The 57671-nt window shown below is 63.4% G+C and carries 51 protein-coding genes, 1 tRNA gene and 2 pseudogenes (2 of these 54 only partly in view); 35 read left to right on the top strand and 19 right to left on the bottom strand.

The window, feature by feature from the left end; all coding sequences use genetic code 11:
* From P0Y64_17800 to P0Y64_17780, 5 genes are all read left to right on the top strand, one after another.
* A protein-coding gene (locus P0Y64_17800) for a TonB-dependent receptor (protein WEK43157.1) crosses the window boundary here: on the top strand, positions 1–1470 show its 3' portion. 798 nt of this gene lie to the left of the window's left edge; 1470 of the gene's 2268 nt are visible here — the last part of the coding sequence; its start codon lies beyond the left edge, outside the window; it ends in the stop codon at positions 1468–1470.
* A gap of 214 nt (positions 1471–1684) precedes the next feature.
* Positions 1685–2980, top strand: coding sequence for an amidohydrolase family protein (locus tag P0Y64_17795; protein WEK43156.1), 1296 nt, complete (start codon positions 1685–1687; stop codon positions 2978–2980).
* On the top strand, positions 2977–4776 hold the full coding sequence (locus P0Y64_17790) for a hypothetical protein (GenBank protein ID WEK43155.1): 1800 nt from the start codon (positions 2977–2979) through the stop codon (positions 4774–4776). Before P0Y64_17795 ends, P0Y64_17790 begins: the two co-directional genes overlap by 4 nt.
* A gap of 128 nt (positions 4777–4904) precedes the next feature.
* Positions 4905–5909 carry a bile acid:sodium symporter gene (locus tag P0Y64_17785; GenBank protein WEK43154.1) on the top strand — a complete coding sequence of 335 codons (1005 nt, stop codon included), beginning with the start codon at positions 4905–4907 and terminating at the stop codon, positions 5907–5909.
* 55 nt (positions 5910–5964) lie between these two features.
* Positions 5965–6882: a discoidin domain-containing protein gene (locus P0Y64_17780; GenBank protein WEK43153.1), complete on the top strand. Its 918-nt coding sequence runs from the start codon at positions 5965–5967 to the stop codon at positions 6880–6882.
* Positions 6883–7064: 182 nt separating this feature from the next.
* Here the strand turns inward: P0Y64_17780 and P0Y64_17775 are convergent, their stop codons facing one another.
* Positions 7065–7763, bottom strand: a complete 699-nt coding sequence (locus P0Y64_17775; GenBank protein WEK43152.1) for a Crp/Fnr family transcriptional regulator — start codon at positions 7761–7763, stop codon at positions 7065–7067.
* A 125-nt stretch (positions 7764–7888) separates the two neighbouring features.
* On the opposite strand from P0Y64_17775, the gene hemN reads away from it, so the two are divergent.
* The 12 genes from hemN (at position 7889) to P0Y64_17715 (ending at position 19885) form a co-directional block, all read left to right on the top strand.
* On the top strand, positions 7889–9208 hold the full coding sequence (hemN, locus tag P0Y64_17770; GenBank protein ID WEK43151.1) for an oxygen-independent coproporphyrinogen III oxidase: 1320 nt from the start codon (positions 7889–7891) through the stop codon (positions 9206–9208).
* Positions 9209–9540: 332 nt separating this feature from the next.
* Entirely contained in the window at positions 9541–10185 is a 645-nt protein-coding gene (locus tag P0Y64_17765; GenBank protein WEK43150.1) for a Crp/Fnr family transcriptional regulator, read from the top strand.
* Positions 10186–10334: 149 nt separating this feature from the next.
* Entirely contained in the window at positions 10335–11984 is a 1650-nt protein-coding gene (gene ccoN, locus P0Y64_17760; GenBank protein WEK43149.1) for a cytochrome-c oxidase, cbb3-type subunit I, read from the top strand.
* A 14-nt stretch (positions 11985–11998) separates the two neighbouring features.
* Complete coding sequence (gene ccoO / locus P0Y64_17755) at positions 11999–12733, top strand: cytochrome-c oxidase, cbb3-type subunit II (protein WEK43148.1); 735 nt, start codon at positions 11999–12001, stop codon at positions 12731–12733.
* Positions 12730–12888, top strand: a complete 159-nt coding sequence (locus tag P0Y64_17750; GenBank protein ID WEK43147.1) for a cbb3-type cytochrome c oxidase subunit 3 — start codon at positions 12730–12732, stop codon at positions 12886–12888. The genes ccoO and P0Y64_17750 overlap by 4 nt, the downstream gene beginning before the upstream one ends.
* Positions 12881–13795, top strand: a complete 915-nt coding sequence (ccoP, locus tag P0Y64_17745; protein ID WEK43146.1) for a cytochrome-c oxidase, cbb3-type subunit III — start codon at positions 12881–12883, stop codon at positions 13793–13795. The genes P0Y64_17750 and ccoP overlap by 8 nt, the downstream gene beginning before the upstream one ends.
* A complete protein-coding gene (gene ccoG, locus P0Y64_17740) occupies positions 13782–15272 on the top strand; it encodes a cytochrome c oxidase accessory protein CcoG (GenBank protein ID WEK43145.1) in 1491 nt (496 codons plus the stop codon). Before ccoP ends, ccoG begins: the two co-directional genes overlap by 14 nt.
* Positions 15269–15727 carry a FixH family protein gene (locus P0Y64_17735; protein WEK43144.1) on the top strand — a complete coding sequence of 153 codons (459 nt, stop codon included), beginning with the start codon at positions 15269–15271 and terminating at the stop codon, positions 15725–15727. The genes ccoG and P0Y64_17735 overlap by 4 nt, the downstream gene beginning before the upstream one ends.
* Before the next feature lie 62 nt (positions 15728–15789).
* Positions 15790–17856 (top strand): heavy metal translocating P-type ATPase, encoded by a 2067-nt coding sequence (locus P0Y64_17730; protein ID WEK45109.1) that lies wholly within the window; start codon positions 15790–15792, stop codon positions 17854–17856.
* Positions 17853–18035, top strand: a complete 183-nt coding sequence (ccoS, locus tag P0Y64_17725; protein ID WEK43143.1) for a cbb3-type cytochrome oxidase assembly protein CcoS — start codon at positions 17853–17855, stop codon at positions 18033–18035. Before P0Y64_17730 ends, ccoS begins: the two co-directional genes overlap by 4 nt.
* A 192-nt stretch (positions 18036–18227) precedes the next feature.
* Positions 18228–19478 (top strand): divalent metal cation transporter, encoded by a 1251-nt coding sequence (locus P0Y64_17720; GenBank protein WEK43142.1) that lies wholly within the window; start codon positions 18228–18230, stop codon positions 19476–19478.
* 134 nt (positions 19479–19612) lie between these two features.
* Positions 19613–19885 (top strand): membrane dipeptidase, encoded by a 273-nt coding sequence (locus tag P0Y64_17715; GenBank protein ID WEK43141.1) that lies wholly within the window; start codon positions 19613–19615, stop codon positions 19883–19885.
* A gap of 126 nt (positions 19886–20011) precedes the next feature.
* Here P0Y64_17715 and P0Y64_17710 read toward each other — a convergent pair whose 3' ends face one another.
* From P0Y64_17710 to P0Y64_17700, 3 genes are all read right to left on the bottom strand, one after another.
* The gene (locus P0Y64_17710) at positions 20012–20323 is read right to left on the bottom strand and encodes an amidohydrolase family protein (GenBank protein ID WEK43140.1); all 312 of its coding nucleotides are present in this window, start codon (positions 20321–20323) and stop codon (positions 20012–20014) included.
* Positions 20287–22050, bottom strand: coding sequence for an amidohydrolase (locus P0Y64_17705; GenBank protein WEK43139.1), 1764 nt, complete (start codon positions 22048–22050; stop codon positions 20287–20289). Before P0Y64_17705 ends, P0Y64_17710 begins: the two co-directional genes overlap by 37 nt.
* A 413-nt stretch (positions 22051–22463) precedes the next feature.
* On the bottom strand, positions 22464–23435 hold the full coding sequence (locus tag P0Y64_17700; protein WEK43138.1) for a sensor domain-containing diguanylate cyclase: 972 nt from the start codon (positions 23433–23435) through the stop codon (positions 22464–22466).
* A 534-nt stretch (positions 23436–23969) separates the two neighbouring features.
* Here P0Y64_17700 and P0Y64_17695 point away from each other — a divergent pair.
* The gene (locus P0Y64_17695; protein ID WEK43137.1) at positions 23970–24122 is read left to right on the top strand and encodes a hypothetical protein; all 153 of its coding nucleotides are present in this window, start codon (positions 23970–23972) and stop codon (positions 24120–24122) included.
* Here the strand turns inward: P0Y64_17695 and P0Y64_17690 are convergent.
* The 4 genes from P0Y64_17690 to dnaK all read right to left on the bottom strand — a co-directional run bounded on the left by P0Y64_17690 (position 24093) and on the right by dnaK (position 27761).
* A tRNA-Arg gene (locus tag P0Y64_17690) sits at positions 24093–24169 on the bottom strand. The genes P0Y64_17695 and P0Y64_17690 overlap by 30 nt on opposite strands.
* Before the next feature lie 46 nt (positions 24170–24215).
* The gene (locus P0Y64_17685; protein ID WEK43136.1) at positions 24216–24590 is read right to left on the bottom strand and encodes a hypothetical protein; all 375 of its coding nucleotides are present in this window, start codon (positions 24588–24590) and stop codon (positions 24216–24218) included.
* 17 nt (positions 24591–24607) lie between these two features.
* Positions 24608–25726, bottom strand: a complete 1119-nt coding sequence (dnaJ, locus tag P0Y64_17680; GenBank protein ID WEK43135.1) for a molecular chaperone DnaJ — start codon at positions 25724–25726, stop codon at positions 24608–24610.
* Between the two features lie 121 nt (positions 25727–25847).
* Positions 25848–27761 (bottom strand): molecular chaperone DnaK, encoded by a 1914-nt coding sequence (gene dnaK / locus P0Y64_17675; protein WEK43134.1) that lies wholly within the window; start codon positions 27759–27761, stop codon positions 25848–25850.
* A gap of 157 nt (positions 27762–27918) precedes the next feature.
* Between dnaK and P0Y64_17670 the strand changes: the two genes are divergently transcribed.
* Complete coding sequence (locus tag P0Y64_17670) at positions 27919–28365, top strand: copper chaperone PCu(A)C (GenBank protein ID WEK43133.1); 447 nt, start codon at positions 27919–27921, stop codon at positions 28363–28365.
* 25 nt (positions 28366–28390) lie between these two features.
* Positions 28391–28849 carry a vgr related protein gene (locus P0Y64_17665; protein WEK43132.1) on the top strand — a complete coding sequence of 153 codons (459 nt, stop codon included), beginning with the start codon at positions 28391–28393 and terminating at the stop codon, positions 28847–28849.
* Positions 28850–29086: 237 nt separating this feature from the next.
* On the opposite strand, the gene purB is transcribed toward P0Y64_17665, so the two are convergent.
* On the bottom strand, positions 29087–30403 hold the full coding sequence (gene purB, locus P0Y64_17660; protein WEK43131.1) for an adenylosuccinate lyase: 1317 nt from the start codon (positions 30401–30403) through the stop codon (positions 29087–29089).
* A 165-nt stretch (positions 30404–30568) separates the two neighbouring features.
* On the opposite strand from purB, the gene P0Y64_17655 reads away from it, so the two are divergent.
* A complete protein-coding gene (locus P0Y64_17655) occupies positions 30569–32005 on the top strand; it encodes an NAD-dependent succinate-semialdehyde dehydrogenase (GenBank protein ID WEK43130.1) in 1437 nt (478 codons plus the stop codon).
* Positions 32006–32027: 22 nt separating this feature from the next.
* Here the strand turns inward: P0Y64_17655 and P0Y64_17650 are convergent, their stop codons facing one another.
* Entirely contained in the window at positions 32028–33179 is a 1152-nt protein-coding gene (locus tag P0Y64_17650; protein ID WEK43129.1) for an acyl-CoA dehydrogenase family protein, read from the bottom strand.
* Positions 33176–34153 (bottom strand): acyl-CoA/acyl-ACP dehydrogenase, encoded by a 978-nt coding sequence (locus P0Y64_17645; protein ID WEK43128.1) that lies wholly within the window; start codon positions 34151–34153, stop codon positions 33176–33178. The genes P0Y64_17650 and P0Y64_17645 overlap by 4 nt, the downstream gene beginning before the upstream one ends.
* Before the next feature lie 77 nt (positions 34154–34230).
* Here P0Y64_17645 and P0Y64_17640 point away from each other — a divergent pair, with 77 nt between their 5' ends.
* Genes P0Y64_17640 through P0Y64_17620 form a run of 5 tightly spaced genes read left to right on the top strand, consistent with a single transcriptional unit; the run spans position 34231 to position 39842 of the window.
* Positions 34231–35016, top strand: a complete 786-nt coding sequence (locus P0Y64_17640; GenBank protein ID WEK43127.1) for a metallophosphoesterase — start codon at positions 34231–34233, stop codon at positions 35014–35016.
* Positions 35017–35060: 44 nt separating this feature from the next.
* Positions 35061–35987, top strand: coding sequence for a bifunctional riboflavin kinase/FAD synthetase (locus tag P0Y64_17635; protein WEK43126.1), 927 nt, complete (start codon positions 35061–35063; stop codon positions 35985–35987).
* A gap of 60 nt (positions 35988–36047) precedes the next feature.
* Complete coding sequence (gene ileS, locus P0Y64_17630) at positions 36048–38921, top strand: isoleucine--tRNA ligase (GenBank protein WEK43125.1); 2874 nt, start codon at positions 36048–36050, stop codon at positions 38919–38921.
* Complete coding sequence (gene lspA, locus P0Y64_17625; GenBank protein WEK43124.1) at positions 38918–39430, top strand: signal peptidase II; 513 nt, start codon at positions 38918–38920, stop codon at positions 39428–39430. The genes ileS and lspA overlap by 4 nt, the downstream gene beginning before the upstream one ends.
* A complete protein-coding gene (locus P0Y64_17620; protein WEK43123.1) occupies positions 39423–39842 on the top strand; it encodes a DUF3035 domain-containing protein in 420 nt (139 codons plus the stop codon). Before lspA ends, P0Y64_17620 begins: the two co-directional genes overlap by 8 nt.
* Before the next feature lie 88 nt (positions 39843–39930).
* Here P0Y64_17620 and metC read toward each other — a convergent pair whose 3' ends face one another.
* Together metC and P0Y64_17610 are read right to left on the bottom strand one after the other, a co-directional pair.
* Positions 39931–41166, bottom strand: a complete 1236-nt coding sequence (gene metC / locus P0Y64_17615; GenBank protein WEK43122.1) for a cystathionine beta-lyase — start codon at positions 41164–41166, stop codon at positions 39931–39933.
* A complete protein-coding gene (locus P0Y64_17610; protein ID WEK43121.1) occupies positions 41124–41960 on the bottom strand; it encodes a sulfurtransferase in 837 nt (278 codons plus the stop codon). Before P0Y64_17610 ends, metC begins: the two co-directional genes overlap by 43 nt.
* Before the next feature lie 521 nt (positions 41961–42481).
* Here P0Y64_17610 and queF point away from each other — a divergent pair.
* The 3 genes and pseudogenes from queF (at position 42482) to P0Y64_17595 (ending at position 46670) form a co-directional block, all read left to right on the top strand.
* The gene (queF, locus tag P0Y64_17605) at positions 42482–42925 is read left to right on the top strand and encodes a preQ(1) synthase (protein ID WEK43120.1); all 444 of its coding nucleotides are present in this window, start codon (positions 42482–42484) and stop codon (positions 42923–42925) included.
* A 126-nt stretch (positions 42926–43051) separates the two neighbouring features.
* Positions 43052–45347, top strand: a pseudogene (locus tag P0Y64_17600) (glycosyltransferase family 4 protein).
* Between the two features lie 42 nt (positions 45348–45389).
* Positions 45390–46670 (top strand): glycoside hydrolase family 130 protein, encoded by a 1281-nt coding sequence (locus tag P0Y64_17595; protein ID WEK43119.1) that lies wholly within the window; start codon positions 45390–45392, stop codon positions 46668–46670.
* Here P0Y64_17595 and P0Y64_17590 read toward each other — a convergent pair.
* Complete coding sequence (locus P0Y64_17590) at positions 46645–48621, bottom strand: oligopeptide transporter, OPT family (protein ID WEK43118.1); 1977 nt, start codon at positions 48619–48621, stop codon at positions 46645–46647. The two genes, P0Y64_17595 and P0Y64_17590, sit on opposite strands and share 26 nt — an antisense overlap.
* Before the next feature lie 102 nt (positions 48622–48723).
* Between P0Y64_17590 and P0Y64_17585 the strand changes: the two genes are divergently transcribed.
* Positions 48724–50010, top strand: a complete 1287-nt coding sequence (locus P0Y64_17585) for a homoserine dehydrogenase (protein ID WEK43117.1) — start codon at positions 48724–48726, stop codon at positions 50008–50010.
* A gap of 7 nt (positions 50011–50017) precedes the next feature.
* Here the strand turns inward: P0Y64_17585 and P0Y64_17580 are convergent, their stop codons facing one another.
* The 4 genes and pseudogenes from P0Y64_17580 to P0Y64_17565 all read right to left on the bottom strand — a co-directional run bounded on the left by P0Y64_17580 (position 50018) and on the right by P0Y64_17565 (position 52568).
* Entirely contained in the window at positions 50018–50356 is a 339-nt protein-coding gene (locus P0Y64_17580) for a DMT family protein (protein ID WEK43116.1), read from the bottom strand.
* A gap of 122 nt (positions 50357–50478) precedes the next feature.
* Positions 50479–50661: pseudogene (locus P0Y64_17575) on the bottom strand (DNA primase).
* A gap of 70 nt (positions 50662–50731) precedes the next feature.
* Entirely contained in the window at positions 50732–51961 is a 1230-nt protein-coding gene (locus P0Y64_17570) for a multidrug effflux MFS transporter (GenBank protein WEK43115.1), read from the bottom strand.
* A gap of 118 nt (positions 51962–52079) precedes the next feature.
* A complete protein-coding gene (locus P0Y64_17565; protein WEK43114.1) occupies positions 52080–52568 on the bottom strand; it encodes a hypothetical protein in 489 nt (162 codons plus the stop codon).
* Between the two features lie 188 nt (positions 52569–52756).
* On the opposite strand from P0Y64_17565, the gene P0Y64_17560 reads away from it, so the two are divergent.
* On the top strand, positions 52757–53029 hold the full coding sequence (locus P0Y64_17560; GenBank protein ID WEK43113.1) for a hypothetical protein: 273 nt from the start codon (positions 52757–52759) through the stop codon (positions 53027–53029).
* Positions 53022–53978, top strand: coding sequence for a 2-oxoglutarate and iron-dependent oxygenase domain-containing protein (locus P0Y64_17555; GenBank protein WEK43112.1), 957 nt, complete (start codon positions 53022–53024; stop codon positions 53976–53978). The genes P0Y64_17560 and P0Y64_17555 overlap by 8 nt, the downstream gene beginning before the upstream one ends.
* Positions 53979–54038: 60 nt before the next feature.
* On the opposite strand, the gene P0Y64_17550 is transcribed toward P0Y64_17555, so the two are convergent.
* Positions 54039–54458 (bottom strand): helix-turn-helix domain-containing protein, encoded by a 420-nt coding sequence (locus tag P0Y64_17550; GenBank protein ID WEK45108.1) that lies wholly within the window; start codon positions 54456–54458, stop codon positions 54039–54041.
* 191 nt (positions 54459–54649) lie between these two features.
* Between P0Y64_17550 and P0Y64_17545 the strand changes: the two genes are divergently transcribed.
* The 3 genes from P0Y64_17545 to P0Y64_17535 all read left to right on the top strand — a co-directional run.
* Positions 54650–55012, top strand: a complete 363-nt coding sequence (locus tag P0Y64_17545) for a hypothetical protein (GenBank protein WEK43111.1) — start codon at positions 54650–54652, stop codon at positions 55010–55012.
* A 100-nt stretch (positions 55013–55112) separates the two neighbouring features.
* Positions 55113–57218: a bifunctional (p)ppGpp synthetase/guanosine-3',5'-bis(diphosphate) 3'-pyrophosphohydrolase gene (locus tag P0Y64_17540; GenBank protein ID WEK45107.1), complete on the top strand. Its 2106-nt coding sequence runs from the start codon at positions 55113–55115 to the stop codon at positions 57216–57218.
* 243 nt (positions 57219–57461) lie between these two features.
* Positions 57462–57671: the 5' end (the start) of a peptidase S10 gene (locus P0Y64_17535; GenBank protein WEK45106.1), read on the top strand. It continues 1386 nt past the right edge of the window; 210 of the gene's 1596 nt are visible here — the first part of the coding sequence; its start codon is at positions 57462–57464; its stop codon lies off the right edge, out of view.

Below are 57671 nucleotides of genomic sequence, written 5' to 3'. Positions count from 1 at the left end.
GACACGACGGTCCGGCGCGGAACCGGGTCTTGGTGGGTCACTGCGGTGCGCGGTCCCTATTCCGGTGCGCCATATGCCAATCCACGCGTCGGCAATGGTGCCAACGACAATGGCTTCGGCAATATCAACAATTCGGGCGGTAGTCTGAATGTCGACTGGAATACGCCGATCGGCAATTTCACCTCGGTCACCGCTTATCGTTACGGTACGCTGGCTTCGCGCTCGCCCTCGACGGGCACCCAGCCTGCGCCGATCGGGCCGCCCGCGATCAATTCCGCGCTCAGCAATATCCTGTTTACGCAGGAAGACGACTATCGCACGCGGCAATATTCGCAGGAATTCCGGCTGGCGTCGGACAATGATTCAGCGTTCCGCTGGCTGCTCGGTGCTTACTATTTCCACGAGCGTTCGATCCACACCGCGATCGTCGATTTTCAGTTCAACAACTATTACGGGTTTAACGGGCGGACTCGTTACGACTCAACGGGAACTACGGACGCTTTCGCGCTATTTGGTAACGTCAGCTACAATATCACCGATAAGCTGAAGTTGCAGGCTGGATTGCGCTGGAGCAGCGATCACAAGGAGTTCACGGAAACGCCATCGGGCAAGAGCTATGGCGCGCCATTTACAGTGAACGGTGTTACGGTGCCGACGTTCAATGCCGCCGGTAAGAAAACATTCCAGGCGGCGACGCCGAGCTTCACGATAAACTACCAAGCGACGCCATCGGTGTTCCTCTATGCGACCGTATCGCAAGGGTTCAAGAGCGGTGGTTTCAACGATGTCTCCAACGAAAAACTTTCCGCCGAAACGCCATATATCGAAGAAAAGGTCTGGAACTATGAGGCCGGGTTCAAGGCCGATCTGTTCAATCATCGCGCACGGTTGAACATTTCTGCGTTCAAGCTTGAATATACCAACCTTCAGGTGTCGGAGGTTATTCCATCACCGATCCCGGGCGGTCCGAATATTGTCGTCACGGGCAATGCCGGCAAGACGCACAATCAGGGCGTCGAAATGGAATTCCAAGCTTTCCCGGTACGCAACTTCCAGCTCTATGGTAATTTCAGCTACCAGGATTCGCGGGTCGATACGCTGGTCGTGCAGGGCGTCGACCAGTCCGGGCATAAGCTGCCGCTGGTGCCGTCGACCAAATGGATGGCGGGGGCGGCCTATACGGTTGGTATCAGCGATGCGATGGATGCGACGCTGCGTGGCGCATACAGCCGTACCTCATCCTATTATGGCTATATCACCAACAATCCGCTGGAACTGGTGCCGCCGCAGTCGGATCTGACCGCCTCGCTGTTATTCGAACCGCGCGGCAGCCACTGGAACGTGGAACTGTGGGGCAAGAACCTGCAGAACAAGCTGAACATCTCACAGCTCTTCCAGATCTTCGGTGCATCATACGGTAAGCTCGGCGTGCCGCGCACCTGGGGGCTGACGGTTCGTTACAAATATTGAGCCGGGGCCGACACCCACCGGCGTTAACGACGGTGGGTGTCGTATTTTTTGAACCGTGTGGCTTGGCGATTGATCAGTCCGAGCGCATCGGCTTCGGTAAGAATAGCTTTTGGGAGGAGCGGGGATGACGGGCAGCGGATCCAGCGTGAAATTCATTGGAGCTGCTGTGACGGTGCTTGCCCTTTCGCTGGCTCAGCAAACGGGCGCACGTCCAATGGCGGCGCCCATTACTGCCCAGGGTGCCGGGGCCGAGACCATCATTCATGCGGGCCATCTGATCGACGGTTTATCGAAAACGGTACTCGACAAGGTCTCGGTCGTTATCAGGGACGGGCGGATCGTTTCGGTTCAACCCGGTTTCATCGAGAATCCCGCTGCAACGGTGATCGACCTCGCGAATGAAACGGTTCTGCCCGGCCTGATCGACAGCCATGTCCACATTACGCAAGCGGACGGCGCCGGTAGTCGCATTGCGCGCAGCGTAATGGAGACGCCGCTCGATATCGCGTTCCAATCCGTGCCGGAGGCGCGACGGGAGCTTGAGGCGGGCTTCACGTCGATCCGCAATCTCATGGCACCCGCTGGCACGGACATCGCGCTCAAGCGCGCGATCGAGAAAGGATTGATTCCCGGCCCCCGCATGTGGGTGTCGGGGATGGCGCTCAGCCCGACCGGCGGCCACGCCGATCCTGCAGCTGGCCTGATACCGGAACTGGCGCGGGCCGACATGTCCGGAACGTTCGAGCGCGAAGCGGTGATCGACGGCCCCGAAAGCGCGCGCCGCGCCGTGCGGCTGCAACGTATGCGCGGCGCCGATCTGATCAAACTGATGGTGAGCGGCGGCGTAATTTCGCTGGGCGATGATCCGCAGGCGAAAGCGATGGCGGATGACGAGGTCGCGGCGGCGGTCGCCACCGCGCACGCGCTTGGCATGAAGGTGGCCGCCCATGCTCATGGCAAGAAGGCGATCGATGCGGCCGTGCGGCTTGGCGTGGATTCGATCGAGCACGGGACGTTCGCCGATGCCGAATCCTATGCGCTGATGAAGGCGCATGGCGTGTATCTGGTTCCGACCCTGCTCGCCGGCGTCGCGGGGGTGGAGTTCATGGATACGCATCCCGGCGTCTTCGAAGCCGAAAGCGTTGCTAAGGCGAAGGCGACGGCGCCCGTCATGGTTCGCAATCTCGCGGCGGCTTATCGCGCTGGCGTGAAGATCGCCTTTGGCACCGATATGTCGCCGCACGGCGTCGCGCAGGCGCGCGAGTTCGTCCTGATGGTGGACCGAGCCGGGATGTCCCCGATGGATGCCATATTGGCTGCCACGGGAAATGCCGCCGATCTGCTCGGTGCGGCCGACAAAATAGGGTCGGTCCGGGCGGGAAGATATGCCGATATTATCGCGGTGAGCGGAGATCCGCTCGCGGATATCGGCCGCCTGCAACACGTCAATTTCGTGATGAAGAACGGTGTGGTCGTTGTCGATCGGCGCCAGGGAGGAACAGCAGAATGAACAAGCAGCCGATCCGTGCATCCTTCTCGATACTCGCGGCTGCCGGGTTTATGCTCGCGTTGCCGCAGACGCTTGCCGCCCAGTCCGCCGACAATCCGGTGACGAGCGTGCAGCCTGCGCCGGCCGCTGCCGGGACGCCGGGATCGATTGATGGCAAGATTACCGATCCCTATCTCCGGCGCTGGCTGGAACTGGCACCCGACAGGAAGCCCGCGCCCTTGGTCGCGGGGCGCGATTATGGGATGGACGCGGCGACCGGCCAGTTCGTCTGGCCCAAGGCCACGCCAGAGGTGCATGAGGGGCAGTCTTTCCCCGGCGCGATGAAGACCTGGGACCAGAAAAGCTACGCCAAGAATGTTTCTGTTCTGGGCTTCTATCCCGGCGCGGATTCGCCGTTCCACGCCTGGGCGAACATCGCCGACTTCAAGGGCAAGCGTTATCTGTACGTCCACGATCGCGATTATCTGCGCATCCTCGACGTAACCGATCCGCGCCACGGCAGGACCGTCTATTCGAAGGGCGGCGTGTGGGGGCCCAAGGGATCGAGCGAGAAGTTCGACGCCAATAATGTGCAGGACTATCTCGGCGGCGCGACGATCGTGTGGAGCGCCAAGCTCGGCCAACCAGTAATGGTCGCTTCGTTCGAGATCGGACGCTACGGCCTGATGACCGAGAAGATCGACCAGCCGGGCAAGGTGGCGGCGCAGCGGCATTACAATTCGCTCAAGGGCTTCAAGGTATTCGCGATGGATGGGCCGCTGCCCAGCCAGTGGCGGCTGATTGCGACGCGCACCACGGATTATAAGCATCCCGATGCGCCGGTCGGCCAGCAGCAGGGTTCCGGCTCGCTCGACTCGCCGGAATATTATGGCGGCAAATATATGATCCTGTCCGCTGCGCCGGACGACAGCTATGCGCTGACCGAATATCCCAATTATCTCTATTCGCCGGGTTATCAGGTGTGGGACATGTCTGATCCCGCCGATCCGAAATTCGTGTCGCAGATCGCGGTGCCCGGGCAGATCCTGGGCAACAAGGATCATGAGAACGCCTATCTGATGAATCCGCGCGCGGGCAATCGCACCTCTTGGATGGGCGCGCGCATGCCGATCTTCCTGCCCAAGCCGCTGGAGGACGGGGGCAAGATCGGGTTCGGCGCGATGGGCGGGCTCGGCCTGTGGTCATTCGACCTTAGCGATCCGGCGAAGCCGCGCGCGCTTGGCAACGTCAATTCGCCGCCGAGTTTTGCCGGTACGGAATTCGATAACGCCGACGTCAGCCAATATGAGCGTACCGGTTATGTGCTGACCAGCGGCTATCCGATGAACCGCGACTGCTACGAGCCGTACAAGGATATTTTCGTGGTCGATGCGCGCGATCCGGCGCATCTGAAAGTCGCTGCGAAGCTGCCACAACCCGAAACGCCCGCGGGGGCTCCATTCACCCATTTCTGCCAGCGCGGCGGCAATTTCGGGCCGAAGCGTTCCAACTCGATTGGCCAGCCGGGCACATGGCGGCAGGGGATCATCCCCTATTCCTTCTACAATGCCGGCGTGCAGCTTTTCGATGTCAGCAACCCTGCTGATCCGAAGATCGCGGGCTATTTCATCCCGCGCCTCGCCGATACGTCGGAGCTGCCGGAATATACGCTTGGCAAGGGCGTGTTGGCGATCTTCACCGAATATGATCGCAACATCATCTGGGCATTCACCGAAAATGGTGCGTACGCATTGTCCAGCCCGTTGCTTGGCGCCCCGGTGTTCAAGGCGCCGGCAAAGGCCTGGCCGCCACGGTGAGCCGCGCGCTGCTATCATGGCGGCGTTCGGTTTCGATGATCTTTGTACCGGGAAAACGGTCCCCCGCGCGCGCTGGCATGTCCGGCGCGACGCGTGGCGGGTGCCGGCACGCGTGGGTGGAATGAGACATGAAGATTGACGGCTTCTTGTTGGCGATGCTTGCGGCGGTGGTGCTGGCGCTGGTCGCGCCGCATCTGGGCGCACCGGATGGGCCGCTGCACATGGGGCTGGTGACGACGCTCGGGATCGGTTTGGTCTTCTTCCTCCACGGCGCCAATCTCTCTCCACAGGCGCTGAAAGCCGGCGCGACCAACTGGCGGATCCACGTGGCGGTGCAGGGTGCGACATTCGTGCTGTTCCCGCTGATCGGCTTTGCGCTGTTCTTCGGGCTGCAACCGGTGCTGGGCTATGAAGCGCGGCTGGGCCTGTTCTTCCTCTGCGCGCTCCCCTCCACCATTTCGTCGTCGGTGGCGATGACCAGCCTCGCGCGTGGCAATGTGCCGGCGGCGGTATTCGATGCCTCGCTTTCAGGCATTGTCGGCATGGCGATCACGCCGATGTTGATCGCCACAATCGTCGCGGTGAGCGGCAAGCCGTTCCCGATCCTGCCCGCGATCGCCGATATTGCGATGACATTGCTGCTGCCGTTCGCGGTGGGGCAGGTGATGCGCCCGCTGATCGCGAAGCGGCTGGCCGCGAACAAGCGGATCATCAACCTGCTCGATCGCGGGGTGATCGTCCTGATCGTCTATTCCGCCTTCTGCGAATCGACCGCGTCCGGCTTGTGGTGGCGATATTCGCCGTGGGTGATCGGGGAGATTGCGGTGATCGCGGGGGGGCTGCTCGCACTGGTCCTGTGGCTCACCATGAATGTTTCACGCGCCTGGGGCTTCTCGCTGCCGGACGAGGTGACGACAGTATTCTGCGGATCGAAGAAGAGCCTCGCCAACGGCGCCCCAATCGCCAAGATCCTGTTCGCCGGCAGCTCTGCGCTGGGCATGATCATGCTGCCGATCATCCTTTATCATCAGTTGCAGCTCATCGTCTGCTCGGTCCTCGCCCGGCGCTATGCCGCGCGGGCGGAGGGGCGGCCCGGCGATGCGCAAAAAAGCGCGGAGCGCCTGCGCACCTAACCTCATTGATCGCGAGAGTCGCGCCCTCCCGTCACCCGAAGAAGGACACCCTGAAATGAAACGCTTGCTATCCGCCAGTGCGATTGCCCTTTTCTGCCTGGCTTCGTGCGGGAAGGTGGAAAGGGAGAAGGCGGATCAGGTGCCGGTTCCCCCAGACGAAAACAATATCCTGCACATCACCTGGGGCGGGATCGCAATGGCTGATCCCGGCGAAGAGAAGCGTCATTGGTCAAACTGGACGATCAACCTGCTTGACGGCAGCACGGCCTACGGATGGACGTCGGACAAGAATGCCACCTTTCCACATAATCTCCAGTTCGAATTGGCCGGCATAGGCAAGGTTAAGGCCTTCGTCGTCGACACGCGTTTTACGCCGATATTACGTGAGGACGGCTCTTCCTCCCAAAGTGCCGAAGGTTCGCCTGTTCGCAAATTCGCTATTCTCGGTTCCACCACGGGGCCGGACGGTCCCTATACGACAATCCTTCAGGGTGAGGCCAAGCCCAATACTCGCAGCGAATTTCCGCTGCCCAAGGAAATCTCGACGCGATGGATCAAGTTGCAAATCGACAGTAACTGGGATGGTAAGGGTGCGACCAGACTGGCCGAGTTCGAAGCGCTCGGCACGCTGGCGGAGCGCGGCGTGACCGATACCGCCGATGCGTCGGGCGTCTATGCCCATGAATATGGCCCGATTGCCATCCGTCAGAAAGGAAACGAGATATTCGGCTGCTACAATAGCGGCGTAGGTGCATTGCGTGGGACGATCTATGGTCGGATCATGCGCCTGACGTGGTTCTCAGCCCCAGAAAAGAGCATCGGGGCAGCGACGCTCGTTCCCGCGCATGATCGGCTATACGGGTTCTGGTATCGCTACAGCGACAAGATGGGCAGCCCGTGGAACGCCGCAAAAATCGGCGGTCTGGAAAAAGCCGACCCTGCTTGCAGGAAGGCGTTGTATCCCGAAAGCTAGGCGCTGACCTTTAGGATTGGCGACGTGATCGACCTCAACTGACGGTGGTACGGCGGCGACCGGATCGCCGTCATCGGGACGACCGCCAAGTTGAAGGCACCGTTCTGCCAGTGCGAGGTGTCCTACGTCCGCCGCGAGATCGTGATGCCTGGGCTGATCGGCGGCCGTAGTCACGCCGCCGATCAGCCGGCTTCGACGAGGAGCCTTGCATGATCGAGGATGATCACCTCGCGGCGCGACGGGAGATCGATGACGCCCTCCTTCTTCAGCCGGGTAAATTGGCGACTGACGGTTTCGATTGTCAGCCCGAGCAGGTCAGCAATCTGCTGGCGTGAAAAGGGAAGGCTGAGGTGTTGATGCGCCGCCTCAAAGCCGGCTTTACAGTTCGGAAAAGCAAGCCGTTCCGACATTTCGAGCAAGAGACAGGCGATCTTTTCGGAGGCCGATTTACGGCCCAATAGCAGCATCCAGCGCCGCGTGCGGTCCAGATCGTTCAGTGTGTGCTCCAGCAACTTATGCTCCAGCGCCGGATGTTCCCGCGTGAAGGCATCGAAGTCGCGTCGGTTGAAAACGCAAACACGGGCGTCGGTCAGCGCCGTCACTTCATGATTGGCAGTGTCCGCGAACGGCCGTCCTATGAAGTCCGACGGATAGACGAGGCCAACGATTTGCTCACGGCCGTCCCGGGTGCCCGAGGACAGCTTCAGCGTGCCTTCTATGACATTCGCAACCCGTACTGAATCCTCGCCTTCCCAGATCAGAGGTTCCCCGGCGGCGAGCTGTTGACGGCGCCCGATCGCGTTTAGCGTTTCGATTTCTTTGGCGTCGAGTGCGGAGCATATCGCGCGATTTCGGATAGCGCATAGGTCGCAGCTTGACATGCGATAAGGCTAGCAGGCGGAACGCATGCGAGCAACAAATCTGCCAACGCCGAGCGCTGGTTATCTCCATTCGGCTAATTGATCAGAATCAATGAAGATCACGCCGAATCGCATAATCCACTCGTATGTGGACCTATTATCCCGAGCTGCTGGCGACGCCTGTGCCGCGCTACACGAGCTTTCCGACCGCGGCAGAATTTGGCGAGATCGACGCGCGGGACATGAAGGAAGCGCTCGAAGGCGTTGCCGCAGACGCGCCGGTCTCGCTCTATCTTCATATACCTTATTGCCACGAAATCTGCTGGTATTGCGGATGCAACACCGGCGCTGCCAACCGCACCGCGCGGGTGGCTGCTTATCTCGAGCGACTGACCGAGGAGGTAAGGCTGGTCGCGCGACATTTGGGCGGGCGCGGACGAGTGGGCCGTATCGCGTTCGGTGGCGGCAGCCCCAATGCGTTGTCTCCGCATCAATTCGCGGCCCTATTGCGCGAGGTGCGCACGGCATTCGACTGTGCCAACGCGGCCGTGTCTGTCGAACTGGATCCGCGGCGGTTCGAGGCGCGCTGGGACGAGGCGTTCGCGAGCGCCAGCGTGACGCGGGCCAGCCTTGGCGTCCAGACATTCTCGCCCGAATTGCAGCGGGCAATCGGCCGCGTCCAGCCGACGGAGATGATCGCCGAGGTAACCGCGCGGCTGCGCGCAGCGGGGGTGAGTTCGATCAATTTCGATCTGATGTATGGCCTGCCCGGACAGGATGCGTCGCTATTGCTCGACACGATAGATATCGCGCTCGAGATGCAGCCGGATCGGCTGGCGGTCTTTGGCTATGCCCATGTCCCTCATCTGATCCCCCGTCAGCGTCAGATTGACTCGCGCGCGCTGCCTGGCGCGGAAGCGCGTTTCCGGCAGGCGGAGGCGGCGCACAGCCGACTGGCGGGCGCGGGCTGGCAGTCGATTGGTTTCGATCATTTCGCGCAGCCCCATGATGAACTCGCCCTGGCGGCTCGGTCGGAAACGTTACGGCGCAATTTTCAGGGTTTTACGGACGATACCGCGGACGTGCTCGTTGGTCTTGGAGCATCGGCAATCAGCATGTTTCCCGGCCTGCTGGTTCAGAACGAGAAAAACGTCGGCCGCTACCATCTGCGCATTGCGCATGGTGGATTTGCGAGTGCGCGCGGTGTCCGGCGCGACAGGATCGACCGGCGGCGAGGTTTGGCGATCGAGCAATTGCTCTGCCGGGGCAGTGTCGATCTCACGGGGTTGCCCGATCGTTCAACAATACGCGAACGGATGGCGCCTTTTGCCGCCTGCGGGTTGGTCAGGTGGTTGGGAGAGCGGCTGATTTTGGCACCGGAAGCGATGCCTTATGCGCGCGCCATTGCGGCTACGATCGATCCTTATAGCCAGCATAGCGCGACGCGGTTTAGCAGTGCGGTATAGAGACCGCGCGCCCGCGATCGCTGCCATATGCGCGCTGGCAACGGCTCCGCTACAGGCTGCGATGCCGCCATCGGGGGTGGCGATCGGCATTTGCGGGCAGCCCGGCGCGGGGATCAGGCTTCCTTTGGCGCCACTGCAACAGCCACGGCGCGACGATGGCGCGTGCGGTTGTCATGCATGTAACCCGCGCAAGCGCGCGAATTGTTGCGATGCCGACGACGCAGCCTGAGTCATGCCTTGAAGAAAAAGGGGCAGTATCGGCTAATCGCCTCGATGATGCGCGGGCAGGCATTGGTCGCGCGGGCCCGGCAAGGCAATGCCGGACATGTCCCGTGCGCGACACGTCCCTGTGCGCCGCGCTGGAGGATCGCGAACTGGCGGCGCTCCACGTGAGCCGATCACGGCATATCATGCCCGCCGGTTATCCGATGGGCGACTGTGGCGATCTGTGTGCCAATATAGTGTCCGGCGCGCTCAAATTGTCCCTCCACGCAAAGGACGGGCGCGAGCAGATCGTCGACCTGATGTTTGCCGGCGACTTCCTTGGTACGCCCCGTGTGCGCGAGCAGATCGTGACGGCCACCACCCTGGCCCAGACCGAAATATGCGCATTTTCCCGTCACGATTTCGCGCACGCGCTCGACACCTTTCCGCCCATGCGGAGGATGCTGGTTGAGCGTGCGATTGCCGCCTCCGAACGGGCGCGCGGCCGCTTACGCATGCTTGGTCACAGCAGCGCGCGGGAGCGGGTGGCGGTCTTCATTCTCTATATCACCGCCCATGCGGACGGGAAGCCGGTGCGGATTCCTTTGCGTCGAGAGGAAGTCGCGAATTTCCTGGGCCTTGCCGCTGAGACGGTCAGCCGGCAGCTTGGCCACTTGCGCGCCGAGGGCGTGATCACGCTCGTCAATGCGCGCGACTGCACGGTGCTGGATCATGAACGGCTCTGCGCGATCGCCCGCTCACCGAATTTTTGATCCAGATCAATGAATGTGGCGGCCCGGCGTCGCAACCTCGACGCGCCGGACGCTGGAAAGGGGGGCGTCCGGCACCTTCTCGATCCCCCAAAAAGATGAACGATCGGACTGCCAGCCGGTCAAGCATCCTGCGCAACGAGGTAACCCGAATGGCAAACGATATCAGCGCATCCGCCGGGTGGCTGTTCCTGGCGCTGCTTGCATCGTTCGCCGCTGCAACCGCGGTCGATGGCGGCTTCGCGGTGCATATGGGGATCGCCGCCGCCGCCGCATTCTTCGTCGCGGTGCGTGGGCTGGGCGCCAAGCCGAAGGACGGCATGGGACCGCGCGTCTCTCCGGCCACCGCCGGGCAATATTATGACGATGTGATCCGCTGGGGCGTGATCGCGACGGTGTTCTGGGGCATCGTCGGCTTCCTGGTCGGCGTGTTCATCGCCGCACAATTGACCTTCCCGCAGCTGAACCTTGGCGAATACGTCAATTTCGGACGCATCCGGCCGCTGCATACCTCTGCGGTGATCTTCGCGTTCGGCGGCAACGCGCTGATCGCGACAAGCTTCTATGTCGTACAGCGCACGTGCCGCGCGCGGCTGTTCTGGCCCAACCTCGCGAATTTCGTGTTCTGGGGATATCAGTTGTTCATCGTCCTGGCCGCGACCGGCTATGTCATGGGCATCACCGAAGCGCGCGAATATGCCGAGCCGGAATGGTATGTCGATATCTGGCTGACCATCGTGTGGGTCGCCTATCTCGTGGTGTTCGTCGGCACCATCGTGCGCCGTTCCGAACCGCACATCTATGTCGCGAACTGGTTCTACCTCGCGTTCATCATCACGATCGCGATGCTGCACATCGTCAACAACCTGTCGATGCCGGTCAGCCTTGTCGGATCGAAATCCTATTCCGCTTTCTCGGGCGTGCAGGATGCGCTGACGCAATGGTGGTATGGCCACAATGCCGTCGGCTTCTTCCTGACGGCCGGCTTCCTCGGCATGATGTACTATTTCGTGCCTAAGCAGGCTGAGCGGCCGGTCTATAGTTACCGCCTGTCGATCGTCCATTTCTGGTCGCTGATCTTCCTCTACATCTGGGCCGGGCCGCACCACCTTCATTACACCGCGCTGCCGGATTGGGCGCAGACGCTCGGCATGGTGTTCTCGGTGATGCTGTGGATGCCGAGTTGGGGCGGCATGATCAACGGCCTGATGACGTTGAACGGCGCGTGGGACAAGATCCGCACCGATCCGATCATCCGCATGATGGTGTTCGCGCTCGCCTTTTACGGGATGAGCACGTTCGAGGGGCCGATGATGTCGATCAAGACGGTCAACTCCCTGAGCCATTATACCAACTGGACGATCGGCCATGTTCATTCGGGCGCGCTCGGCTGGAACGGCATGATCACCTTCGGCGCGATCTATTTCATGACGCCGCGCCTGTGGGGACGTGAGCGGCTCTACTCGTTGCGCATGGTCAACTGGCACTTCTGGTGCGCGACGCTGGGGATCGTCCTCTACGCTTCCGCGATGTGGGTGGCCGGGATCATGCAGGGGCTGATGTGGCGCGAATATGGTGACGACGGCTATCTCGTCTATTCGTTCGCTGAGGTCGTCGCGGCGCTTCACCCTTATTATCTGATCCGCACGCTGGGTGGGCTGCTCTACATCACCGGCGCTTTCTTCATGGCCTGGAACGTGTGGATGACGATCCGCGGTCGGCTCCGCGAGGAGGCGCCGATGAGCGATGCCCCATTCGATCCGGCACGCGATCGCCCGCTCGTCTCCGCTCAAGCTCGATAAGGAGGGGCCGACCAATGGCTACCTGGGCAAATCGCCACAAGAAGATCGAACGCAACGTCACGTTGCTCGGGGTATTGTCGCTCGCCGTGGTGGCGATCGGTGGGATCGTCGAGATTGCGCCACTGTTCTGGATCGAATCCACCGTGAAGCATGTCGAGGGCGTGCGGCCTTACACGCCGCTCGAACTGGCGGGGCGCAACATCTACATCCGCGAAGGCTGTTACGGCTGTCACAGCCAGATGATCCGCCCGTTCCGTGACGAAGTGGAGCGTTACGGCCATTACAGCCTCGCGGCCGAGAGCATGTACGACCATCCGTTCCAATGGGGATCAGAGCGCACCGGCCCCGATCTGGCGCGTGTCGGCGGGCGCTATTCGGACGAATGGCATGTCCAGCACATGAAGGACCCGCAGTCCGTCGTGCCGGAATCGATCATGCCGAAATATGCCTTCCTCGCGAAGCGCAACCTCGACACCTCCCGATTGGGCGCGGATCTTATCGCGCTGCGCAAGGTCGGCGTGCCCTATACCGACGAGGATATCGCCAAGGCCGATGAGGACGCGCGGACTCAGGCGTTCGGCGAGGGGGATACGACCGGCCTCGCCAAGCGCTACCCCAAGGTGCAGGCGCGCGATTTCGACGGCGATCCGGGGCGGATCACCGAGATGGATGCGCTGGTCGCCTATCTTCAGGGGCTCGGCACGCAGGTCGATTTCAAATCCGCACAGGCGCGGGAGGCCGCGCGATGAACTACGAAACGCTGCGCCACCTGGCGGATAGCTGGGGGCTGGTAATCATGACCGGCGTGTTCGTCGCCCTGATCGGCTGGGCCTTCCTGCCACGCAATCGCGACGCCAACCGCCGCGCCGCCAACAGCATTTTCGACGAGGCCGACAATGGCTGACGCTGACAACAAACGCATTGACGTTGCCACGGGCACCAGCACGGTCGGGCACGAATGGGATGGTATCGAGGAACTCGATACGCCGATGCCACGCTGGTGGCTGCTAACCTTCTATGCGTCGGTTGCGTTCGCGGTCGGTTATTGCATCCTCTACCCGGCGTGGCCGATGATTCACCGCGCGACGCCGGGCATTTGGGGCTGGTCGAGCCGCGGCGAGCTGGTGCGCGATACAGCGCAGGAGGATGCGCGCCGCGCGCCGATCATGGCGGCGCTGGCGCGCACGCCGATCGAGCAATTGCCGTCCGATCCCAAGCTGCTCGCAGCGGCGGCGGAGGGCGGGCGCTCCGCGTTCAAGGTGCATTGCGTGCAATGCCATGGTTCCGGCGCGGCGGGGAGCAAGGGCTATCCCAATCTGAATGACGACGACTGGCTGTGGGGCGGAGACCTGAAGACGATCCAGCAGACGATCGTCCACGGCATCCGCCAGCCCGGCGACGATGCGACCCGCATGTCGCAGATGCCCGCGTTCGGGCGCGACGGCATCCTCAACGGCGGGGAGATCGACGATCTGGTTTCCCATGTCCGCCACGTTTCGCATCAGGAGGCGGCCAGCCCCTCGGCAAAGCGCGGGGCCGCATTGTTCGCGAACAATTGCGCGGTGTGTCACGGCCCGGATGCCAAGGGCAATCGCACGCTTGGCGCACCGAACCTGACCGATGCGATCTGGCTCTACGGCGGCGATCGGGACTCGCTTGTCCACACCATCGGCAATGCGCGTTACGGGATCATGCCGGCATGGGGGCAGCGGCTCGATCCAGTGACGATCAAGATGCTCGCGGCCTATGTCCATTCGCTTGGCGGGGGGGAAGCCGATCCTGCCGCGACGGGTCAGAATGCCCAGCGTTGACGATATCGGCGGCCCCGCGCCGAGCCTGTTCGAGGCGCGGCGCAAGGTCTTTCCGCGCCGCGTGGATGGCGTCTTCCGTCGCCTGAAATGGGCGATCATGGCGGTGACGCTGGCGATCTATTACGTCACGCCATGGCTGCGATGGAACCGTGGAGCCCATGCGCCGGATCAGGCGGTGCTGGTCGATCTGGCGCATCGCCGTTTCTACATGTTCTCGATCGAGATCTGGCCGAACGAATTCTATTATGTCGTCGGCCTGCTCATCATGGCGGCGGTCGGGCTGTTTCTCGTCACTTCCGCAGTCGGGCGGGCATGGTGCGGCTATGCTTGCCCGCAGACGGTGTGGACCGATCTGTTCGTCCATGTCGAGCGTGCGATCGAGGGCGATCGCAACGCGCAGATCAGGCTCGATCGCGCGCCATGGGGTGCGGAGAAGGTCGCCAAACGCACCACAAAGTTCGCTGCGTGGCTGCTGATCGCGGCGGCGACCGGCGGCGCGTGGATTTTCTACTTCGCCGATGCGCCGACCTTGGCGCGCGAATTTCTCGGCGGCACCGCGCCGTCCGTCGCTTATTCGACCGTCGGCATCCTCACCTTCACCACCTTCACGCTGGGCGGGCTGATGCGCGAGCAGGTGTGCATCTACATGTGCCCCTGGCCGCGCATCCAGTCCGCGGTGATGGATGAGAAGTCGCTTGCGGTCACTTACAAGGATTGGCGCGGCGAACCGCGCACGCACGGGCTGAAACGCGCGCAGGCGCAGGAGGACGCGCCGTCGGTCGTCCGTCTCGCGGCGGGGGACGCGGTTGGCGACTGCATCGATTGCAATGCCTGCGTCGCGGTCTGCCCCACTGGCATCGACATTCGCGAAGGGCCGCAGATCGGCTGCATCACCTGCGGCCTGTGCATCGACGCGTGCGACGAGATCATGGCGAAGGTCGATCGCGCACCGCGCCTCATCGGCTATACGACCGAAGCGGATATAAAGCGCGCGAAGACGGGCGAGGCGCCGCTGCCGCCGCTGAAGCGGCTGCTGCGTCCGCGCACGATCATCTATTTCCTGATCTGGGTCGGCATCGGTTGCGGCATGTTGTTCGCGCTCGGCACGCGCACGCATATGGGGATCAGCGTACTCCAGACCCGCAACCCATTGTGGGTGCGGCTGTCCGACGGTGCGATCCGCAACACGTATACGATCAAGCTCCGCAACATGGAGGGGCGCCCGCGCGATTTCGCGGTGTCGCTGAGCGGGATCGATGCGGTGATGTGGACGGACGGCGGGTCCCGCGAAACCGCCGGCAAATCGGTGACGATCAATGTGCCGGCCGATCGCGTCGCAAAGGCGCAGGTATTCGTGGTCGCACCGGCGCGGGGAGCGCAGCGCAGCGAATTGCGGTTCATCGCCGTCGCGCAGGATGACCATAAATCCGTCGCCAACGACAGCAGCTCTTTCGAGCGACCGGAGGGTAACCAATGACCCGTCCTTTCACCGGCTGGCATATGACCGCGATCCTTGTCGCCTTCTTCGGCGTGGTAATCGCGGTGAACGTAGCGATGGCGACCTTCGCCTCCACCACCTTTGGAGGCGTGGTGGTGGAGAACAGCTATGTCGCGAGCCAGCATTACGATCGCTGGCTGGCCGAGGCGCGCGCGCAGGGCGATGCGGGTTGGCGGGCTGAGCCGGTGGCGGCAGCGGGGCGGCTAGCGGTCGCGCTCACGCAGCGCGGCGCGCCTGTGTCCGATGCGGCACTGACCGTTACCGCGCGCCACCCGCTCGGCCGTCAGCCCGATCAGGTGCTTACCTTGCGCTGGGACGCGGCCAGCGAGCACTATCTCGCCGGTCAGCCGCTGCCGTCAGGACGCTGGTTGATCGAGATCATCGGCACGCGCCGCAACGAGCGGCTTCGCTTTGAGGATGAGGTGCGGATGTGACCGCGCCGGCGCGCCCTTCAGCCGCCCATGCGCTCTCCACCTCCACCTTCGTGGTGGAGGGAATGAGTTGCGCGGGTTGCATCGCCAAGTTGGAGCACGGCCTCGCCGCGCTTCCCGGCGTGGCAGCGGCGCGGGTCAATTTCACCAACCGCCGGGTACGTGTCGATCACCTCGACGAGATCGGCGAGGATCGGCTGATCGACGCGATCGATGGACTGGGCTTCGCCGCCCATGCCTTCGCAGGGGAGGTGGGCGAGGCAGGCGGACGCGAATCCCGTCGGCTTGTGCTGGCCTTGGCGGTCGCCGGCTTCGCAATGATGAACATCATGCTGTTGTCGGTGTCGGTGTGGTCTGGCGCGGACGGTGCGACACGGCAGTTGTTTCACTGGCTTTCGGCGCTGATCGCGCTGCCGACGGTCGCATATTCGGGGCGTATCTTCTTCGCGAACGCGTGGGTCGCGCTCAGGCGCGGGCGAACCAACATGGACGTGCCGATCTCAATCGGGGTGTTCGTAGCCGTCGCGATGAGCCTTTACGAGACCGTGCTTGGCGGCGCGCACGCATATTTCGATGGCGTCGTCATGCTGCTGTTCTTCCTGCTCGGCGGGCGTTTCCTTGACAGCGTTATGCGCGATCGCGCGCGTGGCGGAGTCGATGCCTTGTTGCGGCGCCTTCCGGCCGAGGCGACGGTGATCGCGCGCGACGGTTCGCATCAGCGCCGCGCTATCGCCGAACTGGCGCCGGGGATGCGGCTGCTCGTTGCTGCGGGCGAGCGGATCGCGGCCGATGGCGCGGTCGAGAAAGGCGTGAGTGCGGTCGATCGCTCGCTTGTCACGGGGGAGAGCATGGCCGAGCCGGTGGCTCCCGGCGCAGAGGTGCTCGCGGGCACCGTCAATCTTGCCGCGCCGCTCATCATCAAGGTGGCGCGAGCCGGCGACGCCACCGCGATCGCCGATATCGCGCGACTGATGGAAAGCGCCGGACAAACGAAATCGCATTACATGCGGATCGCCGATCGCGCCTCGCGCCTTTACGCGCCAGCCGTACATACGCTCGCTGCGTTGACACTGGCTGGTTGGCTGATCGCGGGGGCAGGGTGGCACGCCGCGCTTACCAACGCCGTGGCGGTGCTCATCATCACCTGCCCGTGCGCGCTGGGTTTGGCGGTGCCGGTGGCACAGGTCGTCGCCTCTGGCGCGCTGATGCGCGCGGGGGTGCTGGTGAAAGACGGGTCCGCGCTTGAACGGCTCGCGAAGGCCGATCTGGCGCTGCTCGATAAGACCGGGACGATCACACTCGGGCGGCCGGTCGTAGTAAATGGCTTGCCTGAGACCCCGGATGAACGCTCGATTCTTCACGCTGTCGCGCGCGCCAGCCGCCATCCTAGCGCCATGGCGGTGATGGCGGCGGTGGCCAACGAGCCGCCTGCACCGGTTGAGATCCTTGTGGAGGAAGCGGGCTTCGGTGTGCGGGGGCTGGCGCTGGCGCGTGGCGTCGAGGTTCGGCTTGGGAGGCCAGGATGGGCCGGGGAGACGAGCGAGGACGCCTCAATCGTCTTCCGCATCGGTGATGCACAACCGTACGCAATCTGCGTCGCCGATCAGCCACGCGAGGATGCAGCGTCGGCAGTTGCGCGGCTCGGCGTGGAAGGACTGATGCCGGAGATCCTTTCCGGTGATGCTCCGGCAGTTGTTCATGCGCTGGCCACCAGTTTCGATGTTCCTGGCCGAGCAAGACTGACGCCACAGGACAAGTACGCCATCGTCCGGGCCGCCGAAGCGGCAGGACGGCGCGTCCTGATGGTGGGAGACGGGATCAACGACGGGCCGGCTCTCAAGGCCGCTTACGTCTCAATGGCGCCGGCAAGCGCCAGCGACGTGGGGCAGATGGCGGCGGACTTAGTGTTCGTCGGCGGCCGGCTGATGCCGGTTCCAATCGCGGTTGCCGTAGCGCGGCGCACGATGCGCGTCGTCAAGCAGAATTTGGCACTGGCGGTCGGATACAATCTGTTTGCTGTCCCGCTGGCAATCGCGGGCGTCGTCACCCCTCTGATTGCGGCACTTGCCATGTCCGGTTCGTCCCTGATCGTCGTTGCCAATGCAATGCGGCTGAGGAAAGCGGCGCGATGAACAGCGTCGGTATTCTCATCCCGATCGCTCTGCTCCTTGGTCTCTCCGGATTGGGTGGGTTCTTCTGGGCAGTGCGTTCTGGCCAGTATGACGACATGGATGGCGCCGCGATGAGAATTCTCAATGAGGAAAAGCCCGAGGCAGCATCAATCGATCGTGATAATTCTGTCGACGGGTGAGAGGAGCGATCGGCGGCCTATTTCGGCGGATCTATCATTCATTTGATCGTTCGGCCGGAACCCAAAGCGGGCGCGTGAGGTTTCAGACAGGAGCGCGGCTGAGGAAGAGGTTGATGGGTAAAAACATCCGCCTGTTGATCTTTTGGCGTTGAACGCTCTCGCGCGCCCAATTCAGAAAAATGGAGGCCCCGCTTGAGGGGCTTTGGGTGGATGAAGCGCCTTGGGCCGGGTCTGGTCACAGGGGCGGCTGACGACGATCCTAGCGGGATCGCCACCTATTCGCAGGCCGGCGCGCAGTTTGGCACCAGCCTGATGTGGACGATGACGCTGGCCTATCCTCTTATGGTCGCGGTGCAGCTTGCAAGCGCACGCGTCGGGAGGGTCACCGGGCGTGGGTTGGGGCGCAGCTTGAGCAAGGTCATGCCGCAGTGGCTGGTGATCGGATTGATCGGGTTGCTCTTTGTCGCCAACACGATCAACGTGGGAGCAGATTTGGCCGCAATGGGCGAAAGCTCGGCGCTGGTGGTGGGCGGCTGGAGCCATCTTTTCACTGTCGCTTTCGCGATCTTCTCGCTGATCCTCCAATTGTACGTGCCTTACAATCGTTATGCATCGATCCTGAAATGGCTGACGCTGGTGCTGATCGCATATGTCGCCGTGCTGCTGATGGTGCAGGTGGATTGGAGCACCGCGGCAAGAGCACTTGTCATCCCCACCATCGCGGGGGCCGGCGCGATCACGACCATTGTTGCGATCTTCGGCACAACGATCAGCCCATATCTGTTCTTTTGGCAGGCGGCGCAGGAGGTCGAGGAAATTGATCAGGTCGATGAACGAGTGCCGCTCAATCGCGCCCGTGCGCAGGCGCCAGACGCGCTGAGCCGCATCCGCTGGGATACCTTTGCGGGCATGGCTGTATCGAATGTCGTCGCGTTGGCCATTATTCTCGGTACGGCGAGTACGCTCCACGCCGCCGGGAAGATCGATATCCAGAGCGCGGCCGACGCGGCGCAGGTATTGAAACCGATCGCGGGCAAAGTCGCGTTTGTGATCTTCAGTCTCGGCATTGTCGGAACCGGGCTTCTTGCGGTGCCGGTCCTTGTTGGCTCATCCGCCTACGCCGTCTGCGAAATCGGCGGATGGAACGCCAGTCTGGAATATAAGCCGATGCGCGCCAAGGCATTCTATGCGGTGATCGCACTTGGCATGGCATTGGGTGTCGCGATTGACTGGTCGCCCATCAGGCCGATGAAAGCATTATTCTGGAGCGCCGTAATCAACGGCGTTGTTGCGGTGCCCGTTCTCGTCGGCCTGATGATCGTCGTTTCCACGCGCAGCATCATGGGCGATTTTACCGCATCGGCACCGCTGAAATTCTTTGGCTGGCTCGCGACCGTGGTGATGGGGGCAGCCGCAGTGGGGATGGTTGCGTTTCTCGGCTGAACACGAACGGCGGGTGTTCAAAATGAGAGAAGCCCCGACGCACCTGGACGAGGCGTCAGGGGATCGCGGATCCTTCGTCGAGATGGTTTGGGCAATGCTACCCCAACCCGCGAAGACCTGCTGCGGCGCTGCAAATGTGCGGCGAGGATCATATCGCGATCGGCCCCGACGGGGTGATCTCCAAGACTATGATCGATGATGCGGCTCGTGCGGCGCAGTGCAAATTCTACGAAGAGCGCACGAAAAAGGGTATCGGCGCGCCCGGCGAAGGGGCGGGGATCTTCAATATCGTAGCGGAGTACAACAGCAATTTGCGCTTCCGTATGCTTGCGGACGACCTTTCCGCGCGCGGTTGGCCTGGGGCGCGGATCGAGAAATTGCTCGGCGGCAATTTGACGCGACTCTAGGCCGAGGTCTGGGGTGGCTGAGTGCTTCCGTCAGGTGATCCGAACGCGGGTTGTGACGCCTCACGGATGCCCCGGGGGGACCGCCGCAAGTCGCCCGTTGCGCGGATCAGCACACGGATCGCATCGTCATTTGGGCATGCCGCTCAATCCGCTCGCCTTTCGCAAAGCCGCTCCGTTGAGCCGATAGCCATCCAGGAAAACCGTATCGACCTGACGCAGATTGGATAGATTCTGCGACACATCGCCATCGACGAGAATGATATCCGCTGTCTTGCCGCGCGCAATCGATCCCGTGCGGTCGTCCATACCGGTCATGCGTGCGGGAATGATCGTCGCAGTTTGCAGCGCTTCCGCATTTGAGAGCCCGGCACTCTGATAGAGTTCGAGTTCACGCACCAATTCTAGGCCGTACCCATCGGTACCCGCAACGATCCGCACGCCAGCCTGATGCAGTCGACTGACGGCCCGACCATTTTGCCGAAGCTTTTGCGGAAATCATCCCGCGTAAGGCCGCCGAACAACGGATAGCCGGCAATCTTCCATCCGCGAGCCACCGCTGGCGGGGCGATGTCAGCGAAGGGCGCATATTCCGGCGAAATGGCGCTCCCGTCCGAGGTCAGCAGCGGTTCCCAAACGGTTAGTGTTGGGTCAATAATCGTGTTTCGTTTCGCAAGCTCGGCGTAAAAGGCTTTCATCGCGGGGGAGTCGAGATCGACGTCTTTCCCGTATTTCGCCGGCCCTTCGAGCCGCGCGGCGGTATTGGCTTTGTCGACAACATCCTGCGGCATCGCCTGCATCATGATGAAGTTGATGTGGGTAACTTCGTCATAGCCAGCGCGCACCGCATCAAGCGGACGCATGCCCGCCGGCACATGTCCGTGGACGTGAAGGCCCAGCCGATGCGCTTCAGCGGCGGCCGGAGCGATCCATGCGGGGTCCATCGAGGTGTAGAATTTGACGCCCCACAGCCCGGCCGCCTTGATCTTGTCGACCGCCGCTACCGCTTCGTTCGCCGAGGAAACGGTTAGCGCACCCTGCGCCGCGAGCGGATCCTTGCGATCGATGATCACGGAGATTTTGCCATCGGGCGCGAGCAGGTCGCCGGCCGCGCGACGTTTGTAGATGCTGTGCGCCTCATCGATCATCGAGCCGGGGCTGCGATAATTGGTCATACCGGTCGCAACGTTCTGTAGCAAATTCCAGTCGTCGCCGACGTGCTGGTGCGAGTCCCACAGACCGGGGAGAAGCGTCTTGCCGCGGCCGTCTATCACCGTCGCGCCGGCCGGCGTTTTGATTGATCCTCCCGCGCCGACGGCCGCCACCTTTCCGTCGGCGATCAGAACCGCGCGATCAGGCAGATAACTTCCGGCAACGGAATCGAACATCAGTACATGATCGATCAGCGTGGGCGTATGATTGGCTGGGCTAAGGAAGCGATGGGCAACATCGCGCACCATGGCGGCAGTGGCCTTGTCCTGTATATCTTTGAGTTTCGGACCGTTTTTTTCGTAGCCTTCAGGTAGCAGCGAGATGACGCCGGCGTTGCCGAAATAACGATTGTCCTTGTCGAGCCAAACCGGCGTAGGTGCGAAGCCGTAGCCCTGAATGAATGCCAGTTTGACCGTCGCATTTCCCTGTGGCCCGTCAATCTGAACGGCTTGCCCGATGGTGATGCTGGCGTGGCCGGTCGGCAGGAGATCAATGCCCTTGTCGCCCGCCGCGACCAGCGCTTCGATATCGCGTTCACCGGCAAGCCACGGGCCGCCATAGCTATTGTAGCGCTTGTCACCAAATGGGGCGGAGCCGGAATCAACCGCCGTCTTCCAGCGCGCGACACCGCCAGTATCGACGCTGAAGTCTTCAGTGGCGTCGCCTTGATCGGTGTAGCCGCGAATGGCTATCGTCGTTGGCCGGCCATCGGGTCCGGTCGCCATCGTCTCATCGGTTTCGGTGACCCAGCCGCGCAACGACATCGACATGCGATAAGCCGTGCGCCCATCCGGCATTTTCCATGACCAAATGTCGCCATGTTTTCCGGCCGTCGAACTAATCGTGAAGTGACGTGCGCCCGATGGGGGCACCATCAACTGTTCCTTTGACGCCGGCTCGGCGGCGGCAATCGATGCGGTAGCGGCGAGCAGCGAGGCAAACAGTATCCGGCGCATGGTTTTCCCCCAAGCAAGAATGCCTGAAGACTGGCAAGCTGTGGCTGGGAGCGCAATGCTTGATTGGTGGGGGATCGCCGAACGAGATTGGGCTTGAACGCCGGGGCCGCGACGCGCCTCAATATCGTCATGGATATCGGGTGGCTCGCGGCCAGAGGCGGCTATTTGGCTTCTCCAGATCGTATCCTCAAAGAACGTCTGGAATCTGGAAGGCGATTTTCGCGGCTACACTACCGACAAGCGGGCATTAAAAGACTTTCGGCAGCATTCTTGCCCGAAATTGTCGAAGGCGCGTCGACTTTTTCAACATCGGGTAAATCACGGCCAGTTTGCTGGCGAACAGCCTTGGCTGTGGCTCACGGGCAGCCCGCCGCAGCACCGCCCGAAGCCTCCGTCAGTCCATCCGGGCACGATCACATGGACTTGATTTGGTTTCGGCCATTCTGCTTTGCGGCATAGAGCAGCCTGTCAACCATCTCGCAAAAGTCTCTCGACCTCGCTTCTGCGGATGGAATGATGGTGCCGACACCGACGCAGGCTGTCACGAACGGGCTGCAATCCGATTTTTCATGCGGTATGGCGAGAGCCTCGATGGCTTGCTTGCATTGCCTCGCCAGTTCCAGCGCGGTGCTTTCATCCGTTTCCGGAAGCAGCAAGACAAATTCTTCGCCGCCATAACGGGCAACCACATCCTTTGCCCGGCATCCGATCTGCCGTAGCGCCATCGCAACCGCAATGAGGCATTCGTCACCCCGAATATGGCCGTAGCGGTCGTTGAACTGCTTGAAGTGATCGATATCCAGCAGGATCATTGAAAGAGGTGACGAGCTGTCGCGAGCGTTTTCCCACTCTGCGTTCAGGCGCTCGTCGAACCGGCGCCGGTTCGACGTTCGCGTCAGCCCGTCCTCAAAGGAGAGCGCTTCCAGCTTCTGCTGCATCTTGATCAATTCCTGTTCGATGCGTTTTCGCTCGCTGATATCGAACATGAAACCGATCAGGCTTTCGACCTCGCCCTGTTCGTTGCGCACGACATGGACGACATCGCGGATCCAGACAAAGCCCTTATCCTTGGTCAGCGCTCGATAATCCGCTTCGTGATCGATCCCCGCAATTGACTGCGAGACACAGAAATTCACGACATTGTCCCTATCGTCTGGATGGATACGCGACGCCCAATCCTCCACAGACACCCAGCTATCCTGCTTCCAGCCCAGCAGAGGCTCGATCTGCGGGCCGATATAAGCGAAGCGCATGGTGGCCCAGTCGATCTTCCACGGGATCGCCATCGTCGATTCCAGCAGGGTCTTATAAACCGCGAAGTCGCAATCCATGCCCGTGTTGGTGCTGCCGGGAAGGTAATCCCTCATCGTCGAAATCATGTTCATGGTAGGCTGTATCCGGCAGGGTTGTGGGAGCCACGGGCATCGTGTTCCAATTGGCGCCAATTGGCGCCAATTGGCGCCAATTGGCGCCAGTTGGCCGCTCGCTCGTTGAATTGTAGTTAATTGGCCACGATTGTCGGTGCGTTCCGGGAGTTTCGATTCTTGTAGCGCTTTCCCGCGCAAGACCTGCAGGTCGGATTAGCTCAACGCCCTGTTTAGGAAGCAGCTTGGGCCTCAGCCAGACGAATCCGCAATCGCATGCCGCTGATCAGAAAGTCACGATGGCTGCACTCCCTGAACCAGGCCCGGTTTGTGGGAGGCGTTGGGTTGTGAGTCAGGTTATCCTATCGATGTTGTCCGTGGCAGCATAATATTGGTCTTCGGCTTCGGCGGGTGTGATGTTGCCGTATAGCTCCGCAGTCTGAAACAGCGGCTTGCTATGCTCCACCGCGACAGCACGCCAGCGATTCTCGATAGGTTCGCAGCGAAGGACCGCGCGATGGGAATTCCGCGCTGCGAGAGGCATATGCACGGCCATTGGTCGATGAAATCGTCGTGACGCCCGAATCGGTCTTGATACGCGGGAGTCTGCAAGCGCAGGAGCATGCCGTTTTCGGCGGCGCCGACGCCAATGCCGGGGTTCTTGCTTTTATACAGAACTGGCGCACCCGACAGGATTCGAACCTGTGACCTCTGCCTTCGGAGGGCAGCGCTCTATCCAGCTGAGCTACGGGTGCGTGGTTCGGGGCGACTAGCAGCGGTTTCCGCCGAACGCCAGAGGCTTCATCGCTTTGCGATCTTTACCGGCTGAAATTGCCCCAAGCCGCAACTCGCGCCACGCATCGGCGGGCTTTGGTAAAGCACCGTGATGATATCCGTGGAGCACAATTGGCTGAGCGAGGTGGAATAAGCAAAACGCCGCTCAGACCCGAGGCCAGAGCAGGATTGCGGCAGGGTGACGCGATAATAGCGATCGCCGGAAATGTGGAAATCGATCACGCTGTCGCTCCGCACCAGGCTTTCGCGCAGGCTCATGATCGGGACACAGCTCTGCGGCTTTCCATCCGGTGTCGCGACAGGGATCTCGTTGTGGTCGCGCGCAGAACCCGGCGCGGAGAGCGCGGCGATGGCGATGGCAGCCGGTAACAGGATTCGCATGATGCAGCTCCTACTCGTCAATCCCCCGCAAAGGCATTCCTGAGCCGGGCGAAAAAGCCCTGCGCCGCCGGACATTCCTCTCCGGTTTCGGTCTCACGGAACATCTCTAGCAGTTCCCGCTGGCGCGTGGAAAGCCGGGTAGGGGTCTCCACGTCGATCTGAAGCACGAGATCGCCGTGGCCACGCCCCTGCAGCACCGGCATGCCCGCGCCGCGCTGACGCAATTGCTTGCCGGACTGGATGCCTGCCGGGATCTTCACTTCATGAGTCCGCCCATCGAGGCCCGGGATCGACAGCATGCCGCCGAGCGTCGCGGTGGTGAAGCTGATCGGCGCGCGCGCGAAAAGGGTGGTGCCCTCGCGCTCGAAGATCGCATGCCGCTTGAGGTGGAGGAAGATGTAGAGATCGCCCGCCGCCGCGCCACGCGGGCCGGCTTCGCCTTCGCCGGACATGCGGACGCGCGTTCCCTCATCGACACCGGCGGGAATGTTGACGCTGAGCGTCTTGGTCTGCTCGACCCGCCCGTCGCCGCGACAATCGCGGCACGGATCGTCGATCACCTGCCCCGAGCCGCTGCACACCGGGCAGGCGCGCTCGACCACGAAAAAGCCCTGTTGTGCCCGAACCTTGCCGTGGCCGGCGCAGGTGGAACAGGTATGCGCATGCGTGCCGGGTTTCGCGCCGGAGCCGTGGCAGCTCTCGCATGATGCGGTGACGTCGATCGTGATCTCGGCGGTCTTGCCGTGATAGGCTTCCTCGAATGTGATCTCCATGTCGTAGCGGAGATCGGCGCCACGCCGAGGCTGGTTATGCCCCCCGCGACCGCCACCCATGAATTCGCCGAACACGCTTTCGAAAATGTCGGAGAAGCCCGCGAAATCCTGTGCTCCGCCGCCGCCACCGCCGCCATTCTGGAACGCGGCATGGCCGAAGCGATCATAGGCGGCGCGCTTCTGCGGATCCTTGAGGCAATCATAAGCCTCGCTGACCGCCTTGAACTTCGCCTCGTTGTCCTTGCACCCGCCGTTCTTGTCCGGATGATGCTTCATCGCGAGCTTGCGATAGGCCGATTTTATCGTTGCGGAGTCGGCGCCACGCTCGACCTCCAGCAGCTCGTAATAATCTATTTCGGTCATTTAGGGCCCCCGCCCAGCGTTCCGGCGACCGTCACCCCGGCAAATGCCGGGGTCTCGGGCAAGGCGCTTTGTTGCCTGAGATGCTGGCCGAAGCCGGCATGACGATCGCGGATCACGCTACTTACGCCTTGTTCTCGTCCACTTCCGAGAATTCGGCATCGACTACGTCTTCGCCACCGGCTTGCGCACCCGCGGCTTCACCAGCGCCCGAGGGCGATGCTTCGGCCTGCTGCTGCTTCTCGTAGATCGCCTGACCAAGCTTCATCGCGACCTGCGCGAGCGCCTGGCTCTTTTCGTTCATCGCCTCGGGGTCGCCGCCTTCGACCGCTGCCTTGGCGGCATCGACGGCAGCCTGGATCTCGGACTTGAGGCTCTCGTCGACCTTGTCGCCATTGTCGGCAAGCTGGCGCTCGGTGGTGTGGATCAGGCTTTCGGCGTTGTTCTTCGCCTCGGCCGCCGCCTTGCGCTTCTTGTCTTCCTCGGCGAACTGCTCGGCGTCGCGCACCATCTGGTCGATGTCGCTGTCCGAAAGGCCGCCCGAGGCTTGGATGCGGATCTGCTGCTCCTTGCCGGTGCCCTTGTCCTTCGCGGAGACGTTGACGATGCCGTTGGCATCGATGTCGAACGTCACCTCGATCTGCGGCACGCCACGCGGGGCAGGGGGAATGCCCACCAGATCGAACTGGCCGAGCATCTTGTTGTCCGCCGCCATTTCGCGCTCGCCCTGGAAGACGCGGATCGTCACCGCCTGCTGATTGTCGTCAGCGGTGGAATAGGTCTGCGACTTCTTGGTCGGGATCGTGGTGTTGCGATCGATCATGCGGGTGAACACGCCGCCCAGCGTCTCGATGCCCAGCGACAGCGGGGTCACGTCGAGCAGCAGCACGTCCTTCACGTCGCCCTGCAGCACGCCGGCCTGAATGGCGGCGCCCATCGCGACGACCTCATCCGGGTTGACGCCGGTGTGCGGCTCCTTGCCGAAGAACTGCTTCACCACTTCGCGCACGCGCGGCATGCGGGTCATGCCGCCGACGAGCACGACGTCGGCGATCTCGTCCGCCTTCATGCCGGCATCGGCCAGCGCCTTGCGGCACGGCTCCAGCGTGCGCTTGATCAGGTCTTCGACCAGCCGCTCCAGATCGGCGCGGGTGATCGTCTTGACGAGATGCTTCGGGCCATTCTGATCGGCGGTGATGAAGGGCAGGTTGACCTCGGTCGTCTGCGCCGACGAGAGTTCGATCTTCGCCTTCTCGGCAGCTTCCTTCAGGCGCTGCAGCGCGAGCTTGTCCTTGGTGAGGTCGATGCCCTCCGCCTTCTGGAACTCGCTGGCGAGATACTGGACGATGGTGGAATCGAAATCCTCGCCGCCCAGGAAGGTGTCGCCGTTGGTGGCCTTCACCTCGAACACGCCGTCGCCGATCTCGAGGATCGAGATGTCGAACGTGCCGCCGCCAAGGTCATAGACCGCGATCGTCTTGCCGTCCTGCTTCTCCAGACCATAAGCCAGCGCGGCCGCAGTCGGCTCGTTGATGATGCGCAGCACCTCAAGGCCCGCGATCTGGCCGGCGTCCTTGGTCGCCTGACGCTGAGCGTCGTTGAAGTAGGCGGGAACGGTGATCACCGCCTGCGTCACGGTTTCGCCGAGGAACGATTCGGCGGTTTCCTTCATCTTCTGCAGGATGAAGGCGGAAATCTGCGACGGGCTGTAATCCTTGCCACCAGCCTGAACCCACGCGTCGCCATTCGTACCCTTCACGATGTGATAGGGGACCAGCTCGGTGTCCTTCTTGGTGACGGGATCGTCAAAGCGGCGGCCGATCAGGCGCTTTACCGCGAAAATCGTATTGTCGCCGTTAGTGACGGCCTGCCGCTTCGCCGGCTGCCCGATCAGGCGCTCGCCGTCCTTGGCGAAGGCGACGATCGACGGCGTGGTGCGCGCGCCTTCGGCATTCTCGATCACCTTGGGCTTGCCGCCCTCCATGACCGAAACGCACGAATTGGTGGTGCCGAGGTCGATACCGATAACTTTTGCCATGAGTGCTCTTCTAGCCCCTACATTTAACTACGTCCGCGTCCCGTGAAGCGGCGACGCGCAAACGGTTGACTGGCGCGATATAGGTGTCGTGCGCCTTGCCGCAAGAAGGTCTGCGCGCTAGCTTTAACTTGCTGTTCCGTTACGGGAGAAACCCGCCTTGCGCATCTTCGCCACTTTCGTCCTCGCCGCTGCGGCCCTCGCTGGGTGTGCGCAGGAGAAAGAGCTTGCGGTGCAGGATGCCTGGGTGCGGCTCGCGGCGGTGCCCGGTCGCCCGGCGGCGGGTTATTTCACGTTGAACGGTGGCCCTGCGGACGCGACGCTGATCAACGTCTCCACCGATGTCGCGGTGCGCACTGAAATGCATGAGATGAAGCCGGCGGCTCCCGGTGGAATGATGTCAATGGATGCGGTGCAGCAGGTGCGGGTGCCGGCGTTGCAGACAGTGCGGTTCGCCCCCGGCGGCCAGCACGCGATGTTGTTCGACGTGAATCCGAGCGTGAAGCCGGGTAGCCAGATCACCTTCACTTTCACTTTCTCGGATGGCCTGCGCATCCAGCAGCAGGCCAATGTCATCGCGGCAGGCGATCCGCCGCCAAAGGCCTGAGGCGCAACAGGATGGGCAAAGGCCGGTGAGCAAACGCGGCCTGACGCCGGGTGAGGTCGCGCTCGCCCGCTCCATCTATGGCGATACGATCGATTATGGCGCGGTGGGCATCGCGCGGCGGCGATGGGCGTTTTTTCAGCCGCGCAACGTGGTGATGGCGCCGCGCGGGACGATCCATTTCCATCCGGCCGGTGCCAGCTATCGCGACGATTTCGCCGAGGCGCCGCTCGATCTCCAGGGGCTGTTCATCCACGAGATGTGCCACATCTGGCAGCATCAGCGCGGGGTGTGCCTGCCGCTCGCCCGGCATCCCTTCTGCCGCTATCACTACAGCTTCGTCCCCGGCTGGCCCCTCGCGCGTTACGGCATCGAACAGCAGGCGGAGATCGCGCGCCATGCCTTCCTGCTGCGCGCCGGCTTCACCGTTTTGGGCGCGCCGGGGCTAGAAAGTTATGAGACGTTGTTGCGGATATTCGCGAGATAACCGCGCCCGCCAGTCCGCCCCTTGTGAAAAGGGGCGGCGGCGGATGCGTCAGAACGCGGTAGAAACCACGCCGACCACCAGCGCCTGAGCCGCGATCACCAGCGCGAAGCTGGCGGCGGTTTCAAACATGCGCATTTCATGGTCTCCTCGCCGGGAAAGTCCGGCGGGATTTCATGTGCAGTTCATTTTGCTGCACTGCAACATAGGACTATGCACCCATCGTTGCAGATTTTGCAATCACTCCGCACCGAACACCCGATCGAAGATCGTGTCAACGTGCTTCAGATGGTAGCCGAGGTCGAAGCGAGCGTCGATTTCGGCCGGCGACAGCGCTGCGGTGACTTCCGCGTCGCCCTTCAGCAATTCAGCCAGCGATAGCGTCCCGTCCGATTCCCAGACCTTCATCGCGTTGCGCTGCACAAGGCGATAGGAATCCTCACGGCTCACACCAGCCTGCGTGAGCGCGAGCAATACGCGCTGCGAATGGACCAGCCCGCCCATCCGATCGAGGTTCTTCTGCATCCTGTCTGGATACACTAGCAGCTTGTCGATCACCCCGGTCAGCCGCGCGAGCGCGAAATCGAGCGTGATGGTCGCATCCGGCCCGATATAACGTTCGACCGACGAATGGCTGATGTCGCGCTCATGCCATAGCGCGACATTCTCCAGCGCCGGGGTGACATAGCCGCGCACCATGCGGGCGAGCCCGGTGAGGTTTTCGGTCAGCACCGGATTGCGCTTGTGCGGCATGGCCGACGAGCCCTTCTGTCCCGGCGAGAAATATTCCTCCGCCTCCAGCACCTCGGTACGCTGAAGGTGACGAACTTCGACCGAGAGCCGCTCGATCGAGCTGGCGATCACGCCCAGCGTCGCGAAGAACATCGCGTGGCGATCGCGCGGGATCACCTGTGTCGATACCGGCTCGACCGACAGGCCCAGCTTCGCCGCGACATGTGCTTCGACCGCTGGCTCGATATTGGCGAAGGTGCCGACCGCACCGGAAATCGCGCAGGTCGCGATATCCGCGCGTGCGAAGGCGAGACGCTCGCGGTTGCGGCTGAATTCGGCATAGGCCTCGGCGAGTTTGAGGCCGAAGGTCACCGGCTCGGCATGGATGCCGTGGCTGCGCCCGATCGTCGGCGTCATCTTGTGCTCATACGCACGGCGCTTGAGCACAGCGAGCAACGCATCGAGATCGGCGAGCAGAATATCCGCCGCGCGGGTCATTTGCACGGCAAGGCATGTGTCGAGCACGTCCGAACTGGTCATGCCCTGATGCATGAAGCGCGCCTCGTCGCCGACATGCTCGGCCACCCATGTAAGGAAGGCAATCACGTCATGCTTGGTCACCGCCTCGATCGCGTCGATAGCGGGCACGTCGATCGCGGGCTTGGTATCCCACCAGCGCCACAATGCTGCGGCGGCATCCTTTGGCACTACGCGGAGATCGGCGAGCGCGTCGGTGGCGTGCGCCTCGATCTCGAACCAAATGCTGTAACGTGTTTCGGCCGACCAAATCGCGGTCATCTCCGGGCGGGAATAGCGCGGGATCATGTCTCTTCCTCGGTTCGTGGCGGTGCGCCGGATTCGGCGGTCCGCCGCCGCCTAGCAGTGCGGGCGCGGCACGCCAACCGCCGGTCTTTTTGTGCGCGGGGGTGGACAGCGCGGGGAGGGGATCGCATTTCCTCCTCGAAACGAGCTTCCAGCAAGGTGACCAGTATGAGCCAGATCGACCGCCCCGCACGTGGACTCTATATCGCCGGCGAATGGCGCACGGGTGGCGGGCGCGAGGAACAGGATGTCCTCAACCCCGCCACCGGCGCGGTGATCGGCACTGTTCCTCACGCATCGGCGGCGGATCTGGGGGAGGCGCTGGAAGTCGCGGCGCGCGGGTTCAAGATGTGGCGGGACACACCGGGCGAACAGCGCGCAGCCGTGCTGATGCGCACTGCCGTGCTGATCCGCGAACGCGCCGACGAACTCGCCGCGATCGCTACCGAAGAGCAGGGCAAGCCGCTGATCGAGGCGCGCGGGGAAGCGCTTGGCGCGGCTGGCATCCTCGATTTCCATGCTGGCGAAGCGACGCGCATTTATGGCCGCGTTCTGCCGCGCGCCACCGGTTTGCGCAGCCTCGTCCTGAAGCAGCCGGTCGGCCCGGTCGCGGCGTTTTGCGCGTGGAATTTCCCGCTGCTCAACGTGGTGCGGAAACTTTCGCCCGCGATTGCATCGGGTTGCTCGGTGATCCTCAAACCCAGCGAAGAGACCCCGGCGAGTGCAGCGGCGATCCTGCGCTGTTTCCAGGACGCGGGCTTGCCGGGTGAGGTGGCGCAGATCGTGTTCGGCGTACCGGACGAGGTATCGCGCACACTGCTCGCTTCGCCGGTCACACGGAAGCTGAGCTTCACCGGCTCGGTGCCCGTCGGCAAGCATCTGATGCGGCTCGCCGCCGATACGATGATGAAGATGACCATGGAGCTGGGCGGTCACGCGCCCGTCCTCGTGTTCGACGATTGCGATCTGGAAAAGACGCTCGACATGCTGGTGGCGCACAAATTCCGCAACGCCGGGCAGGTGTGCGTCGCTCCGACGCGCTTCCATGTGCAGGATGGCATCTATGACCGTTTCGTCGCTGGTTTCGCGGAACGCACGCGCCAGCTTCCGGTGGGAGACGGCAGCGTGGCGGGAAACAAGATGGGGCCGCTCGCCAATCCGCGGCGCCCCGCCGCGCTCGACGAGATGATCGCCAATGCGCGCGAGATCGGCGCGCGGGTGCTGGTCGGTGGCGAGCGCGGGGAGGGCGACGGCTTCTTCTATCGCCCGACAGTGCTGGCGGATGTGCCGCTCGAAGCAAAGGCGATGAACGACGAGCCCTTCGGCCCGGTCGCGCTCATGCGTCGCTTCGGCACGCTGGAAGAGGCGATCGAGCAGGCCAACCGGCTACCTTATGGCCTCGCTTCATATTGCTTCACGGAAAACGGCCGTCGTCAGGCGATCCTTGGCGACGCCGTCGAATCCGGGATGGTATGCATCAACAATGTTCGCGCCTCATGGCCCGATGCGCCGTTTGGCGGCGTGAAGGATTCGGGCTTCGGCTCGGAAGATGGCCCCGAGGGGATCGAGGCGCATATGATCACCAAATCCGTCCACGTCTCCTGAACCCCTAGGCGCGGGCTGGGGGTCAGCGCACCCCCAGCCCGCGCGCTATGATGCGGCGCAAAATTTCGCGCGTGCCGCCGCGCAGAGAGAATGACGGTGCGTTGAGCATCGTATGTGCCAGCACCGCGACGAAATCCCGGGTCGACGCGCGATCGGGCTCCGCATCGACCAGGCTACGGGCGATCTCCGGCATGTCCTGTTCGAACGTCGCGCCCAGATCCTTGACGATCGCGGCGTGGATCGCGGGATTTTCGCCGGCCTCCAGCAACGCCGCAACACCGCGCGAAAGCCGGCGCAGCACCACGAGATGCGCGGTCAGCCGCCCGAGCGCGAGCCTCGCCGCGTCACCTGGCGCCTCCACCAGCACGCCGATCAGTTCGAGCAGCAATTGCATCGAGGACAGGAAACGCTCCGGCCCGCTTCGCTCGAACGCCAGTTCGCTCATCACCTGATTCCAGCCGCCGCCCTCCGTGCCGATCAGTGCGGAGGTGGGGAGGAACGCATCCTCGAAATGTACTTCGTTGAAATGATGCTGCCCGGCGAGATCGATGATCGGCCGGATCGTCACGCCTTCGGTCGCGTGAAGATCGACGAGCAACTGGCTGGTGCCCGCCTGCCGATCGGTAGCCGAGCCGCTCGTGCGGCAGAACAGGATCATGTAATCGGCATGGTGCGCGCCGGTGGTCCACAGCTTGGTGCCCGTCACGCGCCAGCCGCCGTCGACCGGCACGGCGCGAGTGCGCGTGGCGGCGAGATCGGAGCCGGAATCCGGCTCGCTCATCCCGATGCAGAACACCACTTCGCCCGCCGCGACCCTCGGCAGGATCGTCGCCTTTTGCTCCTCCGTGCCGAATTTAAGCAGGGTCGGGCCGCTCTGGCGGTCCGCGATCCAGTGCGCGGCGACCGGTGCCCCGGCAGCGAGAGTCTCTTCCACGACCACGTAACGCTCGAACGCGGAGCGCGCATGGCCGCCGTATTGCTTCGGCCATGTCATCCCGAGCCAACCCTTGGCGCCCATCGCGCGGCTGAAATCGCGATCGAAGCCGCTCCAGCTTTCGGCGCGTGCCACCGGTGGCCGTTTCGCCAACTCGTCGGTGAGAAAGGCGCGAACCTCGCCACGCAATGCTTCTGCAGCGGGCGAATGGGGTGGGGTGGGGAAACGGAAGCCGCTCATGCCGCCGTCACCATCGGCCAATAGCCGTTGCGCCCGGCGTTTAGCGCGTGGTCGCCGAGTTGGCTCGCCCAATGCACCGCGCCGCCGAATTCGTCGCGCCATGCCCATAAGCTGGTGGTGAACAGATGCAGCTGGTGCTCAGCGGTGAAGCCGATCGCGCCGTGAAGCTGGTGTGCGATGCCATTGGCGCGGCCGACCGCTTCACCAATCCGCACCCGCGCCACCGAGATCGCGAAGCGCGCCTCTGCCGGATCATCGAGGAAAGCGTCTGCGGCGAGGTCCGCCGCGGCGGATGCCGCCGCGACCTCCCCGGCGAGCTTCGCCAGTTCCTGCTGAATTGCCTGAAACTTAGCGAGCGGGCGGCCGAACTGCACCCGCTCCGAAACATGCGCGACCGTTAGCTCGAGCACCCGTTCCAGGGCGCCCGCGCATTGCAACGCGCGGACCAGAGCACCGCGTTCGATCAAGCGGCCCGAGACCGGCACCGCGTCGCCGGGGAGGGGAAAACGCATAGCGTCGCGCGGCAAACCTGCGAGATTTGCGCTCTCATGTTCAATGACCGCGCCACCGTCGATACGCACTACGCCGCCCTGCGCCTCCACGACGAAGGTGCGGCAATGCCGCCCCCAGGCGATCCGCGCGGTATCTTCGGCCGGCACCAGCGCCGCCGGCCCGTCAGCCATCGGCAGGCCGGCCTCCGCCAGCGTGGCATTGACGAGCATCGTTTCGCCCAGCGGCAATGGCACGGCATGCCGGCCGAACAACCGGATCAGTTCCAGCGCGTCGCGAGGATCGAGCCCGAAGCCACCGGCACTTTCCGGCACCAGCGCCAGCGGCACGCCCTGTTCTTCCAGCGCCTGCCACAGCTCGCCCGGCCATTCGCCGGCGCGCGCGGCGCGCATCGTTCGTTCGTCCAGCCGCGCATCGAGCAATCGCTCAATCGATTCGGTAAGGATCGTTGCGATCTCGCTCACTGCCTCTCCATCGTATTATTGCTATCGTTCCAAACCGGTCTAAGCCGTTTCGATTACGACGCAACAGAGGAGCGAGCGTGACGACGAGGCTGTTTCACGTCAGCGATATCCATTTCGGGGCGGAAGATCCGGCCGCGCTGGCGTGGTTCGAAGAGCGCGTGGCTGCGGAAAAGCCTGATGCCGTCATCATGACCGGCGACCTGACGATGCGCGCGCGCGCATCGGAATTTGATGCCGGGGGCCGCTGGCTGCGCTCACTCGGCGTGCCGGTGACGCTCGAGGTGGGAAATCACGATATCCCTTATTATTGGGATCCGGTTCGTCGGCTGGTTGCACCCTACCGACGTTACGGTGCGGCAGAGAAATTGATCGAGCGGCCGCTGGAAATCCCCGGCGTGTCGATCATCCCGCTCAAAACGACCGCGCGCGCGCAACTTCGCTGGAATTGGTCGAAGGGGCGAGTGGGCCGGCGCCCGCTGGATGATGCGCTGGCGCTGATCGCGAAGGCGCCGAAAGGCAATTTGATCTTCGTTGCCGGCCATCATCCGTTGATTGAAGGGCCGACCACAGGATCCGGCCGGACGAGGAACGGCGCACGCGCGCTGACCGCGCTTGCGCATGCCGGTGTGCATGCGGTGCTTTCGGGCCATGTCCATGATCCGTTCGATATCCCCTATGATCGCGACGGCTGGCGCGTGCGACTGATCGGGGCTGGCACTTTATCGAAGCGGCTGCGGCAAACTCCGCCGAGCTTCAACGAGATACGGATCACCGGCGATCGCTTCGAAACATTGGTGCGCACGCTTTCGCCACGCCCGGCCATGCCGATCAGCGCGGCGACCGACGCGGGGGCGAGTCGCTGACTCCGCCATTGCGGTCAGGTTTGCCGGCCCCTAAGGCATCGCGCATGGAGCGGCTGGACGGCGGCTCGGCGATCCCGCCGTACCTTGCGGGCGGCATCGTCGCGCTCGGTAATTTCGACGGATTCCACCTGGGGCACCAGGCTGTGATCGGTTGCGCGGTCGATCAGGCGCGGGCTGAGGGGCGGCCGGCGCTCGTCGCGACGTTCGATCCGCATCCCGTGCGCCATTTCCGCCCGGACGCAGCGCCATTTCGTCTCACCACGCTCGATCAGCGCGAGCGATTGTTCGCGGAAGCCGGCGCAGACGGCATGGTCGTATTCCATTTTGACGGCGCACTGGCGGCGCTTTCCGCGGAGGAGTTTGTCCGCGACCGGCTGGTCGGGCTGCTTCGCGTCGGGGGCGTCGTGACCGGCGAGGATTTTACTTTTGGCCATAACAAAAGCGGCAACGCCGTCGCGATGGCCGCGTTGGGAGAGCGTTATGGCTTCACCGATGCGACGGTAGGGGCGGTGATGCTCGATGGCGCGCCGGTTTCCTCGAGCCGCATCCGTGATGCGCTCCACGCCGGTAACCCGCGCGAGGCGGCGCGGTTGCTCACCCGCCCATGGGCGATTGAGGGGCGGGTGCAACATGGCGACAAATTGGGTCGTGAGATCGGTTTCCCCACCGCGAATGTTGACATGGGTAATTATTTGCGTGCCGCTTACGGCATCTACGCGGTACGTGGACGGCTGCCGGATGGACGTATCGTCGATGGTGCGGCGAATCTGGGCGTCCGGCCGAGCTTCGATCCGCCCAAGGAACTGCTCGAGCCGTATTTTTTCGATTTCAGCGGCGATCTCTACGACCAACTGATCGAGGTCGAACTGATCGACTATCTCCGCCCGGAAGCGAAGTTCGAGACGTTGGAGGCCCTTGTGGCGCAGATCGCGGCGGATTGCGATCGGGCGCGGGAAGTTCTCGCCGCGTGATGCAATACGCATGATGGGGCATGACGCGGGCTCAATCCCGCGCTAATGCCGCGCGCACTCATGGCTGACGCATCCGACACCCCGAAGCGCGACTGGCGCGACACCGTCTTCCTGCCGAAGACTGATTTCCCGATGAAAGCCGGGCTGCCCCAGAAGGAGCCCGCTATTCTGGAGCGCTGGCAGAAGCTGGGCCTTTACCAGCGCCTGCGCGAGCAGCGGAACGGCCGCGAGAAGTTCATCCTGCACGATGGCCCGCCCTATGCGAACGGCGACATGCACATCGGCCATGCGCTCAACCATATCCTGAAGGACATGGTGGTCCGCACCCAGACCTTGCTGGGCAAGGACGCGCCTTATGTCCCCGGCTGGGATTGCCACGGCCTGCCGATCGAATGGAAGGTCGAGGAGGAATATCGCAAGAAGAAGCTCAACAAGGACGAGGTACCGCCGCGCGAATTTCGCGCCGAATGCCGCGCCTATGCCCAGCATTGGGTGAACACCCAGCGCGAGCAGCTGAAACGCCTCGGCATCAATGGCGATTGGGATAAACCCTATCTGACGATGGACTTCGCCGCCGAAGCTACCATCGTGTCTGAACTCATGAAGTTCGCGGAAAGCGGCCAGCTCTATCGCGGCGCGAAGCCGGTGATGTGGTCGCCGGTGGAAAAGACCGCCTTGGCCGAGGCCGAGGTGGAATATGAGGATATCACCTCCACCCAGATCGACGTGGCGTTCGAGATCGTCGAAGCGCCGGGCGCGCCGGAACTGGTCGGCGCACATGCGGTGATCTGGACGACGACGCCGTGGACGATCCCGGTCAACCAGGCGTTGGCCTATGGGGAGGATATTCTCTACCATCATTATCGCGCGCACGACGGTCGGCGTTTCCTCGTGGCGAACGAACTGCTCGAAAGGTTTTTCGAACGCACCGGGCTCGGGCCGCTCGCGAACCAGGGGCCGGGCGAACCCGATGCCGACCTTTCCGAATATGCGCTGGGCGAGATCACCGGCTCGCAACTCGCCGGTGCAATCGCACGCCACCCGATGCACCAACTGGGCGGCTTCTTCGCGAAGCCGCGCCCGTTCCTCGCGGGTGATTTCGTCACCACTGACGCGGGTACCGGCCTTGTCCATATGGCGCCCGATCACGGCGAGGACGATTTCGATCTGTGCAAGGCGAATAGCATCGAGCCGGTGTTCGCGGTCGATGCGGGCGGCATGTATCGCGCCGACTGGCTGTGGCTCGGCGGGCAGGGCAGCGTCATCAACAAGAAGTTCGTGGCCAGCGACGGCCCGATCTGTTCGGATTTGCGCGCGGCCGGCGCCTTGCTCGCCGCGTCGGACGATTTTACCCATAGTTACCCGCATTCGTGGCGTTCCAAGGCGAAGGTGATTTTTCGCTGCACGCCGCAATGGTTCATCCCGGTCGACAAGAAGATCGATCGCCAGATGGCGCTTTGCGCGACCGAGGCGGAAATCCGTGCCGAGCAAGGCGAAGGGCAGACGCTGCGCGAAACAGCGGTGGCCGCGATCGCCGCGACCCGCTTCGTGCCGGAAAAGGGCCGCAACCGCATTGGCGCGATGGTTGAGGGGCGCCCCGACTGGGTGATCTCCCGCCAGCGCGCATGGGGCGTGCCGATCACCCTGTTCGTCGATCGCAAATCCGGTCAATATCTCTGTGATCCCGCCGTCAACGCCCGGATCGTGGAAGCGATCGGCCGCGAAGGCGTCGATGCGTGGAGCGAGGAGGCCGCCGCCGCGCTGCTCGGCCCGGATTACGATCTCGCCGATTACGAGCGCGTTACCGACATTCTGGACGTGTGGTTCGATTCAGGCTGCACCCATGCCTTCGTGCTGGCGAGCGGGCGCTGGCCCGAATTGCGCTGGCCGGCGGACCTTTACCTCGAAGGGTCGGATCAGCATCGCGGCTGGTTCCAATCCTCGTTGCTGGAGAGCTGCGGCACGCGCGGACGTGCGCCTTATGATACTGTGCTGACCCACGGTTTCACCATGGACTCCAAGGGCATGAAAATGTCCAAGTCGCTTGGCAACACGGTCAATCCGCTCGACCTGATGAAGGAATATGGCGCGGATATCCTCCGGTTGTGGGCGCTGTCGGTGGATTTCACCGAGGATCACCGTATCGGCAAGGAAATCCTCGCCGGTGTCGCTGATCAGTATCGCAAGCTGCGCAACACCTTCCGCTATCTGCTCGGCGCGCTTGACGGATTCGATGAGGCGGAGCGGTTGCCGGTTGCGGAGTGGCCCGAGCTGGAGCGCTATATGCTTCACCTCGTCCACGCGCTCGATGGGCAGCTTCGGCAGGCGATCGCCGATTTCAATTTCAATGGTTACGTCCGCCTGCTGAGTGATTTCGCCAACGAAGATTTGTCTGCGTTCTTCTTCGATATCCGCAAGGATTCGCTTTATTGCGATGCGCCCTCCGACACGAAGCGCCGCGCCTATCGCACGATGCTGGATGTGTTGTTCCACGCGCTGGTCCGCTGGGCCGCGCCCGTGTTGACCTTCACCGCCGAGGAAGTTTGGCAGACGCGCTTCCCGAGCGAGGACGGATCGGTGCACTTCCTAGATTGGCCCGAACTGCCCGCCGAAACTGGCGAGGATGTCAGCCAGCGCTGGCTCGCGGTGCGCGCGCTGCGTGTCCGTGCGACCGAGGCGATCGAGCCGCTGCGTCGCGAGAAGGTGGTGCGTTCGAGCCTTGAGGCCGATGTGACGGTGCCGGAAATGCCGCTCGACGCGGATGCGCTGGCGGAGGCGTTCATCGTCGCGAAGGTTCTGCCCGGTACCGAGCTGAGCGTGACCCGCACGGACTATCACAAATGCGGCCGCTGCTGGCGACTGCTGCCTGAGGTGGCGGAGGATGACGGCCTGTGCGGCCGCTGCGCCACGGTGGTCGGCGAGGTTGTGGCATGACGCGCGGGCTTCCCCGGATCGGGCTGATCAGCGCGGCGCTGCTGTTCGTCGTCGATCAGCTCGTGAAATGGATCGTCACCGGGCCGCTCGGGATCGATTATCTTGGTGCAGTGCGGGAGATCGTGCCGATCTTCGATCTGCGTTTCGTGCAGAATGTCGGGGTAAGCCTCGGCATGTTGCGCGCCGAGAGCGAGATGGGGCGGTGGCTGCTGGTGGGGATGACCGGCGCGATCGCGACCGGTGTGCTGATCTGGATGTGGCGCGAAAAGAACCGTGCCGATCAGGTCGCGCTCGGGCTGGTGCTGGGCGGCGCGCTCGGCAATATCGTCGATCGGGTGCGGTTCGGTTATGTGGTCGATTTCGCCGATCTGCATTTCGGCGAGTGGCGCCCGTTTTTGGTCTTCAATGTCGCCGACGCGGCGATTACGATTGGTGTGCTTATACTGCTGGTGCGCGCGCTCCTGATGCGCGACAAGCCCGGCAAGCCTGTGGAGAATCGGAATGCGTAAGATCGTCGTCGCCGGAGCCGGCATCGCCGCGCTCGCCCTGCTCGCCGGTTGCGGCAAGCGCGGCTACGATCGGGCTCGCCCCGATGAGTTCGCCGTCGCTCGCCAGCCGTCATTGATGATTCCGCCAGATTTCGCGTTGGTGCCGCCCACCCCGGGCGCGGCGCGCGTTCAGGCCAACAACGCTTCGCAGACGCAGACGCTGGAGGCGCTGTTCGGCACCGCCCAGCGCGATCCGGCGGAAGCGGCAACGATCAGCCAGACCGGCGGCAGCGCCGATGCGGGCATCCGTTCGTCAGTCGGCGATCCCAAGACCAACGTCGTCGATAAGGGGCAGACCACGCGCGATATCGTGGCCGCGCCGGAAGGCGACGGGCAGGACGCCCGCGCGGCGACGCCCGCGACGCCGAAGTAAGCGGGAGTTCGCTCCTCCCGTCCGCCCTGCGCGCGTCGTAGGGCGGCGGCTTGCTCAACGAGCGGCCTTGCCAGGTTAGGGCGCGCGCTTAAGGTAGCGCCGCGCGAAAACGCGCCAATCCGCGCTCCAGGTCCGCGATCAAATCGCCCACATCCTCCAGCCCGATCTGCAAGCGCACGAGCGGCCCGGCGAAATTCGGCTTGGTCGCGGTGCGATATTTCTCCGGATCGACGGGTAGCGCCAGGCTCTCGAAGCCGCCCCACGAATAGCCGATGCCGAAGTGATCGAGCCCGTCGATCAGCGCGGCGCGTTCGCCTTCTCCGCCGCCGTTGAGGACGAACGAGAACAGCCCGCTCGCGCCGGTGAAGTCGCGCGCGAATATCTCATGGCCGGGACAGGAGGGGAGTGCCGGGTGCAACACTCGTGTCACCTCTGGCCGCGTCTCCAGCCAGCGGGCGATAGTGAGCGCGCTTTCCTGATGCCGCTCCAGCCGGAGCTTCATTGTCCGCAGACCCCGGCTGCCGAGCCACGAATCGTCGGGGCTGGCGATCTGCCCGAGCTGAAAACTGGTGTCGCGCAGCTTGGCGAATCGTCCCTGTGCAGCCGTGACCGATCCCAGCATCACATCCGAATGGCCAACGACATATTTGGTGCAGGCGAGGATCGTATAATCCACGCCGCGCTCGATCGCGCGGAAGTGGAGCGGCGTGGCCCATGTATTGTCGAGCAAGGTGATCACGCCGCGCGCCTTCGCCGCCGCGACGATTGCGGGCACATCCTGCACTTCGAACGTGAGGCTACCCGGGCTTTCCATGAAGATCGCGCGCGTCCGCTCGCCGATCAGCCCGGCGATATCGGCGCCGATCAGCGGATCATAGAAGCGCGTGGCGATACCCATTCGCTTGAGCAGCCCGTTCGCCATCGATCGCGTCGGATCATAGGCCGAATCGGGCACCAGCAATTCGTCGCCCGGGCCGAGCACGCTGAGCAGCGCGGCGGCGATCGCCGCGACGCCTGAGGGGTAGAGAAACGTCGCCTCTGCCCCCGGCTCAAGCGAGGTGAGCGCGTCGGCAAGGCTCCACTGGGTCGGCGTACCGCGCCGGCCGTAGAATAGTCGGTGGTGGGTATCGCCATGAGCGGCGGCGCGCAGATCGGCCACGTCATCGTAAAGGATGGTCGAGGCGCGCCAAACGGGCGCGTTGACGACACCTCTGGTCCATTCCTCGCGCCGTCCGGCCGAAACGACGCGCGTGGCGTCGGCGATATCGTCGCGGTCGCCGCTCACCGGCCGGTCTCCTTGGGCGTATCGGGTGCGGCGCCCCATTCTGCCCAGCTTCCGTCATAGACGGCCGCGTCATGCCCCAGCAGATGTGCCGCGAAGGCGATGATCGAGGCGGTGACGCCCGATCCGCAAGTCGCGACCACCGGGCGGTTCAGATCGATGCCATTATCCGCAAACAGGGCGGCGAGGCGCTCGCGCGGTAGCCAAGTGCCGTCCGCGTCGAAAAACCGGCCATAAGGAAGGTTTATCGAGCCGGGGATATGGCCCGGCACTACGCCGGGGCGGGGCTCCGGCTCCTCCCCCGCGAAGCGCGCCGACGAGCGGGCATCGACCACCTGCTCCACCCGGCCGGAGAGATTGGCGCGCATCTCCCCGATATTGCGTACACCCAAGCCGCGCTCGCGCGGGGTCATGTGGCGGGAGCGGGGGGCGGCGTCGCCGTCGGTGAGCGCCCGGCCTTCCGCGCGCCACTTGGCCAGTCCGCCGTCCAGAATCGCCACGTCCGGCACCCCGAAGCTACGCAGCATCATCCACGCCCGCGCGGCGGTGTGGTGTGGCGAATCGTCATAGAGCACGATGCGCGTTCCATCGCCGAGCCCCAGCGCAGCCATGCGGCTGGCAAACTTCTCGGCCGGCGGCAGCATCATCGGCGCGGGGTGGTTGGTGTCGACGATCTCGGCGAGATCGAGAAATACCGCACCGGGAATATGCGCCGCGCGATACTCCTCGGTCGCGTCACGCCCGTCGCCGGGGAGGAACCACGAGCAGTCCGCAATCCGCAGATCGGATGCGCCAAGGGTATCGGCAAGCCATTGGGTGGAAATGAGCGAGTCCATGACTGTCTCTTACCGCTACGGGCGGGTTTGTCGAAGCGCTGGGGTGAGCGCGGGTTTCGCCGCAATAGCGGCCGTTCGCGGACTTTGCTGGCATTCCCGATTGCCGTCATTCGTGCCGAGAGTAGATTGCCGGCATGATGGCAAACGCCCGCACCTTGGCAATCATGCTGTTAGCGCCCCCGCTAATACTCTTGCTCTGGGCGCATCTCATACGTCCGATCGTGTCAGGCTTAGACCTGCTGGTAGTCTTTTCGGCGGGTATCGTAGGGTTAGCCGGTGCCGCGACGGCCCCTTGGTCGGCGAAGGTCAAAACTGTCGTCGCCGTCGCGTACATCGGCTTGGCCGTGGCGGCGCTCCCGTTCATGACGCTGCTGGCCGTCTGCTCGAAGGGTGATTGCTTGTAGCGCCGTGCAGCTTTTCACGCTTGCGGGGTCGAAAGTCGCCAGTCTGTTGACCACCCAAATTCGGCCGCCATTCGGGGGGAGTAGCATCCAGCGCGAACAGCCACTATTTCGCGGCGCATGACACTTCATCTCGGCCAGACCAGCACGCTTCCCGTCTCTCCGGAAGAGGCCGTGCTGGATTATGTTCCCAATCCGCGCCCGGGGCGCGTTTACGCGGTGCGCTTCGTAGCGCCGGAGTTCACCTCGCTCTGCCCGGTGACGGGGCAGCCCGATTTCGCGCATCTGGTGATCGACTACCTTCCCGGGGAAACGATCGTGGAGTCGAAGTCGCTCAAGCTCTTCCTGGCGTCGTTCCGTAATCATGCGGCGTTTCATGAGGATTGCACCGTCGGCATCGGCGAGCGGCTGGCCGAAGAAATGAAGCCGGTGTGGCTGCGCATCGGTGGCTATTGGTATCCGCGCGGCGGCATTCCGATCGACGTGTTCTGGCAGACCGGTGCACCGCCGGCGGCGCTGTGGCTGCCCGATCAGGGCGTTCCGCCGTATCGCGGGCGCGGTTGATCTCGATCAGCACGATTCGTGGGTGCTGCAACGCACAATTTCTGCAACCATCCTGCAAGTTGCCTGTTAGGATAGGGTGCGGCGGAATAACGCCGCCGTCCTGCATTAATTGCAAGTGAGGTGGCGGTGGAAAGGCGCGTTCAAAGCTCGGTCAATCACATAGCGCTGATCGGCAATTTCCTGCCCCGCAAATGCGGTCTGGCGACCTATACCACCGATACGTATGCCGCGCTGCGTGATCGTTTCCCCGATGTGCGCGTCGATGTCTATGCGATGGACGATCATCCCGGACGATATGATTATCCGCCCGAGGTAACCGGAACGATCCCCGAGCAGGATCGCGCGGCCTATATCGAAACGGCACGCCGGATCGAACAGTCAGGCGTGCAGGCGATCTGGCTTCAGCATGAATATGGCATTTTCGGCGGTGCGGCGGGTGAACATATCCTCGCGTTGCTCGATCGCACCACCTTGCCGTTGATCGTGACGTTGCACACCGTGCTCGAGAAGCCGGATGAGCATCAACGCACGGTAATGGAAGGATTGTTGCGCCGCGCCGCCCGCGTGATCGTGATGGCGGACCGTGGGCAGGAAATATTGCGGCGCGTGTATGGCGCGGATCCGCGCATCGTGGTGACGATCCCGCACGGCGTTCCCGATCGCGCGCTTGCCGATCCGGCCGAGTTCAAGTCGCGTTTCGGATGGGAGGGGCATAAGGTGGTGCTCACCTTCGGTCTGCTCGCGCCCGGCAAGGGGATCGAAACGGTGATCGAAGCGATGCCGGAGATCGTCGCGCAGCATCCAGACGCGCTTTATGTCGTGCTCGGCGCGACGCACCCCAATCTGGTCGCGCGCGAGGGGCGAGAACCTATCGCGAGGGCTCGCAGGAACTGGCGCTCGCCCGCGCAGAAGGGCGTGGCGGGAAGCGTGAGTCTTCATCGACGCCTTCGTCGAGCATGACGAACTGATCGATTACCTGCAGGCGGCGGACCTCTACGTCACGCCCTATCTGAATCCCGACGCAGATCACGAGCGGGACGCTGAGCTATGCGGTGGGCGTGGGCAAGGCGGTGATCTCCACGCCATATGTTCATGCCACGGAGATATTGGCGGACGGCCATGGCGTGCTGGTCGATTTCCGCGATTCGGCGGGGATTGGGCGCGAGATCAATCGCCTGCTGGGCATAGCGAGGAGGACCGCGCACGCAGCTTTCGGCGCGCGCCTACGCGCGCGGGCGGACGATGATCTGGCCGCGGCTGGCGGAGCGGGCGATGAGCGGAGATCGAGGCGAGCGATTTCCTCGCAAAGTCCCAAGCGGCTGGGCAAAAGCGGCGCGCCGGCGACAAGCGCGCTGGCGCCGGATCTCGGCGCGGTCGAGCGGATGAGCGATGCAGACCGGGATGTACCAGCACGCGATCTATTCGGTGCCCGATCGCCGCCACGGCTACTGCATCGACGACAACGCGCGCGCGCTGATGCTGATGAGCGCGGTCGACGGGCTGGATCACCGCGGTGCGCGACCGATGGATGACGGTCTATGCGTCGTTCGTCCAATATGCGTGGAACCCGGACAAGCGGCGGTTCCGCAACTTCATGAATTTCGACCGGACGTGGTGCGAGGACGAGGGGTCGGACGATTCGAACGGCCGCGACGCTCGTGGGCGCTGGGCGTCACCGCGCGTGATGCGCGTGAACGCAAGCATCGCGATTGGGCGAGCGCGCTGTTCGCGGATACGGCGAGCCTCGCCTTCGCGCTGGGCAGTCCGCGCGCGCAGGCGTTCGCGATGCTCGGCGCCGCCGCGATACTGGAGGCCGCGCCCGGCAACCATCTCGCTCGAGCGATCCTGGAGCGATTCCCGGACCAGCATCTTGCGCTGCTCGATCGTGTGAGTCGGCCGGATTGGCAGTGGTTTGAGATCGTCCTCGCTTATGACAATGCCCGACTGCCGGAGGCGCTGATCCGTGCGGGCATGGCGCTCCGCCGCGACGATCTGATCGCGTGTGGGATCGAGACGCTCGAATGGATCGTCGCGATGCAGACCGGGCCGGGCGGCCATTTCCGCGCGATCGGCACGGAGAGCTTCGGCCGCGCTTATTCCGATCCGCTCCCGTTCGATCAGCAGCCGCTGGAAGCACAGGCGACGATCGATGCCTGTTATGCGGCTTATGAAGCGACTCGCGACGCCAGATGGATCACGGAAGGCGAGCGCGCTTATCGCTGGTTCCTGGGCGGCAATGATCTCGATCTGCCGCTCGGCCACCGGGGCAGATGGCGGTTGTTTCGACGGATTGATGCCCACCGGGCTCAACCGAAATCAGGGCGCGGAGTCGATTCTCGCGCTGCAACTGGCATCTTGCACGATTTCAAGACTATCAAAATCGGGTGTAGCCGTGGCAGGTCAGGGTCGCGCTGTCGCCTGAGTGGCGGCAAGTGCATCGGCTAGGCGGCACGCGAGGCGGGTCTTGGAAATATTCAACCACCGATTGCGGCTGCACGCTGATCCATCACGAGTCGTGGTGCGGCCGTTCCATCTCGGCTGGCAGTCGAATGGATCGGGGGTCAGTCGCTCACAGCGCCTGATCAGCGAAGTGCTGGAGATGACCGAGACGGAGGCGAGCACGCAGCTCGAAACCGTGCTCAAGGATTTCGAGGCACGGCATTGGCAGACACGGCGCGTGTTCATGACGCGTTATGATCGGATCGCCGCGCAACATGGGCTGGACGGCAGCACGATCAGCGATGTGAAGCGTCAGTTGATCGGCGCTTATTTCTGCCTCGAATACAGCTATGCCGCAGCCGCGCTGATGAACCCCAGCGTAGTGCCGCATTCCGATCAGACCGGGATGCCGCGCGGATCGTTGCGCATCGTGATGTCGCTGCGCGCGGTGGGGGAGGGGCATATCTCCTCGGTTGCCTTCCGCGAGGGGATCATCACCGCCGACCGGCAGCTGAAGTTCGCGCCCGAACCGCCCTTTGCGACCGTCGCCGACGCCATCGGGGTGAATGAGGAGGAAGCGCCGACCGGCCCGGTTACGGTCTATCGCGATCGCGACTCGACGCTTTCGGGCACGGTGATCTTCCCGATTACCGAGGCACAATCGAAAGGGCTGGAGGATCTGCGCCTCGTCAAATTCCGGCATGACGACGGTGAAGCCGAATGGCTAGGCACCTATACCGCCTATAACGGCTCGACCATCCAGTCGGAGTTGTTGCGGACGAGGGATTTCCGTGCCTTCGATCTGGTGCCGATGACCGGTACCGCCGCACGCAACAAGGGCATTGCGTTGTTCCCTCGCAAGGTGGAGGGCAACTATCTGGCGATTGGTCGGCAGGATGGAGAAAACCTCTATCTGCTAAAGACCGACGACCTGACCCACTGGGATGACGGCGAACTGATTCTGAAGCCGGAGCAGCCGTGGGAGTTCGTCCAGATCGGTAATTGCGGTGCGCCGATCGAGCTGGACGAGGGCTGGTTGCTGCTTACCCACGGCGTCGGCGCGATGCGCAAATATTCGATCGGCGCCGCGCTGCTCGACAAACGCGATCCCTCGAAAGTGCTCGGCCGGATGCAGCAGCCGCTCCTCGCCGCCGCTGATCAGGATCGCGAAGGCTACGTGCCGAACGTGGTCTATACCTGTGGCGCGATGAAGCTCGGCGACAAGTTATTCATGCCTTATGGCATCGCCGATAGCTCGGTGGGCTTCGCGTTTGTCGAGATCAAGGATTTGCTCGCGGCGATGTAACGAGCGAGCGCGTCTTGCGATAAAGCAGCCAGACCAGCGCCACGAACAGCGCGGTTCCGCCGATCAGCGCGATCGGCGCGAAGCCGTCGCTGACCATCGCAAGTGGCGAATCCTTATTGGTCGCCGCAACGATCCCGGCAAAGACGACGCCGAACAGGCTTTCGCCGACGATCATCCCGGTGGCGAGAAGCACGCCCAAGCGTTTCGCGCCCTCCGCGTCGGTCTTCCGATCCGCCCAGCGATCGTAAAACCAGCCGAGCACCGACCCGATCGTCACCGGCAAGATCACCGCCATGGGCAGATAAATGCCGATGCCGATCGCGAGTGGCGGCAGGCGCAGCAGCTTCAGCCGGCCAAGCACCTCATCGAGCGCGACGAACGCGACGCCCGCCAGCGCGCCCCAGCGCAGCATGGGCCAGTTGAGATCGCCGCCCAGCACGCCCTTCGCCAGCGCGGAGATTAGCCCGGCCTGTGGCGCGGCAAGCGCCTGCGGCCCGGCGCCCGGCGCGCCGGCGAAGCCGAAGGCGGTATTGAGCAGATCGAGCACCACCGGCACCACCAACGCGCCGAAGCACACGCCGATCATCAGCGCGACCTGCTGCTTCCACGGCGTCGCACCGACGAGCTGGCCCGTTTTCAGATCCTGCAAATTGTCATTCGAGATCGTCGCCACGCCGAACACGATGCCGGTTACGATCAGCGCGTAAGCGATCAGCGCCTGTGCGGTGTCGGGGGGAGAGTTCCGCCCGAACAACGCAACCAGCAGCAGCGAGGCGGCGAGGATCGAGAGGATGCCAATCGCGGAAACCGGCGAGTTCGATGCCCCGATCAGCCCGGCCATATATCCGCACACCGCCGCGATCAGCAGCCCGATCACCAGCACGAACACCAGCGCGCCCGCGATCAGCAGCACACCCGAGGCCGCGAGCGGGCCGCCCGCGATCACGCTCCACAACAGGATCGCGATCGGCACCAGCATGACGAGCGAAACCAGCGCGACGATGCCGATCGGCAGGTCTCGCTCGGTCAGCGCAAGCGTCTGGCCGCTCTGCCGTGCGCGGCTTGCCGCCAGCGCGGAGGCCACGCCGCCGACAACCGGCCGCGCGATCTTCACCAGCGTCCACACCGCCGCGACGCCGATCACGCCCGCGCCGAAGAAGCGCACGTCCGCGCGGAATACCGTATTGGCCAGTTCCTCAGCGCTTCCGCCGATGCTGCTATTCGCGGTGAGGAATGGCAGCAGCACCCACCATCCGGTCGCCATGCCGACAAGCTGCGCCATGCCGACCGACAGGCCGACGAGATGCCCCACGCCCAGCAATGCGAAGGAGAGACCGCCGGAAACGCCGGTCGCGCCTGCACCGACGCGAAACCAGCGCGCCGCTTCCGCTGTCGCCAGTTTCATCTGGGTGAGCAATGCGAAACCAGCCGAGGCCAGGCTGCCCCAGATCAGCACCTTCAGCCCCCTGGCGCTTTCCGCTCCACCATCTCGCGCGCTTTCGCCCACTTCCAGCACTTCGGCGGCGGCGCGGCCTTCGGGATAGGGAAGGTCGGTGTCGACCACCAGCGCGCGGCGCAGGGGGACGGAGAACATCACGCCAAGAATGCCGCCGGTCGCGGTGATCGCGGCGGTGGTGATGAACGGGAAGCCGTGCCACCAGCCGACGATCACCAGCCCGGGCAGCACGAAGATGATCGCCGCCAGCGTGCCCGCCGCGCTCGCGATCGTCTGGACGATGTTGTTTTCCAGGATCGAGCTGTCCGGAAAGGCGCGCAGCACCGCCATCGAGATTACCGCCGCCGGGATCGATGTGGCGAAGGTCAGCCCCACCTTCAGCCCCAGATACACGTTAGCCGCGGTGAACAGCAACGTGATGATCCCGCCGAGCAGAATGCCGCGGATGGTCAGTTCGGCAACGCCCGCGCGCTGCCCATCGGAAGGGGTGGTCATCGGTGGTATCTAGCGGCGGCGCGCGGGATGGGGAAGCCGCCCTACTTGTCCCGGCCCGCTTCGTGGCCCAAGAGCGCCCGCGACACTGGATAGGGAATCGACATGGCGGAAGCGTTGCGCGTGGCGTTGGCGGGGCTGGGTACGGTTGGATCGGGCGTGATCCGCGTGCTGGAAGTCAATCGCGCGCTGATTGAGCGCCGCGCCGGCCGTCCGATAGAGGTGGTCGCTGTTTCCGCGCGCGATCGCACCAAGGATCGCGGCGTCGATATCTCGGGCTTCAGCTGGGTCGATGATACGGTGGCGCTTGCCGATGCCGATGCGGACGTGGTGGTGGAGCTGGTCGGCGGTGCGGATGGCCCCGCGCTGGCGCTGGCGCGCGCGACACTGGGCAAGGGCAAGGCATTCGTCACCGCGAACAAGGCGATGCTGGCGCATCACGGGATGGAACTGGCCGAAGCGGCGGAGAAGGGCGGTGTGCCGCTGAAGTTCGAGGCGGCGGTGGCCGGGGGCATTCCGGTGATCAAGGGGCTGCGCGAAGGCGCCGCAGCGAACGAGATCGCGCGCGTGCAGGGCATCCTCAACGGCACCTGCAACTTCATCCTTTCGAAGATGGAAGCCGAAGGCCGCGATTTCGGCGAGGTGCTCGCCGAGGCGCAGGCGCTTGGCTATGCCGAGGCCGATCCCAGCTTCGACATTGACGGTGTGGATGCGGCGCACAAGCTGTCGATCCTCGCCAGCCTCGCTTTCGGCACGCGCCCCGCGTTCGACGACGTGACGATCCGCGGCATCCGCCAGCTGATCGCGGGCGACATCGCGGAAGCGGCGGCGCTCGGCTATCGCATCCGCCTGATCGGTCAGGCGGAGCTGGGCGCGGGTGGTCTGTTCCAGCGCGTCCAGCCGCAGCTCGTGCCGCAGGATCATCCGCTCGCGCATGTCACGGGCTCGACCAACGCGGTGGTGGCGGAGGGCAATTTCGTCGGCCGCCTGCTGTTCCAGGGCGCGGGGGCGGGCGACGGGCCGACCGCGAGCGCGGTGATCGCGGACCTGATCGATATCGCGCGCGGCGAATCCGGACCGCCGTTTGCGATGCCGGTAACTGCGCTGACAGACGCACCCGCCGCCGACACGGGCGCGCGAAGCGGCCGCGCCTATCTGCGCTTCATGGTTGCCGATCGCGTTGGCGTGCTGGCGGAGATCGCGGCGGCAATGCGCGATGCCGGCGTTTCGATCGAAAGCCTGATCCAGCGCGGCGCCAATCCCGATGGCAGCGCGCTGGTCGCCATCGTCACGCATGAAGTATCCGAATCCGCCATCGCCGCCGCGCTTGAGCGGTTGCGTGGCTCGCAAAGTCTCGTGGGCGAGCCGATGTGGATGCCGATCCTCGGCTAGATAATGATCAGGGCCGTCCGGCGAACATGAAAACGACGGCCCCCATCAGGCAGGCGAACGCGCCCGCGTGGCGCCAACTGAGCTGCTCACCCAGCACGGTCACCGCGAACACGCCGAATACGACTAGCGTGATTACCTCTTGCGCCACCTTGAGCTGTCCGCCGCTCCAGCCGCTGGCATAACCGAGGCGGTTGGCGGGCACCGCGAGGCAATATTCGGCGAGCGCGATCCCCCAGCTGATCAGGATCACCACCAGCAGCGGTTTCGCCATCCCGCCCTTCAGGTGCCAATACCAGGCGATGGTCATGAAGCAGTTGGAGAGGATCAGTAGCGCAATCGTCGGCATTGATGCCCCCAGCCAGCGGTCGCCGGCGCAAATTGCCGCGCTTCCCCGATCGCGGGAGCGATACACCGCCGGCGCTTGCGCGCAACGGCCTGACCCTCTCAGCGCCCCTCGCCAGCGGGGCGCAGATTGTCATCGTCCGCATCGAGATCCAGATCCAGATCGGGGGTGAGATCGGTGATGATCGTCCCGTCGCTCGGCCCTTCGCGCGTTACTTCGATGATTTCCGCGCGCTGGCTTTCGTCATATCCGTCCGCGTCATAGCCGTCGTCGCCAGAACCCTGGCCCGGCACCTGATGGCCGCCCATGCCCTTCTCCTCTCACGCTTTTCAACCCGCATCGAGGCGTGCGGTTCCGGCCAAGGCGATGGGATGACGCTTAGAGTGGGTGGAACAGTCGCCCGCGCTCGGTGATCGCCACGGCGGCCAGCGCGAACAGCCCCGCGATCAGGAAGCCAACGGTCAGCGGCATCGTCGTCCCATTGAACGCCTGACCGATCAGCGTGCCGATCAGCGAGCCGAACGTAAGGCTGATAAAACCCTGCACGCTCGATGCGGTGCCGGCGATATGCCCCATCTTCTCCATCGCCATCGCGGAGAAGTTCGAACTTGCCAGCGCAAAGCTCGCCAGGGTGATCGCCTGAAGCGTGGCGAAAACCAATACTGTCTCATGCCCGGTCGCCGCGATCGTCAGATGAAGCGCGGTGATCGCGATCATCACGCAGATCGCGGTGTGGCTGATCCGCCGTGTGCCGAGCCGCATCACCAGCCGCACGTTCAGCAGGTTCGCCACCATCATCATCCCCGCGCTGGTGGCGAAGATCACCATCAGCAGCTTGGGACGGCCAAAAGCATCGGCCATGATCTGCTCGATCGAGCCGAGATAGCCGTAAAGGGCGGCGGTCAGCCCGGTGGCGGCGAGCGTATAGCCAAGCGAATAACGGTCCGAGACGGTCGTGCGCCATCCGGCGAGGATCGCGGGGATGCGTATCTCCCGCCGGTCCTCGGGCAGCATCGTTTCGGGCATGCGGATCATGACCCACAGCATCGCCGCGATCGTCAGCCCGGTGACGATCCAGAACATCGTGCGCCATGAGCCGAACAGCAGGATGAGCGAGCCAAAGCCCGGCGCAACGATCGGCACCGCCATGAATACCATGAAGGCCAGCGACATGATCTGCGCCATCGCTCGCCCGGCATAACAATCGCGCACCATCGCCACCATTGCGACGCGCGATCCGGCCACCGCCATGCCACCGACGAGCCGCGCCGCGAGCAGCAGCGGGAAGCTCGCGGAGATCGCCGCCAGCACATTCATCGCGGCATAAGCGGCGAGCGAGCCGATCAGCATCCGTCGCCGCCCGAAGCGATCGACCAGCGGGCCGTGGAACAACTGGCCGATGCCGAAGCCGGCGCCGAAGATGGTGATGACGAACTGGCGATGGTTCGGATTGGCGACATGGAGCGATTGCCCGATATCGGGCAGCGCGGGCAGCATCGTATCGATGCCCAGCGCCGCCATCGCCATCAACGAGGCGACAAGCGCCACGAACTCGCCGAACGGTATCGGCGCGCCGCGCGGCGTGTCCTGGGGTGCCGATGTTGCCATGCGCGCGGCGTTACCGATGGGGGAGCGCGAAGTCACCCCCTTCGCGTGTTGCGAGGGGGCGTTCGCGGACGAGCGTGGCTATGAAGGGCGGGGATCGGTGGGGAGCCGACCGGAAGCTTCAAGGAATATGGTGTTGGGAAACGGACGAACCCAGCGCCAGGAGCCGGGCAGCACGCTCCATGTCTTTCGGCCTGCCGAAACTGTGCAGTATTTCGAGCAACTCTCCTCTACTTGGCACAAACACAGTCGCTTCGCCGAGCTTAATTGCTTCCCGCGTCTCAGGCAGGACTGGTAGCCAGTCGGTTCCGGAGCGATAGCAGAAGCCGGCCATGAACTCGATGTGGAGCGGAGGCTCCGTCCAATTCCCGAAGATGCTTGATCGAAAGTCCGGATGATCCGAGCCGCGCTCAAGTTTCAACCCAAGACGTGGAAGAAGGTGCTCCGCATCGTTGACGCTTAGCAGCACGTCTACATCACCGACCTGTCCGGCATCAGCCCCATGTAAGGCGACTGCCGCACTCGAAATTATCCACCATGGATCACGTGCAGGCCGCATCACATCGCCTGCCGCCCTGACCGAAGCTGCAAGGTTAGCGTCGATAGTCACCTATGCCTCCGCCGTAAGGTCGAAAAGCTGCTTACGGGAAAGAGTGCGGCATAGGCTAACGGCAAATGCCGGCGCGAAAATCGTCACTGCCGAACGGCGGGTAGATCGACCTTACCGGCATGGGTTTGTATGGGCGTCAGCAGGAATACTCCCGCGCTGACGAGGCCAACAACTCCCCAAGCGTGCCGATGGCGGCGAAGGACGGTCACAGCTTTGGTTATGCAGTAGATTGCGGCGGCAACGGCGGCGAAATTACAGAAAAAGAACGTCCACATGGAGACAAGCTATCGTGGCCCCGCGATAGCGGCGAGGGCCGCCCGTATGGCGCCGCAACGAACACCGTAGGTTCTCATCATTCGGGCCGCCCGGCCGATGCGTTTTCTACGATCGCGGCGCTGGCGGCGTGGCGGGCAAGGCGGTATGTGGATCGTTTCCAATTTACGGACCCGATAAATGCTTGATACGCCGCTGGCCCAGGTGCCGACGCTCAGCCTGAACGATCAGGCTACCGATCCGATTGCCTTTGCCGCCGCGCTCGGTGGATCGTTTGAACGCTTCGGCTTCGCGATCGTCGCCGATCACGGAATCCCCCACGAGCTGATCGACCGCGCCTGGCAGGAGACGGAGGCGCTGTTCGCGCTGCCGGATGCCGAGAAGCGCGCGTATTTCGTGCCCGGCGGTGGCGGGGCCCGCGGTTACACGCCGTTCAAGACCGAGATCGCCAAAGACGCCAAGCACGTCGATCTGAAGGAATTTTGGCATGTCGGCCGCGAATTGCCGGCCGGGCACCGCTTCTCGGGTGAGATGACACCCAATATCTGGCCGTCGCGCCCGGAAGGGTTCCGCGATACCTTCCTCGAATTGTTCACCGCGTTCGATCGGGCGGGTGATCGGCTGCTCTCAGCGATCGCGCGCCATCTGAAGCTGGCGCCCGACTGGTTCGATCCCGCTGTCACCGATGGCAATAGCGTGCTGCGTTTGCTGCATTATCCGCCGATTCCGATCGATGCCGAGGGCGTTCGTGCCGGCGCGCACGAGGATATCAACCTGATCACCCTGCTGCTCGGTGCCGAGGAGGCTGGGCTGGAATTGCTCGATCGGGATTCGGGGCGCTGGCTCGCGATCAAGCCGCCGGCGGGGGCGATGGTCGTCAACGTCGGGGATATGCTGCAACGCCTGACCAATCACGTTCTGCCATCGACCACGCACCGCGTCGTCAATCCGCCGCCCGAGCGGCGCGGCCATTCGCGCTATTCGATGCCGTTCTTCCTGCATCCGGCGCCCGATTTCCTGATCGAAACGCTGCCCGGCTGCATCACGCCGGACAATGCCAACCGCTATCCGGCGCCGATCACCGCGCACGATTATCTGCATCAGCGGCTGGTAGAGATCGGCCTGATCAAGAAGTGATTGCGGAGGCATCGGGGCGGCACATCGCCGGCCCCGGTGCCTGCCCGCCGATGCGCCGCTTTATTCCGCTGCGTCCGCGACGGGCGCGTTGGCCACGTCGCCCGGCAACGCCCAGTGCAGATCGCCCTTGCTCAGCACCCGACCATCGTGACTGAGCACGGCGATCGGCTGGATCGGGCGGTTGTCACGCGAATCGACGAGGATCGGAAAGGCCGGCACGCCAGTCTCCCACCGCTCGCCCCATTGTCGCAGTGCAACCATGGTCGGCAGGAGGGCATGTCCCTTTTCGGTAAGGCAATATTGAATTTTTCGCCGGTCCTCAGGCAACGACTCCCGTTCCATGATGCCGTGCTCAACGAAGCGCGCCAGCCGGTTGGCGAGAATGTTACGCGCGATGCCCAGTTCCGACTGGAATTCCTCGAAATGGTGTAAGCCGTTGAAAGCCGCGCGCAAAATGAGAAACGCCCACCGCTCGCCCATCGTTTCCAATGCAGCGGGGAGGCTGCACTCCGTCAGGGTTTCGCGCAATTTCTCCAATTGTACGCTCCTTGCTGTAACGCGCATCCTAACCGAGCAGGATGCATCACCGAACTAAATTATCAGTTGCCACTTGCAACTCGCACTTGCAACAAGTAAGTAGCTGCTCGCAACTTATTTTGCGAGGCAACAAGATGATTCGCTCGATGATCGCCGCCGCTCTCACTTCTGCCGCGCTGCTCGGTGCGGCCGGTGCTTCGGCGCAAACCGCCGGTGGCTATTTTGCCGCCACCCCCGTCGCTGCCGCGACGAAAGACGTTGTGATGACCCGCGACACACCGTGGAACCTGCGCGATGGCGTTTACGTCACCGGCAAGGCCCCGATGCGCGAAATGGTGGCATGCCAGATGATGGCCCGCACCGTCGGCGCGCTTTCGGCTTTCGCCGTTGAGGGCAAGACGTTTGACGATGCCGCGCTCGGCGAATGCAACAGCAAGGCGAAGGGCGGCAAGGTCGCCGTCGCCAATGCCGGGCCGAATCCGGCGCCAGCAAACTAAGCGATTTTCCGAACGATAATATGTGGTCCTTCCACCGCTAACTGCGGTGGGAGGACCATTTTTGTTGCAAAGCAATAGGGGAAAGCGCCATCGTGCCGCTGTGCTAAGACAGTATGAGTTGATCGATCGGGTTCTTGCGTACGACCCGGATGCCGATGAGGCGCTGCTTAACCGCGCCTATGTCTTTTCGGTCAACGCCCATGGCACCCAGAAGCGCGCATCCGGCGACCCCTATTTCAGCCACCCGATCGAGGTGGCCGGCATCCTGACCGAATTGAACCTCGACGACGAGACGATCGCCACCGCGATCCTGCACGATACGGTCGAGGATACGGTCGCCACGCCAGAACAGATCCAGCAATTGTTCGGGGATAATGTTGCGCGGCTGGTTGATGGTGTAACCAAACTTTCCAAGATCGAGGCGCAGACCGAGAACGAGCGCGCCGCGGAAAACCTGCGCAAATTCCTGCTCGCCATGTCGGGCGATATCCGTGTGCTGCTGGTGAAGCTGGCCGATCGCCTGCACAACATGCGCACGCTCCATCACATCGCGAAGCCGGAAAAACGCCGGCGTATCGCGAAGGAGACGATGGATATCTATGCCCCGCTCGCCGAGCGGATCGGCATGTACGAGTTCATGAAGGAGATGCAGACGCTCGCCTTCCAGCAGCTCGAGCCGGAAGCATATGAATCGATCACGCGGCGGCTGGAGCAACTGAAATCCGGCGGCGGGGATCGAATCGCGAAGATCGGTTCCGGGCTAAAGGCGCTGCTGTCGCGTCATGGCATCCAGGCCGAGATTTCGGGGCGCGAGAAGCATCCCTATTCGATCTGGCGCAAGATGCAGGAACGCCACATCAGCTTCGAGCAGCTTTCCGACATCATGGCGTTTCGCGCGATCGTGCCGGCGGTTGAGGATTGTTATGCCGCGCTCGGCCATATCCATCGCCGCTGGCCGGCGGTGCCGGGGCGGTTCAAGGACTATATCTCGACGCCCAAGCGCAACGGCTATCGTTCGCTGCACACCACGGTGATGCACGCGGAAAACCAGCGCGTCGAAATCCAGATACGTACCGAGGAAATGCACGCGGAGGCGGAATTCGGCCTCGCCGCGCACTGGGCATATAAGCAGGATATGCATGTCCGCCCGGAGACCCAGCAAAACTGGATCGCCGATCTGGTGGAGATTCTCGACACCGCGGCAACGCCGGAGGAACTGCTCGAACACACGCGGATGGCGATGTATCAGGATCGCATCTTCGCTTTCACGCCGAAGGGCGAATTGATCCAATTGCCCAAGGGCGCGACGCCGATCGATTTCGCCTATGCGGTTCACACCGATCTGGGCGATCAGGCGGTGGGCGCGAAGATCAACGGGCGCGTCGTGCCGCTGCGCACCGAAATCCACAACGGCGATCAGGTGCAGGTGCTGCGTTCCAAGGCGCAGACGCCGCAACCGAACTGGCTCAATTTCGCGATCACCGGCAAGGCGCTGGCGGCGATCCGCCGTCACCTGCGGCTGGTGGAGCGAGAACAGACCGTCGCGCTGGGGCGTAAGCTTTACGACGATATCATCTCGCGCCTGCCGGCCCCGCTGGCGGCCGACGCGCTCGATGAAGGCGTGAAGCGGCTCAAGCTCTCCGACGAAACCCAGCTGATGACCGCGATCGCGCGTCGCACCCTGACGGATGCGCAGGTGATGGAGGCGCTGATGCCGGGGTCCGCCGGCGCCGATGTGGCGCATGCGCCGCCGCAATCTTCCGCCATTTCGATCGAAGGACTCGCGCCGGGCGTCGCCTATGAACTCGCCACTTGCTGTCACCCGGTGCCGGGCGATCGCATCGTGGGATTGCGGCGGCCCGATGCCTCGATCGAGGTCCATACGATCGATTGCTGCACGCTGGGCGAACTGGCACAGCGGACTGATGAGGAAACCGACTGGATCGACGTCCAGTGGGGCACCAAAACGCAGGGCGCGGTGGCGCGCATCACCGTGGAAGTGCGCAACGAGCCCGGCGCGCTGGGCGTGATCGCCACGATCATCGGCCAGCACAAGGCGAACATCATCAATCTGCGGCTCGACAGCCGCGATACCGGCATTCACACCAACACGATCGACGTGGAGGTGCATGACGCGCATCAATTGATGCGACTGCTGGCGGGGTTACGCGCGGTCGACGCGGTGGCGGGCGCCGAACGGGCCTGAACCGGGCGCCGGCTTCGGATGTGTCGGGATTCGGTTCGGGGCGACGCCAAAGGGTGGATTTCGAACACCGGCCCTTTCAGTATGTGAGCATTGAAAGCGCAGAACCGCGCTTTTTGCAGCCCGCCATGCGCCGATCCCCACACGCCCCGACGCAATCGCCGTGCCGGCACGCAATGTCTTGCGATCCCTCTGAGGCTGGGCGAATAAACGCCCATCACTAAACAAAAGGGGGGCTCTGCCTTGCTGGTACGTGCCATCGCTATTCTTCTTGCCACATCCTCTGTCGCGGTCGCCGCGCAGGACAACAAGCCTGCCGACAAGGCCGGGAAGGGGGCGCCGCTCTCCCACGCCGAACTGGCGAAGCAGGACGTGGAATCCGCCTACGCCAACGCGCCGGTGCAGGAGCGTGAAGAGCGTTCGAAGGGCAATGTCGCGGTCGCCGGGCGGACGCTT

It is taken from the genome of Candidatus Sphingomonas colombiensis (assembly GCA_029202845.1).
GTDB lineage: Bacteria > Pseudomonadota > Alphaproteobacteria > Sphingomonadales > Sphingomonadaceae > Sphingomonas > Sphingomonas colombiensis.
This window is presented reverse-complemented; position numbering and strand designations above follow the sequence as displayed.

Excerpts from the sequence above, each read along its gene's own strand:
- P0Y64_17795 (WEK43156.1), top strand. The coding sequence starts at position 1,685 with ATGGCGGCGCCCATTACTGCCCAGGGTGCCGGGGCCGAGACCATCATT.
- P0Y64_17790 (WEK43155.1), top strand. The coding sequence starts at position 2,977 with ATGAACAAGCAGCCGATCCGTGCATCCTTCTCGATACTCGCGGCTGCC.
- P0Y64_17785 (WEK43154.1), top strand. The coding sequence starts at position 4,905 with ATGAAGATTGACGGCTTCTTGTTGGCGATGCTTGCGGCGGTGGTGCTG.
- P0Y64_17780 (WEK43153.1), top strand. The coding sequence starts at position 5,965 with ATGAAACGCTTGCTATCCGCCAGTGCGATTGCCCTTTTCTGCCTGGCT.
- P0Y64_17775 (WEK43152.1), bottom strand. The coding sequence starts at position 7,763 with ATGTCAAGCTGCGACCTATGCGCTATCCGAAATCGCGCGATATGCTCC.
- hemN (WEK43151.1), top strand. The coding sequence starts at position 7,889 with ATGTGGACCTATTATCCCGAGCTGCTGGCGACGCCTGTGCCGCGCTAC.
- ccoN (WEK43149.1), top strand. The coding sequence starts at position 10,335 with ATGGCAAACGATATCAGCGCATCCGCCGGGTGGCTGTTCCTGGCGCTG.
- ccoO (WEK43148.1), top strand. The coding sequence starts at position 11,999 with ATGGCTACCTGGGCAAATCGCCACAAGAAGATCGAACGCAACGTCACG.
- P0Y64_17750 (WEK43147.1), top strand. The coding sequence starts at position 12,730 with ATGAACTACGAAACGCTGCGCCACCTGGCGGATAGCTGGGGGCTGGTA.
- ccoP (WEK43146.1), top strand. The coding sequence starts at position 12,881 with ATGGCTGACGCTGACAACAAACGCATTGACGTTGCCACGGGCACCAGC.
- ccoG (WEK43145.1), top strand. The coding sequence starts at position 13,782 with ATGCCCAGCGTTGACGATATCGGCGGCCCCGCGCCGAGCCTGTTCGAG.
- P0Y64_17735 (WEK43144.1), top strand. The coding sequence starts at position 15,269 with ATGACCCGTCCTTTCACCGGCTGGCATATGACCGCGATCCTTGTCGCC.
- P0Y64_17730 (WEK45109.1), top strand. The coding sequence starts at position 15,790 with ATGAGTTGCGCGGGTTGCATCGCCAAGTTGGAGCACGGCCTCGCCGCG.
- ccoS (WEK43143.1), top strand. The coding sequence starts at position 17,853 with ATGAACAGCGTCGGTATTCTCATCCCGATCGCTCTGCTCCTTGGTCTC.
- P0Y64_17715 (WEK43141.1), top strand. The coding sequence starts at position 19,613 with ATGTGCGGCGAGGATCATATCGCGATCGGCCCCGACGGGGTGATCTCC.
- P0Y64_17705 (WEK43139.1), bottom strand. The coding sequence starts at position 22,050 with ATGCGCCGGATACTGTTTGCCTCGCTGCTCGCCGCTACCGCATCGATT.
- P0Y64_17700 (WEK43138.1), bottom strand. The coding sequence starts at position 23,435 with ATGAACATGATTTCGACGATGAGGGATTACCTTCCCGGCAGCACCAAC.
- P0Y64_17685 (WEK43136.1), bottom strand. The coding sequence starts at position 24,590 with ATGCGAATCCTGTTACCGGCTGCCATCGCCATCGCCGCGCTCTCCGCG.
- dnaJ (WEK43135.1), bottom strand. The coding sequence starts at position 25,726 with ATGACCGAAATAGATTATTACGAGCTGCTGGAGGTCGAGCGTGGCGCC.
- dnaK (WEK43134.1), bottom strand. The coding sequence starts at position 27,761 with ATGGCAAAAGTTATCGGTATCGACCTCGGCACCACCAATTCGTGCGTT.
- purB (WEK43131.1), bottom strand. The coding sequence starts at position 30,403 with ATGATCCCGCGCTATTCCCGCCCGGAGATGACCGCGATTTGGTCGGCC.
- P0Y64_17655 (WEK43130.1), top strand. The coding sequence starts at position 30,569 with ATGAGCCAGATCGACCGCCCCGCACGTGGACTCTATATCGCCGGCGAA.
- P0Y64_17650 (WEK43129.1), bottom strand. The coding sequence starts at position 33,179 with ATGAGCGGCTTCCGTTTCCCCACCCCACCCCATTCGCCCGCTGCAGAA.
- P0Y64_17635 (WEK43126.1), top strand. The coding sequence starts at position 35,061 with ATGGAGCGGCTGGACGGCGGCTCGGCGATCCCGCCGTACCTTGCGGGC.
- ileS (WEK43125.1), top strand. The coding sequence starts at position 36,048 with ATGGCTGACGCATCCGACACCCCGAAGCGCGACTGGCGCGACACCGTC.
- lspA (WEK43124.1), top strand. The coding sequence starts at position 38,918 with ATGACGCGCGGGCTTCCCCGGATCGGGCTGATCAGCGCGGCGCTGCTG.
- P0Y64_17620 (WEK43123.1), top strand. The coding sequence starts at position 39,423 with ATGCGTAAGATCGTCGTCGCCGGAGCCGGCATCGCCGCGCTCGCCCTG.
- metC (WEK43122.1), bottom strand. The coding sequence starts at position 41,166 with ATGGGGCGCCGCACCCGATACGCCCAAGGAGACCGGCCGGTGAGCGGC.
- P0Y64_17610 (WEK43121.1), bottom strand. The coding sequence starts at position 41,960 with ATGGACTCGCTCATTTCCACCCAATGGCTTGCCGATACCCTTGGCGCA.
- queF (WEK43120.1), top strand. The coding sequence starts at position 42,482 with ATGACACTTCATCTCGGCCAGACCAGCACGCTTCCCGTCTCTCCGGAA.
- P0Y64_17590 (WEK43118.1), bottom strand. The coding sequence starts at position 48,621 with ATGACCACCCCTTCCGATGGGCAGCGCGCGGGCGTTGCCGAACTGACC.
- P0Y64_17585 (WEK43117.1), top strand. The coding sequence starts at position 48,724 with ATGGCGGAAGCGTTGCGCGTGGCGTTGGCGGGGCTGGGTACGGTTGGA.
- P0Y64_17580 (WEK43116.1), bottom strand. The coding sequence starts at position 50,356 with ATGCCGACGATTGCGCTACTGATCCTCTCCAACTGCTTCATGACCATC.
- P0Y64_17570 (WEK43115.1), bottom strand. The coding sequence starts at position 51,961 with ATGGCAACATCGGCACCCCAGGACACGCCGCGCGGCGCGCCGATACCG.
- P0Y64_17560 (WEK43113.1), top strand. The coding sequence starts at position 52,757 with ATGGCGGCGAAGGACGGTCACAGCTTTGGTTATGCAGTAGATTGCGGC.
- P0Y64_17555 (WEK43112.1), top strand. The coding sequence starts at position 53,022 with ATGCTTGATACGCCGCTGGCCCAGGTGCCGACGCTCAGCCTGAACGAT.
- P0Y64_17550 (WEK45108.1), bottom strand. The coding sequence starts at position 54,458 with ATGGGCGAGCGGTGGGCGTTTCTCATTTTGCGCGCGGCTTTCAACGGC.
- P0Y64_17545 (WEK43111.1), top strand. The coding sequence starts at position 54,650 with ATGATTCGCTCGATGATCGCCGCCGCTCTCACTTCTGCCGCGCTGCTC.